Source organism: Dokdonia sp. 4H-3-7-5 (assembly GCF_000212355.1).
Lineage (GTDB): Bacteria > Bacteroidota > Bacteroidia > Flavobacteriales > Flavobacteriaceae > Dokdonia.
The window spans coordinates 519,044-576,714 of record NC_015496.1; the positions used below are offsets into that span (position 1 = coordinate 519,044).

Annotated in this window: 50 protein-coding genes (2 of these 50 running past the window's edge); 22 read left to right on the top strand and 28 right to left on the bottom strand. The window is 37.2% G+C overall.

The window, feature by feature from the left end; all coding sequences use genetic code 11:
• On the top strand, nucleotides 1–985 hold the 3' portion of the coding sequence (locus tag KRODI_RS02255; protein WP_013749947.1) for a DNA repair ATPase. It extends 3,893 nt beyond the left edge of the window; 985 of the gene's 4,878 nt are visible here — the last part of the coding sequence; the start codon falls outside the window, past its left edge; it ends in the stop codon at nucleotides 983–985.
• A 169-nt stretch (nucleotides 986–1,154) separates the two neighbouring features.
• On the opposite strand, the gene KRODI_RS02260 is transcribed toward KRODI_RS02255, so the two are convergent.
• The gene (locus KRODI_RS02260; RefSeq protein ID WP_013749948.1) at nucleotides 1,155–1,541 is read right to left on the bottom strand and encodes a hypothetical protein; all 387 of its coding nucleotides are present in this window, start codon (nucleotides 1,539–1,541) and stop codon (nucleotides 1,155–1,157) included.
• Between the two features lie 321 nt (nucleotides 1,542–1,862).
• Entirely contained in the window at nucleotides 1,863–2,870 is a 1,008-nt protein-coding gene (trxB, locus tag KRODI_RS02265; protein WP_013749949.1) for a thioredoxin-disulfide reductase, read from the bottom strand.
• Between the two features lie 283 nt (nucleotides 2,871–3,153).
• On the opposite strand from trxB, the gene KRODI_RS02270 reads away from it, so the two are divergent.
• The 8 genes from KRODI_RS02270 to KRODI_RS02305 all read left to right on the top strand — a co-directional run bounded on the left by KRODI_RS02270 (nucleotide 3,154) and on the right by KRODI_RS02305 (nucleotide 10,160).
• On the top strand, nucleotides 3,154–4,269 hold the full coding sequence (locus KRODI_RS02270; RefSeq protein ID WP_013749950.1) for a PQQ-dependent sugar dehydrogenase: 1,116 nt from the start codon (nucleotides 3,154–3,156) through the stop codon (nucleotides 4,267–4,269).
• Nucleotides 4,269–4,694: a c-type cytochrome gene (locus KRODI_RS02275; RefSeq protein WP_013749951.1), complete on the top strand. Its 426-nt coding sequence runs from the start codon at nucleotides 4,269–4,271 to the stop codon at nucleotides 4,692–4,694. The genes KRODI_RS02270 and KRODI_RS02275 overlap by 1 nt, the downstream gene beginning before the upstream one ends.
• 178 nt (nucleotides 4,695–4,872) lie before the next feature.
• Nucleotides 4,873–5,640 (top strand): ParA family protein, encoded by a 768-nt coding sequence (locus KRODI_RS02280; RefSeq protein WP_013749952.1) that lies wholly within the window; start codon nucleotides 4,873–4,875, stop codon nucleotides 5,638–5,640.
• A gap of 1 nt (nucleotide 5,641) precedes the next feature.
• Nucleotides 5,642–6,547: a ParB/RepB/Spo0J family partition protein gene (locus KRODI_RS02285; RefSeq protein ID WP_013749953.1), complete on the top strand. Its 906-nt coding sequence runs from the start codon at nucleotides 5,642–5,644 to the stop codon at nucleotides 6,545–6,547.
• Nucleotides 6,537–7,139, top strand: a complete 603-nt coding sequence (locus KRODI_RS02290) for a DUF5683 domain-containing protein (RefSeq protein WP_013749954.1) — start codon at nucleotides 6,537–6,539, stop codon at nucleotides 7,137–7,139. Before KRODI_RS02285 ends, KRODI_RS02290 begins: the two co-directional genes overlap by 11 nt.
• 3 nt (nucleotides 7,140–7,142) lie before the next feature.
• Nucleotides 7,143–7,847: a 4-hydroxy-tetrahydrodipicolinate reductase gene (gene dapB / locus KRODI_RS02295; RefSeq protein WP_013749955.1), complete on the top strand. Its 705-nt coding sequence runs from the start codon at nucleotides 7,143–7,145 to the stop codon at nucleotides 7,845–7,847.
• A 54-nt stretch (nucleotides 7,848–7,901) separates the two neighbouring features.
• Complete coding sequence (gene lepB, locus KRODI_RS02300; RefSeq protein WP_013749956.1) at nucleotides 7,902–9,521, top strand: signal peptidase I; 1,620 nt, start codon at nucleotides 7,902–7,904, stop codon at nucleotides 9,519–9,521.
• 3 nt (nucleotides 9,522–9,524) lie between these two features.
• The gene (locus KRODI_RS02305; RefSeq protein WP_013749957.1) at nucleotides 9,525–10,160 is read left to right on the top strand and encodes a WbqC family protein; all 636 of its coding nucleotides are present in this window, start codon (nucleotides 9,525–9,527) and stop codon (nucleotides 10,158–10,160) included.
• Here the strand turns inward: KRODI_RS02305 and KRODI_RS02310 are convergent.
• The 7 genes from KRODI_RS02310 to KRODI_RS02340 all read right to left on the bottom strand — a co-directional run bounded on the left by KRODI_RS02310 (nucleotide 10,144) and on the right by KRODI_RS02340 (nucleotide 16,492).
• Complete coding sequence (locus KRODI_RS02310; protein ID WP_013749958.1) at nucleotides 10,144–11,169, bottom strand: endonuclease/exonuclease/phosphatase family protein; 1,026 nt, start codon at nucleotides 11,167–11,169, stop codon at nucleotides 10,144–10,146. The genes KRODI_RS02305 and KRODI_RS02310 overlap by 17 nt on opposite strands.
• A gap of 3 nt (nucleotides 11,170–11,172) precedes the next feature.
• Complete coding sequence (locus KRODI_RS02315; protein WP_013749959.1) at nucleotides 11,173–12,057, bottom strand: rhomboid family intramembrane serine protease; 885 nt, start codon at nucleotides 12,055–12,057, stop codon at nucleotides 11,173–11,175.
• A 9-nt stretch (nucleotides 12,058–12,066) separates the two neighbouring features.
• On the bottom strand, nucleotides 12,067–12,801 hold the full coding sequence (locus KRODI_RS02320) for a rhomboid family intramembrane serine protease (RefSeq protein ID WP_013749960.1): 735 nt from the start codon (nucleotides 12,799–12,801) through the stop codon (nucleotides 12,067–12,069).
• Nucleotides 12,802–12,803: 2 nt separating this feature from the next.
• Nucleotides 12,804–14,678 (bottom strand): DNA mismatch repair endonuclease MutL, encoded by a 1,875-nt coding sequence (gene mutL / locus KRODI_RS02325; protein ID WP_013749961.1) that lies wholly within the window; start codon nucleotides 14,676–14,678, stop codon nucleotides 12,804–12,806.
• A gap of 12 nt (nucleotides 14,679–14,690) precedes the next feature.
• Complete coding sequence (locus KRODI_RS02330) at nucleotides 14,691–14,978, bottom strand: hypothetical protein (protein ID WP_013749962.1); 288 nt, start codon at nucleotides 14,976–14,978, stop codon at nucleotides 14,691–14,693.
• A 180-nt stretch (nucleotides 14,979–15,158) separates the two neighbouring features.
• The gene (gene ribH / locus KRODI_RS02335) at nucleotides 15,159–15,656 is read right to left on the bottom strand and encodes a 6,7-dimethyl-8-ribityllumazine synthase (protein WP_013749963.1); all 498 of its coding nucleotides are present in this window, start codon (nucleotides 15,654–15,656) and stop codon (nucleotides 15,159–15,161) included.
• A 50-nt stretch (nucleotides 15,657–15,706) separates the two neighbouring features.
• A complete protein-coding gene (locus KRODI_RS02340; RefSeq protein ID WP_013749964.1) occupies nucleotides 15,707–16,492 on the bottom strand; it encodes a tetratricopeptide repeat protein in 786 nt (261 codons plus the stop codon).
• 143 nt (nucleotides 16,493–16,635) lie between these two features.
• Between KRODI_RS02340 and recF the strand changes: the two genes are divergently transcribed.
• Genes recF through KRODI_RS02355 form a run of 3 tightly spaced genes read left to right on the top strand, consistent with a single transcriptional unit; the run spans nucleotide 16,636 to nucleotide 18,484 of the window.
• Entirely contained in the window at nucleotides 16,636–17,727 is a 1,092-nt protein-coding gene (gene recF / locus KRODI_RS02345; RefSeq protein WP_013749965.1) for a DNA replication/repair protein RecF, read from the top strand.
• 47 nt (nucleotides 17,728–17,774) lie between these two features.
• On the top strand, nucleotides 17,775–18,191 hold the full coding sequence (locus KRODI_RS02350; RefSeq protein ID WP_013749966.1) for a hypothetical protein: 417 nt from the start codon (nucleotides 17,775–17,777) through the stop codon (nucleotides 18,189–18,191).
• Complete coding sequence (locus KRODI_RS02355) at nucleotides 18,191–18,484, top strand: DUF721 domain-containing protein (RefSeq protein ID WP_013749967.1); 294 nt, start codon at nucleotides 18,191–18,193, stop codon at nucleotides 18,482–18,484. Before KRODI_RS02350 ends, KRODI_RS02355 begins: the two co-directional genes overlap by 1 nt.
• Before the next feature lie 71 nt (nucleotides 18,485–18,555).
• Here KRODI_RS02355 and argS read toward each other — a convergent pair whose 3' ends face one another.
• A complete protein-coding gene (gene argS, locus KRODI_RS02360) occupies nucleotides 18,556–20,334 on the bottom strand; it encodes an arginine--tRNA ligase (RefSeq protein WP_013749968.1) in 1,779 nt (592 codons plus the stop codon).
• 177 nt (nucleotides 20,335–20,511) lie between these two features.
• Between argS and KRODI_RS02365 the strand changes: the two genes are divergently transcribed.
• Complete coding sequence (locus KRODI_RS02365) at nucleotides 20,512–20,943, top strand: hypothetical protein (RefSeq protein ID WP_013749969.1); 432 nt, start codon at nucleotides 20,512–20,514, stop codon at nucleotides 20,941–20,943.
• A 5-nt stretch (nucleotides 20,944–20,948) separates the two neighbouring features.
• Nucleotides 20,949–22,382, top strand: coding sequence for an SDR family oxidoreductase (locus KRODI_RS02370; protein ID WP_013749970.1), 1,434 nt, complete (start codon nucleotides 20,949–20,951; stop codon nucleotides 22,380–22,382).
• 309 nt (nucleotides 22,383–22,691) lie between these two features.
• Here KRODI_RS02370 and ctlX read toward each other — a convergent pair whose 3' ends face one another.
• The 4 genes from ctlX to trkA all read right to left on the bottom strand — a co-directional run bounded on the left by ctlX (nucleotide 22,692) and on the right by trkA (nucleotide 27,612).
• Entirely contained in the window at nucleotides 22,692–23,630 is a 939-nt protein-coding gene (ctlX, locus tag KRODI_RS02375; protein ID WP_013749971.1) for a citrulline utilization hydrolase CtlX, read from the bottom strand.
• Nucleotides 23,631–23,787: 157 nt separating this feature from the next.
• Nucleotides 23,788–24,762, bottom strand: a complete 975-nt coding sequence (locus KRODI_RS02380; protein WP_013749972.1) for a YpdA family putative bacillithiol disulfide reductase — start codon at nucleotides 24,760–24,762, stop codon at nucleotides 23,788–23,790.
• Nucleotides 24,762–26,258, bottom strand: a complete 1,497-nt coding sequence (locus KRODI_RS02385; RefSeq protein WP_013749973.1) for a TrkH family potassium uptake protein — start codon at nucleotides 26,256–26,258, stop codon at nucleotides 24,762–24,764. The genes KRODI_RS02380 and KRODI_RS02385 overlap by 1 nt, the downstream gene beginning before the upstream one ends.
• Nucleotides 26,259–26,262: 4 nt before the next feature.
• A complete protein-coding gene (gene trkA / locus KRODI_RS02390; RefSeq protein WP_013749974.1) occupies nucleotides 26,263–27,612 on the bottom strand; it encodes a Trk system potassium transporter TrkA in 1,350 nt (449 codons plus the stop codon).
• A gap of 248 nt (nucleotides 27,613–27,860) precedes the next feature.
• On the opposite strand from trkA, the gene ubiE reads away from it, so the two are divergent.
• Nucleotides 27,861–28,589: a bifunctional demethylmenaquinone methyltransferase/2-methoxy-6-polyprenyl-1,4-benzoquinol methylase UbiE gene (ubiE, locus tag KRODI_RS02395; protein ID WP_013749975.1), complete on the top strand. Its 729-nt coding sequence runs from the start codon at nucleotides 27,861–27,863 to the stop codon at nucleotides 28,587–28,589.
• A 4-nt stretch (nucleotides 28,590–28,593) separates the two neighbouring features.
• The gene (locus KRODI_RS02400; protein ID WP_013749976.1) at nucleotides 28,594–29,298 is read left to right on the top strand and encodes a porin family protein; all 705 of its coding nucleotides are present in this window, start codon (nucleotides 28,594–28,596) and stop codon (nucleotides 29,296–29,298) included.
• Between the two features lie 3 nt (nucleotides 29,299–29,301).
• On the opposite strand, the gene KRODI_RS02405 is transcribed toward KRODI_RS02400, so the two are convergent.
• Entirely contained in the window at nucleotides 29,302–30,042 is a 741-nt protein-coding gene (locus KRODI_RS02405; protein WP_013749977.1) for a TrmH family RNA methyltransferase, read from the bottom strand.
• A gap of 37 nt (nucleotides 30,043–30,079) precedes the next feature.
• On the opposite strand from KRODI_RS02405, the gene KRODI_RS02410 reads away from it, so the two are divergent.
• From KRODI_RS02410 to accD, 4 genes are all read left to right on the top strand, one after another.
• Nucleotides 30,080–32,650 carry a BamA/TamA family outer membrane protein gene (locus KRODI_RS02410; RefSeq protein WP_013749978.1) on the top strand — a complete coding sequence of 857 codons (2,571 nt, stop codon included), beginning with the start codon at nucleotides 30,080–30,082 and terminating at the stop codon, nucleotides 32,648–32,650.
• A gap of 274 nt (nucleotides 32,651–32,924) precedes the next feature.
• Complete coding sequence (locus tag KRODI_RS02415) at nucleotides 32,925–35,135, top strand: hybrid sensor histidine kinase/response regulator (protein ID WP_013749979.1); 2,211 nt, start codon at nucleotides 32,925–32,927, stop codon at nucleotides 35,133–35,135.
• 95 nt (nucleotides 35,136–35,230) lie between these two features.
• The gene (fbaA, locus tag KRODI_RS02420; RefSeq protein ID WP_013749980.1) at nucleotides 35,231–36,298 is read left to right on the top strand and encodes a class II fructose-bisphosphate aldolase; all 1,068 of its coding nucleotides are present in this window, start codon (nucleotides 35,231–35,233) and stop codon (nucleotides 36,296–36,298) included.
• Between the two features lie 207 nt (nucleotides 36,299–36,505).
• Nucleotides 36,506–37,363, top strand: a complete 858-nt coding sequence (accD, locus tag KRODI_RS02425; protein ID WP_013749981.1) for an acetyl-CoA carboxylase, carboxyltransferase subunit beta — start codon at nucleotides 36,506–36,508, stop codon at nucleotides 37,361–37,363.
• Nucleotides 37,364–37,429: 66 nt separating this feature from the next.
• Here the strand turns inward: accD and KRODI_RS02430 are convergent, their stop codons facing one another.
• From KRODI_RS02430 to aceB, 5 genes are all read right to left on the bottom strand, one after another.
• The gene (locus KRODI_RS02430) at nucleotides 37,430–38,407 is read right to left on the bottom strand and encodes a polyprenyl synthetase family protein (RefSeq protein WP_013749982.1); all 978 of its coding nucleotides are present in this window, start codon (nucleotides 38,405–38,407) and stop codon (nucleotides 37,430–37,432) included.
• A 33-nt stretch (nucleotides 38,408–38,440) separates the two neighbouring features.
• Entirely contained in the window at nucleotides 38,441–39,481 is a 1,041-nt protein-coding gene (gene rlmN, locus KRODI_RS02435; RefSeq protein WP_013749983.1) for a 23S rRNA (adenine(2503)-C(2))-methyltransferase RlmN, read from the bottom strand.
• Nucleotides 39,482–39,649: 168 nt separating this feature from the next.
• The gene (locus KRODI_RS02440) at nucleotides 39,650–40,813 is read right to left on the bottom strand and encodes a pyridoxal-phosphate-dependent aminotransferase family protein (protein ID WP_013749984.1); all 1,164 of its coding nucleotides are present in this window, start codon (nucleotides 40,811–40,813) and stop codon (nucleotides 39,650–39,652) included.
• A gap of 262 nt (nucleotides 40,814–41,075) precedes the next feature.
• Nucleotides 41,076–42,686, bottom strand: a complete 1,611-nt coding sequence (locus KRODI_RS02445) for an isocitrate lyase (protein WP_013749985.1) — start codon at nucleotides 42,684–42,686, stop codon at nucleotides 41,076–41,078.
• 93 nt (nucleotides 42,687–42,779) lie between these two features.
• Nucleotides 42,780–44,375 (bottom strand): malate synthase A, encoded by a 1,596-nt coding sequence (aceB, locus tag KRODI_RS02450; RefSeq protein ID WP_013749986.1) that lies wholly within the window; start codon nucleotides 44,373–44,375, stop codon nucleotides 42,780–42,782.
• 125 nt (nucleotides 44,376–44,500) lie between these two features.
• Here aceB and KRODI_RS02455 point away from each other — a divergent pair, with 125 nt between their 5' ends.
• Entirely contained in the window at nucleotides 44,501–45,973 is a 1,473-nt protein-coding gene (locus KRODI_RS02455) for a helix-turn-helix domain-containing protein (protein ID WP_013749987.1), read from the top strand.
• A 196-nt stretch (nucleotides 45,974–46,169) separates the two neighbouring features.
• Here the strand turns inward: KRODI_RS02455 and queA are convergent, their stop codons facing one another.
• The 8 genes from queA to rsgA form a co-directional block, all read right to left on the bottom strand.
• Nucleotides 46,170–47,219 (bottom strand): tRNA preQ1(34) S-adenosylmethionine ribosyltransferase-isomerase QueA, encoded by a 1,050-nt coding sequence (queA, locus tag KRODI_RS02460; RefSeq protein ID WP_013749988.1) that lies wholly within the window; start codon nucleotides 47,217–47,219, stop codon nucleotides 46,170–46,172.
• 100 nt (nucleotides 47,220–47,319) lie between these two features.
• A complete protein-coding gene (locus KRODI_RS02465) occupies nucleotides 47,320–48,567 on the bottom strand; it encodes a 3-phosphoshikimate 1-carboxyvinyltransferase (protein WP_013749989.1) in 1,248 nt (415 codons plus the stop codon).
• A gap of 6 nt (nucleotides 48,568–48,573) precedes the next feature.
• On the bottom strand, nucleotides 48,574–48,900 hold the full coding sequence (locus KRODI_RS02470) for a nucleotide pyrophosphohydrolase (RefSeq protein WP_013749990.1): 327 nt from the start codon (nucleotides 48,898–48,900) through the stop codon (nucleotides 48,574–48,576).
• A 51-nt stretch (nucleotides 48,901–48,951) separates the two neighbouring features.
• The gene (locus KRODI_RS02475; RefSeq protein WP_013749991.1) at nucleotides 48,952–50,955 is read right to left on the bottom strand and encodes a DUF3857 and transglutaminase domain-containing protein; all 2,004 of its coding nucleotides are present in this window, start codon (nucleotides 50,953–50,955) and stop codon (nucleotides 48,952–48,954) included.
• Between the two features lie 469 nt (nucleotides 50,956–51,424).
• Nucleotides 51,425–53,431 (bottom strand): DUF3857 domain-containing protein, encoded by a 2,007-nt coding sequence (locus KRODI_RS02480; protein WP_013749992.1) that lies wholly within the window; start codon nucleotides 53,429–53,431, stop codon nucleotides 51,425–51,427.
• Nucleotides 53,432–53,527: 96 nt separating this feature from the next.
• On the bottom strand, nucleotides 53,528–55,429 hold the full coding sequence (locus KRODI_RS02485; protein WP_013749993.1) for a DUF3857 domain-containing protein: 1,902 nt from the start codon (nucleotides 55,427–55,429) through the stop codon (nucleotides 53,528–53,530).
• A 63-nt stretch (nucleotides 55,430–55,492) separates the two neighbouring features.
• Nucleotides 55,493–55,945, bottom strand: coding sequence for a D-aminoacyl-tRNA deacylase (gene dtd, locus KRODI_RS02490; protein ID WP_013749994.1), 453 nt, complete (start codon nucleotides 55,943–55,945; stop codon nucleotides 55,493–55,495).
• Between the two features lie 2 nt (nucleotides 55,946–55,947).
• A complete protein-coding gene (gene rsgA, locus KRODI_RS02495) occupies nucleotides 55,948–56,904 on the bottom strand; it encodes a ribosome small subunit-dependent GTPase A (RefSeq protein ID WP_013749995.1) in 957 nt (318 codons plus the stop codon).
• A 146-nt stretch (nucleotides 56,905–57,050) separates the two neighbouring features.
• Here rsgA and KRODI_RS02500 point away from each other — a divergent pair, with 146 nt between their 5' ends.
• Nucleotides 57,051–57,671: the 5' portion of a hypothetical protein gene (locus KRODI_RS02500; RefSeq protein ID WP_013749996.1), read on the top strand. Its footprint extends 33 nt past the window's final position; the window shows 621 of its 654 coding nt (coding positions 1–621); its start codon is at nucleotides 57,051–57,053; its stop codon lies beyond the right edge, outside the window.

Here is a 57,671-nt window from a genome sequence, read left to right on the forward strand (position 1 = left end):
TCACGAAGTAACCTCTGTAGATCCAGAAAGTGCCACAAATAGCGCCGCTCGTGAAGAACTTAAAAAGCTGAACGTGGCTTTTGAAATGGGGAATAATGTGATGCTATATCTAGACGATATCCAACACTGTAATCCTGAGTTTTTACAAAAATTCATATCGCTATCTGATGGTACACGTAAGATTGAAGGTGTATATAATGGTAAGTCGAAAACTTATGATCTGCGCAGTAAGAAATTCTGCGTGATTATGGCAGGTAACCCATATACGGAGAGTGGAGAGAAATTCCGCATACCAGATATGCTTGCAAACAGGGCAGACATTTATAACCTGGGAGACATCATAGGCGATACGGAACATCTGTTTAAGCTCAGTCTTATTGAGAATTCGCTCACTGCAAATCCGCTATTGCAGCAGTTGAGTAGTAGTCATTTTGAAGATGTGTATACCTTAATAGACCGCATAGAAAATGCAACCCAGGACAGTCAGCTCAAAGGAAATCACACCGCGCAAGAAGTGGCAGATTATACAAAAGTACTAGAGAAGGTCATCACCATACGTAACACAGTACTCAAGGTAAATGCAGAATACATACGCAGTGCTGCGCAAGAAGATGCCTATCGTACAGAGCCTTCTTTTAAGTTACAGGGATCATACCGTGATATGAATAAACTGGTAGCCAAAGTAGTTCCTATTATGAACGATACTGAGCTTGCGACCTTGCTCTTATCGCATTATGAAAGTGAGTCACAAACTCTCACTTCAAGCGCAGAAGCCAACTTGTTAAAATATCGTGAGCTCATCAATTCGCTAGATGAAACGCAGCAACAGCGCTGGGACACGATGAAAGAAACCTTTGTAAAGAATAATAAACTCAAAGGATTTGGTAATAAGAACGAGATGGCACAAGTACTCTCTCAAATGATGGAGTTTACTGAAAACCTAGAAGGGATAAAAAAGGCGCTTGAGAAGGGGTTGGAGAAATGATTTTAAAAACATCTCCCCTAACCCCTCTTCGAAGAGGGGAATACTCACGATACTTTTTATTTTGCTTCGCAAAATAGAAAGTCTTAAACCACAACAGTGTCCCTCTTTGAAGAGGGAGTCAGGGAGATGCCTGCAAGAATAATAAACGAATTTAATCTCTTGGAGGTAGTTATTTTGAGAAGTACATATATAGAAGTAAACCTCCTATTGTATAGAGAAGCACACCAAAAAGCGAAATAATATTATAGCTCCTAATTTTCTTAATATATCCGAGCTGAGAGAAACGTTTATAGTTATCATCTTCATTAGAAAGAAAATTTACAATACCAAATGGGAAAAATAGATAGAATAACTTCAACGATAATTCTAAGGGTTCATTCATTCTTTTCTCTGCAAATGATAATTTTTGAATGAGTTTTTCATCATCAATTGTATGAGCATTAGAAAACTTCAAACGAATTTTTAATTCATCAACCGTCATTTTCTTCTTGACTAAATAATCAATTATTTGCTCAACACTTTTATCATTGAAATATGAGGTGTGTAAAGAATCCATTTGAATTGATTTGATTTGATTTGATTTGATTTGATAAGTTTCAAAAATAAGATTTTTGAAGTCGTAAGTAATTCATGATAATATTACTCTTTGAATTTCACTTCGACGAATTAAGTAAGTGATAAAAAACGTCTCCCCCAGCCCCTCTTCGAAGAGGGGAACACTCAGAGGGCTTTGTATTTTGCTTCGCAAAATACAAAGCCTTAAATCACAACAGTGTCCCTCTTTGAAGAGGGAGTCAGGGAGATGCCTGCAAAGAATCACAAGCAAAAAAAAGACAGCTCTAGCTGTCGTTTTTAAATTCTATATAAGGTATGTCCTTTACTGACGTGCTGCTGGAACTTCATCCACATAAGTAGAACCTACTCCTGGCTCATCTTGTGGAAGCTCGTCTTTTGACGCTAGGTATCGCTCTGCGTCTAGGGCTGCCATACATCCTGTTCCGGCAGCGGTGATTGCTTGACGGTACACGTGATCTGCTGCATCTCCAGATACAAATACTCCTGGTACGTTCGTTTTAGAAGTTCCTGGTGTATTGATAATATATCCAGTCTCATCTAACTTTAAATATTCTTTAAATATATCTGTGTTAGGCTTGTGCCCTATCGCTACAAAAAACCCTGTTGCTGGGATATCATGCTCTTCACCAGTAACATTATTTTTTACTCTTGCTCCTGTCACTCCTACATCGTCACCTAATACCTCAACAGTTTCTGTGTTGAAAAGGATTTCAATATTCTCTGTTTTCTTAACACGAGCAGCCATAATCTTAGAAGCACGGAACTCATCACGACGCACTAGCATCGTTACTTTTTTACATAATTTAGAAAGGTAGTGTGCTTCCTCACAAGCGCTATCTCCAGCACCTACAATTACTACTTCTTGACCTCTATAAAAGAATCCATCACAAACAGCACAGGCAGATACACCTCCACCCATTTTAAGATACTTCTGCTCAGAAGGTAATCCTAAATATTTTGCACTTGCACCTGTAGAGATGATGATTGATTCTGCATGTATTTCCTTTTCTCCGTTGATCCAAGCTTTATGCACGTCCCCAGAAAAATCTACTTTAGTCACCCATCCGTCACGCACGTCCGTATCAAAACGTTGTGCTTGTTTCATTAACTGCACCATCATTTCTGGTCCAGTAACACCATCTACATACCCAGGGAAATTCTCTACTTCATTTGTAGTTGTAAGTTGGCCACCTGGCTGTTGCCCTTGGTATAGCACTGGTGCCATATTTGCACGTGCTGCATATATTGCTGCGGTATATCCCGCTGGTCCTGAACCTATGATAAGGCATTTTACTTTTTCTACTGACATACTGTATTATTTTTAAGCTTTCGCGAAAGCGTAATAAACACTTTTACAATCGCACAATTCTTATTTATATCTTCCTTGCAAAAGTAGGTTTTACAAGCCAAACCTTACAATCAAGTTATCAAGAAAACCCATTGCTTTATCACCAAAATTGATATAACTGACTACGAGCTTACTCTTGCATAGATTAAAGATAAGATTCTAACCTCTAACACGTGTTTTCAAATTGTTAATACATCATAGAGTGTGGTGATTATTCTGTAATTTGCCATTAAAATCTGATACTATGAAAAGTCGTTTTACTTATATCTTATTATTACTTGTTGCGAGTGTCGCTTGCGCGCAAGAAACTAGAGAAAATGATGTCCCACTAACCTCAAATCTAGATTACACCTATGAGGTTATTGTTCCCGAACTTACAAACCCTTGGGGACTGGCAGTATTGCCAGATGAGTCTATGCTTATCACTGAAAAAAGTGGAGAGCTCATACACTTTAAGAATGGTAAGAAGACAATGATTACTGGAGCTCCAGAGGTGGTAACGCGTAATCAAGGTGGTTTACTTGACATACGCTTGCATCCAGATTATGTGACTAATGGCTGGATTTACATTACGTACTCATCACCAGAAGGTGAAGAAGATGGAGCGATGACGGCACTTATGAGAGCAAAATTAAAAGACGGCGCGCTTACCGAAAAGAAGGTATTATATAAAGGAAGCCCAAATACGAGAAAGGGACATCACTTTGGCAGTCGTGTGCGTTTTGATAAGGATGGATACCTCTACTTTTCTATAGGAGATCGTGGTGAAAGAGATGAGAACCCTCAAGATATTATGCGTGATGGAGGAAAGATTTATAGACTCAATGCAGATGGAAGTATCCCTACAGATAATCCTTTTGTAGGTCAAGACGGAGCAAAAGAGGCTGTTTTCTCTTACGGACATCGTAATCCGCAAGGAATGACTGTGCATCCTGAGACAGGTAAGATATGGATACACGAGCACGGACCTCGTGGTGGAGATGAGATTAATATCCCTGAGGCTGGTAAAAATTTTGGGTGGCCAGTAATCTCATACGGTATTAATTATAGTGGAACTACGTTTACAGAAATTTCAAAAAAAGAGGGAATGGAGCAGCCTGTGTATTACTGGGTTCCTTCTATCGCTCCTTCTGGGATGGCTTTTGCAAACAATACTGGTGACACAAAACTGGATGGCAACTTAGTAATAGGTTCGCTTAAATTTGAATACCTAGAACTTGTCATTTTAGAAAACGACAAGGTAGTTGCTCGCGAAAAGTTACTTGAAGATGTAGGTCGTGTGCGCAATGTGATTAATCACAATGGCACTATCTATGTAGGTGTAGAAGGAAAAGGAATCCTTAAACTAGTTAAGAAATAATGAAGCTACTTATAAGTTTATATACGGCAGGAGTTAGTGTGTTTTTATTTTTCGCGAAAGCGGAAAAAGAAGTTTACACATCACAAGACGCACTTGCCGTATCAATAGAACGTGGTGCAGAGGTATATCAAGACTTTTGTATACAATGTCACTTAGGCAAAGGTGAAGGTGTAGCAGGAACTTTCCCGCCGCTGGCAGGTTCAGACTGGCTCACAGAAGATCGTTATAAAGAGGCAATAAAAGCTGTAAAATATGGACAACAAGGTCCTATAACTGTAAACGGTATTGACTATAATGGCGTGATGGCAAACCTAGAACTTTATGAAGACGAGGTGGCAGATGTAATGAACTACATTATGAATAATTGGGGAAACACTCAAAAAGAAATGATTACCGAAGAAGAGGTAAAAGCTATCTCAAAATAAAACCAACAGATTTTATTTCTTAATTAATGGAAATAGTTGTCTTGATTTTACTGGTGTTATCCACTACTTTCTAAAATATCGATGAGCCGAGAATATTCTTCTCGGCTTTTTCATTTCTAATCCATTTCAATTACCCATTTTAAATTGTATTTTTACCTCCTAATCGTCCTCAAATTTTATGGGTAAAATAATTGCTATTGCAAACCAAAAAGGTGGTGTAGGCAAGACCACTACTTCTGTTAATCTCGCTGCCTCACTAGGCGTGCTAGAGAAAAAAGTACTTCTTATTGACGCAGATCCTCAGGCTAATGCAACCTCTGGACTAGGCATTGATGTAGAAACCGTAGAGGTAGGAACATACCAACTACTAGAGCATACTAATAATGCAGAGGAGGCGATTATAAAGACGTCTTCACCTAACCTTGATATCATTCCTGCACACATTGACCTTGTTGCTATAGAAATAGAACTTGTAGATAAGGAGGCTCGTGAGTACATGATGAAAAAGGCGATAGGTCACCTTAGAGATAAGTATGACTATATACTTATAGATTGCGCACCGTCACTGGGCTTACTCACACTTAATGCGCTTACAGCGGCAGATTCTGTAATTATCCCAATTCAATGTGAGTATTTTGCACTAGAGGGATTAGGAAAATTATTAAATACTATAAAAAGTGTTCAAAAAATTCACAACCCAGATTTAGATATCGAAGGGCTTTTGCTCACAATGTTTGATTCAAGACTACGATTATCTAATCAAGTGGTTGAAGAGGTTCAAAAACATTTTAGTGAAATGGTTTTTGAAACAATCATACAACGTAACGTACGTTTAAGTGAGGCACCTAGTTATGGCGAAAGCATTATTAACTACGATGCAGCAAGTAAAGGAGCAACTAATTACTTGAGCCTAGCTCAAGAACTTATTACAAAAAATAATAGCTAGAATGGCTAAAGCAACAAAAAAACAAGCGCTAGGTCGCGGACTTTCGGCATTACTGAAAGATCCAGAAAACGACATTAAGAGCGCCGAAGATAAAAATGCAGACAAGGTTGTAGGTAATATCATTGAGCTAGATCTAGGTGATATTGATGTCAATCCTTTTCAACCCCGTACAAGTTTTAATGAGGAAACCTTAAGAGAGCTTGCTTCATCTATACGCGAACTAGGTGTTATACAGCCCATTACGGTGCGTAAGATGAGTTTCGGTAAGTATCAATTGGTTTCTGGAGAGCGTCGTTATAGAGCTTCAAAATTAATAGGTAATGCTACGATTCCTGCATACATACGTATTGCAAATGATAATGAGAGTCTCACGATGGCTCTTGTTGAAAACATACAGCGACAAGATCTTGACCCTATAGAAATCGCACTTTCATACCAGCGATTAATAGATGAGATTAACCTTACGCAGGAACAAATGAGTGACCGCGTGGGTAAAAATAGATCTACAATCACAAATTACTTACGTTTATTAAAACTAGATCCTATTGTACAAACTGGTATGCGTGATGGCTTCTTGTCTATGGGACACGGTCGCGCACTTATCAATGTAGATGATACTAGTGACCAACTGGATATTTATGAAAAAATCTTACAAGAAAAACTTTCGGTAAGACAGACTGAAGCACTGGTAAAAAATTACCATGCCACATCTAACGTTGAAACACCTACAGAGCAAAAGGAGGAAACTCCTAAGTTCATTAAAAAAGGAACTAAAGACTTTGCTGAGTATTTTGGAGCAAAAGTAGATATCAAAGTGGCAAAAAATGGTCGCGGAAAAATTTCTATTCCTTTTTCTTCAGAAGAGGACTTTAATCGCTTACAGAAATTAATTAAAGGTGCAAAGTAACAAATACCTCTTACTGGTTTTTTTATTGTGTTTTTACGCTTTCGCGAAAGCGCAACAAGACGCTCCTGCCGAAACTATCATAGATGCAGATGAGGTAGCAGGCGTATCTAGCAAAGAACCTTACGACCCATTGAGACCGGCTAAAGCCGCTTTTTACGGTGCTGTGCTTCCTGGTCTAGGTCAAATTTATAATAAAGATTACTGGAAGCTTCCATTAGTATATGGAGCTCTGGGCTCGACGATATATGGTGTCTCCTTTAATGGTAATCGGTCTGAACGTTTTAGAACAGCCTTTAAAGATAGACTTGCCGGTCGTCTAGATGAGTTTACCAGAATCAATGAAGATGGTACTACTACCGAAATCTTTTCTGATGATGCACTTATTAATGGTCAAGATCAATTTAGAAGAAGAAGAGATCTTTTTATCTTAGTTTCGGCTGGGGTTTATATTCTCCAGATTATAGAAGCAAATGTGGATGCACACTTATCACAATATGATGTGGATGATGATTTGACTTTTGGTCCAGCACTTTATTTTGACGACTTAGGGCAGACCATGAATTATGGACTCTCTTTTAATTACAAATTTTAGTATATGAAAATAGCACTCCTAGGCTATGGAAAAATGGGTAAAACCATAGAAAGCATTGCCACAGATAGAGGTCACGAGATTGTAGCAAGAGTAAACTCTCCTGAGAGCTTTACTCTCGCAGATGCAGATGTTGCCATTGATTTTAGCATCCCTGATAGTGCTGTAGACCATCTTACAAAATGTTTTGAAGCAGGAGTACCCGTTGTTTCTGGAACGACAGGCTGGCTAGATAACTATCAAGATATGGTTGCTCTTTGTACTAAGAACAAAGGTGGATTTATTTACGCTTCAAACTTTAGCGTAGGCGTTAATTTATTTTTTGAGTTTAATAGAAAACTCGCAGCTATCATGGCACCTCATAAAGACTATAAAGTTGATATGACCGAGATACACCACACTCAAAAACTAGACGCACCTAGCGGCACCGCTATCACACTTGCAGAAGGTATTATTGAAGCATCAGATTATACAGCTTGGGATCTCAATGAAGGACAGAACATACAAGAAAATCACCTCCCAATTTCTGCCGAAAGGGAAGGCACTGTACCCGGCACACATATTATCAACTACAAGAGTGAGATAGACACGATCACCCTAAGCCACGAAGCACACTCTAGACAAGGATTTGCTTTAGGAGCCGTAGTTGCGGCAGAATGGTTACAAGGAAAACAAGGAGTTTTCACTATGAGGGACGTTTTAGGTCTTTAACTTGTAACAATATCTAATAACGTAAGACCAACTTACAGATTCAAAATATTATAGATGACACTTATACAATGGTTTATATTTTTTCTAATTGTTCAAGCAGTACACTTTGCTGGAACTTGGAAACTCTACGTACGCGCTGGTCGTAAAGCATGGGAAGCAGCAGTACCAGTTTACAATGCAGTAGTACTCATGGGTATTATTAATCGTCCTAAATGGTGGACCATTTTGTTATTTGTACCTATCGTAAACCTTATTATGATACCTGTAGTATGGGTAGAAACTGCTAGATCATTTGGCTTTAACACGATTAAAGATACAGCGCTTACGGTGCTCACAGGAGGATTGTATTTATACTACATCAATTACGCCACAGATGCTCCATACAAACACGATAGAGATATTAATCCTAAATCGTCTAGCGGAGAATGGACAAGCTCATTATTATTTGCAATAGTTGCTGCAACATTAGTGCATACATACTTTATGCAACCATTTGTAATCCCGTCTTCGTCACTAGAGAAAACATTACTTGTAGGCGATTGGTTATTCGTAAGTAAATTTCATTACGGGGCAAGAACACCTATCACTACCGTAGCAACACCTATGCTACATGACACCATTTACGGTACAAAAACCAAGAGTTACTTATCGAGACCACAATTACCTTACTTTAGACTTCCTGGTTTTCAAGATATCAAGCGTAATGATATTGTAGTTTTTAACTGGCCAGTTGATACGCTTACAGATATTACACCTGGTCACATGCGCGGTAGCGTGCGCAAGCCTATAGACAAGAAGTCTAACTATGTAAAGAGAGCTGTAGGTGTACCTGGAGATTCTCTTGAAGTACGCGATGGCTATGTATATATCAATGGAGAGCAAAACGATCTTCCCGATCGTGCTCGTATTCAGTTTAGCTATAAGATTGTATCTAAGGAGCTACTCGTAAAACGAGCTACAGATGTAAATGGGAATTATGTAGTACCTACAGATCTAGTGAATGGTCGCTATGAAATTTCTGATATTTACTTATCTGGGGCAGAAGGACCGAATGGACCGTATGAACACATGGCGCACGCAAGTGAGGCAGCCATTGAAAAATTAAAAAACAATGCTAACATCATAAGTGTTGAACGCACACGATATGATGTGAGAGAAAATAACACAGGAATCTTTGGAGCCATGCCAGGCCGAGCTTCTAGTGTAGATAACTTTGGGCCTATTTACATTCCAGAAGAAGGTACAACAGTAGCTATAAACACAGAGAGTCTTCCTTATTACCAGCGCATCATTGAAGTGTATGAAGGTTATGAAATGGGTAGAGAACGTGAAATCACAGTTAACGGTAACCAAATATTAATGAATGGTGAGCCTCTTACTGCGTATACTTTTGAGCAAGATTATTACTGGTTAATGGGTGATAACCGTCATAATTCGCAAGATGCGAGAGCGTGGGGTTACGTTCCTTTTAATCACGTAGTAGGTAAGCCTGTGTTTGTATGGTTTAGTAAAGACGCAAACGTTCCTGGTTTTAACGGAATACGATGGGATCGTGTATTTACAACCGTAGGTGGTAATGGACCTTTAGTAAGTTATCGCTACTGGTTTTTAGGAGCCTTATTATTATACATAGGATGGTCTTTCTTTAGAAAGAAAAAACAGACTAAGAAGTAATCTATGAAACCAGCTCTTATTACCGTAGGCTACTGTGCTCCTATCATTCAATACGCAGTAATTTATCAAACCGAACAACTTCACATTGAAGCTAAGGGGAATTTCCAAAAGCAATCGTACCGCACGCGTATGAAGATTGCTACATCTACTGGTGAGTTAACACTCATTGTTCCTATTCTTCACCGCAAGGATAAAACAGAGCGCCAACAATATTATGATGTGAAGATTGAGAATAAATTTCACTGGCAGCGTGATCACTGGAGGTCTCTTAAAATTGCATATCAAACTTCACCGTACTTTGAGTATTATGAGGACGATTTTGAGCATTTATATCATACGACTTATGAAAGCCTTATAGACTTTAATAACGCTTGTCATGCTGTTATTATGGAGTGTTTACAACTAGAAATCACACCTATTCTTACTGAAGAGTTTTTTAAAAATCCTGAACAACTAGATTATAGAGATCTCGTTCAGGCAAAAAAAGAACCGAGCTATCCTTTACCGGAATATCACCAACTCTTTAACGAGAATCATGGCTATTTATCTAACCTAACTATTCTTGACTTACTATTCAATCTCGGCCCAAGCGCACAAGATTATCTAGCAAAGGTTGATCTATCTAAAGAGCTAGCATAAAAGTCGCCATAGAAGGCTTATGATCGCTTAAATCTACATCGTAGGTTTCAAAGTTTGTAACCGGTAAAGACTCGTCTACTAAGATAAAGTCTATACGCAAAGGAATGATGTCAAACCAGAAGGTTGCTCCTGTTCCTGATCCCGCTTTCGCGAAAGCGTCAACCTTATCACCTTTCACCTTGCGATACATATAAGAAGTAGCGCTATTATTAAAATCGCCAGTTACGATAACCGGATAGGGAGATGTAGCTTCGTTATTTAAAAACTTAGCAACCTGAGTTTCTTGCTTTTCAAAAGCTTGACCCAATCTACCCAGTAATTTTTTTGAGTTCTCCTTTTGCAAGTTTGCTAGATTAGGAGATAAACTGAAAGATTGAAAATGCATATTATACACTCTTACTGTATCAGTAGCAGTAGCTATATCTGCGTAAATTCCATTATTACCAGTATTTTCAAAATCCAATGAACCACTATTGATAATTGGATATTTTGAAAAAATTACCTGACCAAAAGATTTACTAGGTGATTTCATCACTTTGTACTCATAAGGATAAACCTTCTCATCAGGTTTAAATCCTGGGTAATATTCTTGAAAAGAAACAACATCAGGGTTTTTATCTGAGATTAGCTGTATGGTACGTTCACCTACTTTAACCTCATCAGACCAACCATGAATATTAAACTGTCGCACATTATAGGTAAGCACTTTTAATGTGGTTCCATCACCTATATCCTCACCTCCACCTATACGTACAAGAGAGAAAATATGTGTAATCCCTAAGGCTAGAATAATAGCAGATAATAACAATTGCTTCCTTCCTCTGAAAAGCCAATACATCAAAAACAAAAAGTTGATGATAAGCAATACAGGAAGCACAAGGCTAAGCACTGAAAGTGCTGGAAAGATATGTGGAGGTATAAATGGTAATAAATAACTAGCTAATAGAAGTACGGCAAATATGCTATTTACAAAGAAGATAATCTTACCGAAGAATTCGAGCTTTTTCATCTCTTATTCCTTACCGGCTTTAAATAAAAAATCCTTCTCAGCCTTAGACAGACTATCGTAACCGCTTTTACTAATCTTATCTAGAATAGCATCTATGCGTTGTTGCTGCTCAGATTTTGATCCAGTTGCAGTACTTCTCGTTTTAGACCCTGCATTCTTTGCTGTTCTATGTACCGTACGAAGCGGAGATTTCTTTTCTTTTTTAGGTGTTTTAGTAAACCAACTTGTTACAGAATCCATGATTTTTTCAAACCACAATCCAATGTCATTACCTTTAAGTAATTGCTTTGCATATATAAATCCAAAAGCCGCACCACCTAAGTGAGATATTAATCCTCCAGCGTTTCCAGAATCTAGCATTAATAGGTCTCTAAGCACTACAAATACTGCAATCCACCATAGCTTAATGTTAAATGTAAATATCCTTATCTCTGCATTAGGTGTGTATGTACCTATGAAGACTACAATTGCATTTACAGCCGCACTTGCACCTAGCAACACACCTGTACCTCTAAATGCTGGAAGTACATTATATAATAATGCAAAAAGTGTTCCTCCAGCGATAGCTCCTAGAAGGTAAATTGCTATAAATTTCTTTTCAGAAAAAATGTTTAAAACAAACCTTGAGAAGACATAAAGCCACACCATATTCCAAAACAAGTGCCCAAAACCAGCATGTAAAAAAGCATATGTAAGTATACTCCACGGCTGCTGCAAGAATCTCACAAAGTCTGATGGCAATACAAAGTATCTACTAAAAAAATCTGATCCTAAACCAGATATCCACGGGATAATATTAAAAAGCAAGTACACAGCTACATTGATCACAATCAATTTGATTGCAATATTTGCGGTACTATATTTATATGCTAGTGATGTATTTGCCATATGTAAATATCAATATTGACCTAATCCTTGTTTCTTCCAGTAGAACATCATTACAAATCCAAATAAAGCACCTCCAAAGTGAGCCCAATGTGCAATGTTTGCCCCAAAAATTGAAAAGCCTGTTACTCCAGAAAATAAATCTATCCCCACAATGATAGGTATAAAGTATTTAGCCTTGATAGGTACAGGAATAAATAGTAATCCTAATGAAGCATTAGGAAACAGCATCCCAAACGCTACAAGTAATCCCATTATTGCACCAGATGCACCAACTGCAGGCACAGCGAATGACTCGTATAACTCCTGAGCGGTTTCTCGTGGTATAACCTCACTAAATGAACCTGTACTTAGAATACTTTTTATATCCTCAGCATTAAAACCTAAGGCCATTATAGCATCGCTTGCGCTATTAAAATGATAATAATTGACGAGTGTATGTATAAGTGCTGCACCTAATCCTGCCGAAAAATAGAAGAATACAAATCGTTTTTGTCCAAGTGCATTTTCGATAGGGCTTCCAAACATCCAAAGCGCATACATATTAAAAAGTATGTGCATAGGGCTTCCCATATCATGCATAAACATATGCGTGAGTGGCTGCCATACTTGCCAGCTAGGATTTTCAACAAACCATAATGCAAATAATTGCATCGCTGGATCTGGTTTAATAATAAACAGAGATCCTAGATAGAAAATCACGTTAACTATCAGTAGTATTTTTACTGTTTCAGTTATTCTTCCCATACCTACTTAAATTTTCTTTCTAAGTCTTCACTTGTCATTGTCACAAACGTCTTGCGATTAGTAGGTGAAATACTCGGTTCTTTACAAGCAAAAAGGCTATTTACTAGATGCTCTCTAGATGCACTATCTAATGATACGCCACCTTTTACAGCTAGACTTTTTGCCATACTCTTAGCTAGTGTATCCGTTTGACTAAAGCCACTATCTGGCACCTCGTTTTCAAGATCACTTAGTAATTGATCTATCACCACTGGCACTTGGCTCTCTGTGATAGAAGTAGGAATTCCGTTTATCTCAAGAATATCTCCGCTTATAGTCCCAAAGATAAAACCTGTGTTTTCTAGACCAGCTTTGAGTTCTTCAATAAGGGCTAGCTCTGTAGTACTATAAGCCAAGGTTAATGGAAATAACAATTGCTGACTTACAGATTCCTTTACCGTGATGTTACGCAAGAACTCTTCATAAAGGACACGCTGGTGCGCTCTATGCTGATCTATAATCACCATCCCACTTTTGATGGTACTAACTATATACTTATTATTAAGTTGATAGGTAGATGATTCATTTTGAGAAGACGAAGTCGGGGTACTATGCTTAGCACCATTAAGTCCGCTCTCAAACATATTTGGAGTACTCACCTCTTTCTCAAAAGTCATGGTACTTACGGCAGTTGCTTGAGATTCCATCCCTTCATACATATTCTCCCACCCAGCAGCACTAGGCTTCTCAAATTCTGGACGTTGCGCTCCACGTTTTGGAGGCGCTACGTTTTCAAAGGGATTAAATGTGCGGTCTACTTCTATCTTAGGCGTCACAATACCCTTATTTTTATAATCATAAGGAGTATCGAGTTCGCTATCGCGATTAAAATCGAGTACTGGCGCAATACTAAATTGCCCTAAACTATGCTTGATGGTACTGCGTAGCATTGCGTATAATGCATGCTCATCATCAAACTTTATCTCTGTCTTGGTAGGGTGTATATTAATATCAATCGTACTTGGATCTACCTTAAGGTATAAGAAGTAGCTCGCTCTAGCTCTTTCTGGCAAGAGACCATCAAAAGCTGCCGTTACAGCATGATTGAGATATGCGCTTTTTATAAAACGATCATTTACAAAAAAGAACTGCTCCCCTCGTGTCTTCTTAGAAAACTCAGGTTTTACTACAAATCCGTCAATAGTAAGGATGTCTGTCTCTTCTTGAACGGGAACTAACTTCTCATTAGTCTTACCACCGAAAATAGCCACAATACGTTGTTTAAGATTCCCTTGAGGTAATTGAAACAACTCACCCTCATTATGATACATTGCAAAAGCAATATCTGGATGCGCAAGTGAAACACGTTGAAACTCGTCAATTACATGACGTAGCTCAACACTATTAGATTTTAAGAAATTACGCCTCGCTGGAATATTAAAAAACAGGTTTTTTACAGAAAGCGAAGTTCCCTTAGGCGTAGCACAAACCTCTTGTGCATTAATCTTACTACCTTCTATCTCTATGCGCGTTCCAACCTCTGCTCCTTCTGGACGCGTCTTAAGTTCTACATGAGCAACTGCGGCAATAGATGCAAGTGCTTCCCCACGAAAACCTTTTGTATTTAAATTAAATAAATCATCTGCTGTAGTAATCTTAGATGTCGCGTGACGTTCAAAACTCATGCGAGCATCAGTATCACTCATTCCTTTTCCATCATCTATGATCTGGATCAGGGTTTTACCAGCATCTTTTACTATAAGTTTAATGGTAGATGCTCCTGCATCTATAGCATTTTCAAGTAATTCTTTTACCACAGAAGCTGGACGTTGCACAACTTCTCCCGCAGCGATCTGGTTTGCTACGTGATCGGGTAAGAGTTTTATAATGTCTGCCATTAGGACTTACGGTTATAGCGGATTTGTAAATATGGATAAGTCGAAGTCTATTATCCAAAGAAATAATAATACCATGAGAATGAATACAATTGCGATTGTACGATTATATCCACCTTTACGACTTTCTTGGAGCTCATCCCACGCAGTAGTAAACTTTTTCTTTAGTCCACCATTGTAGTTAAGCGTTTTACGATGCTCATCAAAGCGTCCTTCTATCTTAAAAGGACTCCCTTCCTTATCGCTATTATAATAGCGCGGCTCGTAACTATACTTCTTGTTTGTGCGTTTTATAATTCCCATAATACTGTTGTTTCAAAGATACAATATCGTATCCAAAAAGCGTACCGTTCCATTCATTCTCCCTAGAGAATTAAGAACAATCACACCAAACGGAAACACAAATAGTACAACAACTACTATGAGATATAAAAAATTATTGTTTGTTTATCACGCTTTCGCGAAAGCGTAACCCTACAACATTTAGAACTTTGCATCTTTTCTCAATTGCGCCATTTTTATAGCTGCAATCGCTGCTTCTGTTCCTTTATTACCGTGTATACCGCCACTACGAGCTCTAGACTGCTCTATGTTATTATCTGTAAGTACACAGAAAATCACAGGAATATCTTGTTGCAAGTTCAGGTCCTTAATTCCTTGAGTCACTCCTTCACATACAAAATCAAAATGCTTAGTCTCACCTTGAATCACGGTACCGATGACGATAATAGCATCTAGCATGTCATATGCCTGTATCATCTTTTTAGCTCCATAGATGAGCTCAAAGGCTCCTGGAACATTCCAGCGCACAATATTGTCGTTAATTGCCCCACAATCCTTTAAAGCGTCAAATACGCCTTTAAAGAGTCCTTCTGTGATCTCATCGTTCCACTCAGAAACAACAATCCCAAACTTGAAGTCTTTCGAGTTTGGGATGGTTGCTTTATCATAGGCCGAGAGGTTGTTACCTGCTGTTGCCATAATAGTAATTTATGTTATAGTACAAAGCGCTTTAAATGCGCTAGTCTATGTTATTTTGCTGCTTGCGCGCGACCTAAGTATAAGTCTACTTGACTTGCATACTCAGATGTTGCATACTCTTCTTTAATACGAGTAAGATGCTTTACTGCTGCATCCATCTTTCCTAGATCGATTGCTGCTACACCTGCTTTAAATAAGAAACGTGGTGTTGTAAAGTCATTTGCGTTCATCCCTGCTGCTTTCTCATAATAATCAAGAGCCTCATCTGCTTGACCTAGTTGCATGAATGCGTCACCTATTGCTCCTTTTGCAAGTGGTGCTAGCATTTTATCATCACTAGAAAAATCTTGCAAGTGAGTAATTGCGTTTTGATAATCTTTAATCTCAAGGTAAGACATTCCAGCATAATAGTGAGCAAGGTTACCAGAAGGAGTTCCTCCATAGTTATCTGCTACGTCTAAAAGACCGTACTTACCGTTCTTTCCATTAAGTGCCACCATATATAGTGAATCTTTAACAGAAGTATTTGTTGCTTCTAGTGCTGTTGTAAAGCTTTCTTGAGCAACTACAAGCTCATTTGCTGCTTCTGCTCTTGCAGGTTCTGCAACAAATTTACTGTATGCTAGGTACAATAAAGCAATCACAAGGATAGCTATGATAACTCCTATCACAGGTTTTTGGTTTTTTTCAAACCACTCCTCTGCTTTATTCGCTCCTTCATCTAGTGATTCAAAGACCTCTGCCGTTGTGCTTTCGCTATCATCTATAAACTCTTCAACTTCTTCCTTTTCAGGCTTCGTTTTCGATTTATATCCTCTTTTATTATATGTTGCCATATTTCGTCGTTTATTAGTCGGGCAAAAATATAATATTTATTGAATTATGAAAGGGAAATTAATGCTTAATTTTGAAGACTAATAAAGCACTATTACTAGATGTACTAAGCTTTTGTAAAAGCGTTGCACACCTACACCACCCTATGATTCTGAAATCTCTCTCTCTTATCAACTACAAGAATTTTGAGTCCAAGGACTTTACCTTTGATGCAAAAATAAATTGTTTCGTCGGAAATAACGGCGTGGGGAAGACTAATATACTCGATGCGATTTATCACTTATCCTTTGGTAAAAGCTACTTTAATCCAGTTACTAGTCAGAACATAAATCACGATGCAGATTTCTTTGTAGTAAACGGAGTTTATGAAAAAGACGGTCGTGATGAGAAAGTCGTGGTTAGCGCAAAAAAAGGTAGCAAGAAAGTAATAAAACGCAATGCTAAGATATACGAGCGTTTTGCAGATCACATAGGCTTTTTACCACTTGTTATTATCTCACCAGCAGATAGAGATCTTATTACCGAAGGAAGTGACACCCGCCGTAAATTCATAGATGGCGTAATCTCACAAAGTGACAAAAGCTACCTCTCTAACCTTCTAGGATATTCTAAAATACTTGCTCAAAGAAATGCCTTGCTCAAATATTTTGCAGCAAATAGCACCTTTAATGCAGATACACTCGCCGTTTACAATGAGCAACTTGAAGGCTTTGGAACTCCTATTTTTGAAAAGCGCAAACAGTTTTTAGAACGCTTTGCTCCTATATTTAACGAGCGCTACAAAGCGATAAGTGGCGGCACAGAGCATGTGACACTTACCTACAGCAGTACACTAAGCGACATGCCGCTCAAGCACTCTCTTACTAATGCGCTAGCAAAAGATCGCTCCTTGCAATACACAAGCGTAGGTATTCATAAAGATGATCTTCAATTTGAAATTAATGGTCATCCCGTAAAAAAGTTTGGAAGTCAAGGTCAGCAAAAATCATATCTCATTGCCTTAAAACTAGCACAGTTTGATTTTATAAAGCAAGAAAGTGGCACCACGCCGCTACTGTTACTTGATGATATTTTTGACAAGCTAGATGAAAGTCGAGTGCAACACATCATTGAGCTAGTAAACACCAATGATTTTGGCCAACTATTTATAAGTGACACCCATCCGGAACGCACGGAAAGTGTGGTGAAAAATATTCATCAGAGTTATGAGCTTTTTCATCTGGAACGCGCTCAATAAGACATTCTTTTTATCGTATTTTGCATTTCAACTTTTAGTACACTTTCGTGAAAAATTTATACCTACTACTCATTCTAGCCATCACTCTAGGCTGCACACAGTCTAATGAGGAAAAACTAAAACACATAAGCGGTTATTGGGAAATTGCTTCCATTGAAAACCTTAACGGACAAGTAAAAGAGTTCAGCATGAGTCAGAATATTGACTTCTTTGAAGTAAATGCAGACGGAAAGGGTGTTCGTAAAAAAGTACAACCTAACGTAGTAGGAGAATTTACAACGTCGCAATCTAGCGAAAACATCAATGTAGTTTACAAGGATGATTTATTACTACTAGAATATGCTACTCCGATGGACACCTGGCAAGAAATCGTAAAGAAAGCAACTACCGATGAGCTTGTCTTAATCAATGAAGATGGACTCATATATACTTACAGAAAATACACACCCCTAGCACTCGATTAATGGCAAAAAGAAACACAGACCCTATTTCCATAAGTCAGGCCTTAGGAGAATTTGTTGAAAAGAATAAACTCAACAAAGGAATGGATAAAGTGGATGTTACAGGCGCATGGTTTGCACTCAATCCAGCTTTTGAAACCTACACTACTTCCATACGTTTTGAGAGGGAAACACTATTTGTAAACCTAAGCTCTTCCGTCTTTAGAGAAGAACTCTCTTATGGAAAGGAAAAAATTCTCAAAATGATCAATGAAGAATTAGGTAGAGAGGTTGTGAAGAAGATTGTGTTGCGGTAATCATCCGTAATAGATAAGCATAAAAAAAGCGAGACTTTCAGTCTCGCTTTTTTTATGTGTAATTGATCTCCCTACATACGTTCTGGAACCTCAATCCCAAGCAAGCTGAAGGCACTTTCTATTACCAGCCCTACTTCTTTACTAAGCGCTACACGGAAACTTTGATCCTCTATATTATCTGTACCCAAAATCTGTACTTGCTGGAAGAATGAGTTATATTCTTTTACCAAATCATAGGTATAGTTTGCAATAATGGCAGGACTCTTTTGCGCCGCAGCCAGTTGTATGGTTGCTGGATATTCTTGAATGATTTTAAGTAATTCCTTTTCTTTAGGATGCAATGTTCTTTCCTGAGCAATTTCCACAGGAACATTCATTTCCTTTGCCTTGCGCAAGATTGCCTGGATACGTACGTAAGTATACTGTATAAAAGGACCTGTATTCCCTTGAAAATCTACAGACTCCTTAGGGTCAAATAAAATACGCTTCTTAGGATCTACTTTTAATATGTAGTACTTAAGAGCTCCAAGACCTATCGTCTTATAAAGTGCTTTTTTCTCTTCATCAGAGTAGCCTTCTAGTTTCCCTAATTCTTCAGAGATTTCACCTGCTGTTTGTGCAACTTCGTTTATGAGATCATCTGCATCTACTACAGTTCCCTCACGAGATTTCATTTTTCCAGAAGGAAGATCTACCATACCATAACTTAGATGGAACAGGTTCTCTGCCCAGTCGTATCCTAGTTTTTTAAGAATCAAGAACAATACTTGGAAGTGATAATCCTGCTCGTTACCTACGGTATAAATCATACCGCCTACATCTGGATGGTCTTTTACACGTTGTATTGCAGTACCTATATCCTGCGTCATGTATACCGCAGTACCATCTGCACGCAACACAATTTTTCTATCTAGACCATCTTCTGTAAGGTCACACCATACAGAACCATCTGGATCTTGCTCAAAAACTCCCTTTGCAAGACCTTCTTCTATATTATCTTTCCCAAGTAAGTATGTGTTACTCTCATAGTAATAGCTATCAAAATCTACTCCTATATTTTTATAAGTAACTTCAAATCCGTCATATACCCACTCGTTCATCTTCTTCCACAAGGCAACAACCTCAGCATCTCCAGCTTCCCACTTGCGTAGCATTTCTTGAGCTTCAAGAATAAGCGGTGCTTCCTTCTTTGCTTCTTCTTCTGTTTTTCCAGCAGCAACTAAATCTGCTATTTGCTTTTTATATTCTTGGTCAAACTTCACATAATAATTCCCGACCAACTTATCTCCTTTAAGACCTGTAGATTCTGGCGTCTCGCCATTACCAAAACGCTCCCAAGCGAGCATAGATTTACAAATATGAATCCCACGATCATTAATGATCTGCGTTTTATACACTTTTGATCCTGCAGCTTTAATAATTTCAGACACAGAGTATCCCAGTAATACATTACGCACGTGACCTAAGTGAAGTGGCTTATTTGTGTTAGGTGATGAGTACTCCACCATTACTGCCTTTCCAGACTCTGGTGTTCTTCCAAAATTTTCGGCTGCTTGTATATCTGCAAATGAAGACATATAAAAGCTATCTGCAATTACAAGATTCAAGAAACCTTTAACCACATTAAATGCAGTGATCTCTGCCACATGCTCCACAAGGTATTCCCCTATTTGTGTGCCTATTTGCACAGGGTTTCCTTTTACCACTCTAAGCATCGGGAAGACTACCACCGTAATATCTCCTTCAAATTCTTTCCGCGTTGCTTGAAATTCCACTTCTGGAAGCGTTGCGTTGAATAGTTGGCTTACTGCCGTTTTTACGTGAGTTTCAATGGTAGATTGTAAAGACATAGATTCTTAATGATTGGTACTGGTTGGGTTTGTTACGCTTTCGCGAAAGCGTAATAGAAACATTTATAAAACGTAAAAATCCCCTATTTACGGGTATTACGTGAAGCACAAAGATATGTGAAAATTGAAAGTTAGCGCACAGAATCCATAGCGAAACTCGTATCTTTAAAAGAAAAAATGCTATTAAATGTATCTTACAACAACCCAGATGTAAAACGCAAAATAGATGCCGAGGTGGGTGAAGCCTTTGGACTACGCGAGCGCATCAAACAAGGCGGCATAGGAATAGGACACTTAGTGATCACAGAATCAAGTGTACAGATTCAAAATTTTCTTGCGCTAGATAAATATCGCAACAAGTGCAACATAGAGTTGCGACCAAGAGGAATTATCGTAGGCTTTAGAGCATTACTAGACAGTTATGCGCTGATAATCCCATACTGGAAATTAAACCTCTACAAAGGACGCGCCGAGGAATATAGCATCTATCGTGACAGTTATTTCATTAAGATAGAGGCAAAAGCAAAGGATAAAAAAGTACATAACTTTATCAAACGTATTCTTCAAGAAAAAGCTGCACAAGCTCCTACTAACATAGACGACCTTTAAACCATATGAAAATCTTACTCACAGGAGCAAATGGCTATATCGGGATGCGCTTGCTCTCCATGTTACTAGAAGCAAAACACGAGGTTATTTGTGCGGTGCGCAATGAAGCTAGACTTTCTGTATCAAAAAAAATAAGAGAGCAGATCACCGTTGTAGAAATTGACTTTCTAGATGAACCAGATATTTCAAAAATACCTGTAGATATTGATGCGGCTTATTACTTGCTCCACTCCATGAGCTCAAGCACGTCAGATTTTGACGAGAAAGAAGAACTTTCGGCAATAAACTTCAATAAGTACATCGCTCCCACAAATTGCAAGCAAGTTATTTATCTAGGTGGTATCGCAAATGACAAAACACTCAGTAAGCACTTAAAATCGAGACAAAATGTAGAGACTACATTGCGCAAAGGTAAAGCTGCGCTTACCGTATTGAGAGCAGGAATTATAGTAGGTTCTGGAAGTTCATCTTTTGAAATCATAAGAGATTTATGTGAGAAGTTACCGGTAATGATTACCCCAAAATGGGTGCAAACCAAATGCCAACCCATAGCCATACGTAATGTGATGCAATACCTCACAGGCGTGCTAGGGAATGAACAAACGTATAATGACCAGTTTGATATAGGTGGTCCAGACGTACTCACGTATCGCGATATGATGCAACGATATGCAAAAGTGCGCGGCTTGAAATTATACATACTGACCGTACCAGTCATGAGTCCAAAAATATCCTCTTACTGGTTGTATTTTATAACCTCTACATCTTATAAACTTGCACTCAACCTCGTAGATAGCATGAAAATAGAAGTAGTCTCAAAAGACACTAGGCTACAAGATTTACTACAGATAACTCCTATTTCTTATGAGGAGGCTATTAATTTGGCTTTCGCCAAAATTGAACAAAATCAAGTAGCCAGCTCGTGGAAAGATAGCCTCGTAAGTGGCCGACTCAAAACGAATCTTGAAGAGTATATACAAATACCCACATATGGATGCCTCAAAGACAGACAAACTGTACAGCTTAAAGACAGGGAACTTGCTCTAGAAAATATCTGGGCGATAGGTGGTGACAGAGGCTGGTATTATGCAGACTGGCTCTGGAAAATTCGCGGATACGTAGACAAACTTGCAGGCGGAGTAGGCCTGCGCCGAGGGAGAACGCATAGCAATAAGATTTACACCGGTGACGTACTTGACTTCTGGAGAGTACTACTCGCAAGTAAAGAAGAACCACGACTACTACTCTTTGCCGAAATGAGAGTACCTGGAGAAGCCTGGCTAGAGTTTACAATAGATGAAAACGACGTATTGCATCAAACAGCAACCTTTAGACCTAAAGGATTGTTTGGCAGACTATACTGGTATAGTATGCTCCCATTTCACTACTTTATTTTTGGAGGTATGATTAGAAATATAGCTACTAAAAGATTTAAGTAGTATATAAAAAAGGCGCACTAGAAAAAGTATGATTGAAAGATTATATGGTTCCTTTTTAAATCCTACTAAAAAAATTTACCTGTACTGCTTATGCAGTTAAATTATAAAAATGAAAACTACAAACATTTTTAAAATTGCTACTTTCAAAACTTATATCTAGAACGCCTATATGATAAATATAACGTCTTATTTTTTAAAAACCAATGATTCACCAATGCATTAGATGAACAACACAATGTTCATTCATTAAAAAACGTAAATCTTAGATTTTACAACTAGCCATCCTCATAAGGGAGCTAGGAGATATACCTATTTTTTAGGTAGAAAAACTTCTGCCATCATGCAACGAGCACTACCACCTCCACAAGTCTCAATAGTACCTAAGTCACTACTTAAAATCTTACTGTGTCTTTCTATTTTCTTTACTTGATCTGAAGTAAGGCTTTGATGCGCATCTGCACTCATCACAAGATACTTCTTATTATCTGCCCCTAATACTTGAAGCATATTTCCTGCAAAGTGATGCATTTGATCTTCTGTGATTGCTATAATTTCCTTGTTAGTCGCCTTTAAATGCTTCAACACATTTTTACGTTCCTTCTTATCGTCAATAGTATCAAGACAGATTACACAAAATTCTTCTGCAAGACACATCATCACATTAGTATGATAGATAGGAAGACGCTCTCCATTTACAGTTTGATTTGCCGTAAATACAATAGGCGTATATTCAAAATCCTCACAGAATTCTATAAAAAGCTGCTCATCTGCTCTTGCAGATAGTGCACAATATGCACGCTCGTTCTGACGATCCATTAAGATACTTCCTGTTCCTTCTAAGAAAAAATCTTCCTCTTCTGCCTCAGAATAATCAAATACATTCTTAATCTCAAAACCTTCTTTCTCGAGTCTAATAAGCACTTCTTCTCTGCGCTCTCTTCTTCTGTTTTCGGCAAACATTGGGTACAATGCAACATCACCATTTTCATGAAAAGAAACCCAGTTGTTAGGGAATACAGAATCTGGAGTATTACCCTCCTTATCATCATTTTCCACAATAACATTTACTCCTACAAATCTCAGTTTCGCTACAAAATCATCAAACTCCTGTTGCGCTTTTTTATTAATCTCTTCATTTTTAAGATTGAGCTCTTCCTGAAAATAATTATTTACTGCCGTTTCCTCGTTCATTCTAAACTGGATAGGGCGTATCATCAAGATCGTATTGGTAATTTGTCGTAATGCCATGAGTGTATATTCTTTAAATTATAGCTAGCGCATGAGTCGCTTATAAATAGGAAATTCTATATCGATTGCGAAGTTAATTTGAAACTTGATCAAGTAGCGTGATTTGGCTTACTTTTTTTTCGAAAAGCTTAAGAAAGAAATAACAGTAAAAGCAGTTCTAAAGCTCAGTCACTAAATGATCCATAATCATCTCTGCGTGTACTCGGGTATTTTCAATAAAAAATCTACTAGTCTTGAGGCCTCCCGCAGCTACACCGGCAACAAAGACGTTTTTAAGAGGGGTCTCTAAGGTTTCTTCGTTATAAATAGGAGTCTTAAAATCATCACTCCCTATAGGTAAATTTAAATTTTCAAAAAGCTTGTAGTTAGGCTTATAACCTATCATTGCAAGCACAAAATCATTCTCTATAGTTACTAAGCCTTCTGGAGTCTTAATCGTTACTTCTCTCTCAGTGATATCAACGACCTCTGAGTTAAAGTGTGCGTTTATGGAACCTTCCTTAATTCGGTTCTCTATATTAGGTTTGATCCAATATTTTGTTCGGTTATTTATTTCTGATCCACGTACTACCATAGTCACCTTGGCTCCTTTATAATAGGTTTCTAGTGCTACGTCGCAAGCGGAGTTTGCTGCACCTATTACAACCACATGCTGATCTACATATGGGTGCGGACTATCATAAAAATATTTAACTTTTGGTAAGTCTGCACCTGGCACATTGAGCTCCCTAGGCATGTCATAAAAACCAGTTGAAACAACGACTGCCTTGGTAAAAACATCACCCTTGCCCGTTACGATTTCATAACCACCGTCTCTTGGAGTCATTTTTTCTACAGCTGTATATAAGCTCACATTAAGCTTATACGTTTCCAAGACTCTACGGTAATACTCTAGAGACTCTTTCCTGGTCGGCTTATCACGATCTGATACAAAAGGTACCTCTCCTATTTCCAGAAGCTCTGAGGTGCTAAAAAAAGTCATGTTTTCAGGAAAATTATACAAAGAATTTACCAGCACTCCTTTTTCAACTATGATATAATTAAGTCCTTTTTTTTGTGCCGCGATTCCACAGGCAAGACCTATAGGACCAGCTCCTATGATGACGAGATCGTATATTGATTTATCTAACATTATCTATTTCTCCAGAAAAATGGGGTTAATAAAATAAGTACTGTAAATAACTCTAAACGCCCTATAAGCATTAAAAATGCCATCCACCACTTTCCTGCAAGCGGTAGCCATCCATAATTATCTACTGGACCTAGACCTCCAAAGGCAGGACCTACGTTTCCTAGCGCAGAGGCTGCGCCTCCAAGTGCTGTTCTAAAATCGAGCCCCATTGAAGCTAGCACACTAGCTCCTATAATCCACGATAGCATATAGAGTATAAAGAACGCGAGTATATTAAAGATAATAGATCTATCTACAGATTTTGTATTATAACGTACAGGTAGTATTGCGTTAGGGTGCAATGTTCTTTTAAACTCTACAAGTGCATTACGTATGGTAAGTAAATGTCTCACCACTTTAATACCTCCAGAAGTAGATCCCGCAGAACCCCCTAAAAACATTAACCCGAAAAAGATAACAGTAAGAAATGGCGTCCACATCGTATAATCTGCGGTAATAAAACCAGTAGTGGTAATTACTGCCAGCACTTGAAATAAAGCGTGACGTACAGATGCCTCTGCTTTACCCCATACCATAGGATGATCAATACTTGATATTCCTAAATCTACATTGAAGTAAATCACAAGGGAAGCAATAATCCCAAATCCAAATACAAAAGCCATGTACAGACGAAACTCTTCATCTCTCAATATCTTCTGAATCTTACCTTTAAAAGCAAAGTAACTGAGTACAAAGTTTGTACCTGCAAGAAGCATAAAAAAGATAATTATATACTGGATAAGCGGCTTGTCATTCCAGTATGCAACACTTGCATTTTTGGTTGAAAATCCACCTGTAGACAGCGTACTTAACGCATGATTAATTGCGTCAAAAAATGACATACCTGCTAGCTTAAGCAAGATGGTTTCTATTACTGTAAAACTCACATAAATTAACCAAAGACGCTTTGCAGTGTCTGTAATTCTTGGGTGCAACTTATCTGCACTAGGACCAGGAGCTTCGGCTGCAAAGAGCTGCATACCACCTATTCCCAGCAACGGTAGTATTGCTATCGCAAGTACTATAATACCCATTCCTCCTATCCAGTGCGTCATAGAACGCCAGAACAAAATACTCTTAGGTAATGTCTCTATCTCACTTAAAATTGTAGCTCCGGTAGTGGTATAACCGCTTATCGTTTCAAAAAAAGCATTTGCAACTCCTGGTATAGTGCCAGAAAACAAATAAGGTAGCATACCGCTGAGTGACATAAAAAGCCAACCAAAAGTTACAATGATATATCCTTCACGTTTCTTGAGTTCTTTTTCGTGACCTCTAGTGATAAACATGAGCAAAGTACCCACAAGTGCCGTAATTAACGCCGCTGCAGATACTTCTAGCATCACACCATCCTTCGTTATAAAACTTACGAGCGCTGATATAAGCATAAAGCCACCGTTAATTAACAGCAGCACACCCATTAAATGAAATATAATCTTGTAATTAAGTTTAGGCATGGGGCTAGATAAACATTTCTTCTACTTTCTTAATCGATCGTGGTAAACAGCACACCACTACACGATCTCCTACTTCTATTCTAAAATCTCCTAGAGCAATAAGACCTTGGTCATTACGCACGACTCCCGCTATGGTAGCAGATCGAGGAAAATCAATATCCTTTATACGCTTCCCTTGCACCTCTGAAGAATTTTTTACAATAAACTCAAGTAGCTCAGCATTCATATTGTTGAGCTTAGTCATTGCTACTACTTCCCCTTTACGGATATATCTAAAAATGTTATTTGCCGCAAGTAATTTTTTATTAATCAAGGTATCAATCCCGATACTCTGTGAGAGCTGGAAGTAATCCATGTTTTCTACCAGTGCAATTGTTTTTTGCACCCCTTTAGACTTAGCAACTAGACACGACATAATATTAGTTTCACTATCCCCTGTTACAGAGATAAATGCATCCATATCATGTATATTTTCTTCATCTAGCAACTCTACATTACGTCCATCACCATTTATAATTAATGCTTTGGGAAGTAAATCTGCAAGATCTATTGCCTTATCGCGATTTTTCTCAACGAGTTTGACATTAAATCTGTTACTACAGAGATCTTTGGCAGTTTTTGACCCGATGTTACTACCACCTAAGATCATGACATTCTTTATATGCTGTCTTACTTTACCTGTAAGTTTATATATCTCTTCTACTCCACCCTTTACTGTTACAAAGTAAATATGATCTCCTTCCTTGAAGATGGTATCTCCACGAGGAATGAGAGTATATTGCGTACCTTCTCGCTGTATTGCGATAGGCATAAAATGTAATTCTGGAAAAATCTTAGCTGCTTCCTTAACGCTTTTACCTACAAAAGAGGCTGTGCGTGATAACGTAGTTCCTACCATAGTAAGTGCGCCGTTATCAAACTCAAAACTATCAGAAAAACCACTTTGATTGAGCAGTAACTCAATTTCACTAGCTGCAAGACTTTCTGGTGATATCAACTCATCGATACCAAACTTTTGAAAACCGGCTAATTCTTTATTATCTATAAACTCCGTGTTAGAAATACGCGCTATAGTACGCTTTGCACCTAGCTGTTTAGCTAGTACACATACTGTAATATTAGTTGTTTCACTTGCAGTTACCGCAATAAGAAGATCTACACCATCTACGCGCGAATCTTGCAATATAGATATGGAAGTCGCATCACCCTTTATCGTTCTAATATCCAGATGGGTATCTGCATAAGATAGACTTTCTTTATCGGTATCAATTAACGTAATATCTTGAGATTCGTAAGAGAGTAATTTAGCTAAGTGAAAGCCTACTTCTCCTGCTCCTGCAATGATTATTTTCATAAATGGGTGTGCTCAAAAATGCCTACAAAGATAATACTTTGATAGCCGATTAAAAAAATGCAGCCGTTAATCTCTTGATGGACTTTTATTTATTGGTTCGCTTTCGCGAAAATTTGAATGCATTACTTAAAAAGCACACCATTATCCCTTTAAAAGGTCATAATTATAGCTCAATATGCACAATCAAAATGTCCTTAGGTGAGGTTAATCACATTTTGGCGAAAGCCTTATCTTTGTAAAAAAAAGCAATGTCTAAGAAAGTAACACCCTATAAGTCTTCTGAGCAATCAAAAAAAGATCAGGTCGAGCAGATGTTTGATAATATCTCTGGAGAATATGATGGACTTAATCGTGTCATCTCTTTTGGTATCGATGTAAAATGGCGTAAAAAAGTGGTGCAACTAGTTGCAGATACTAATCCAGCCTCTATTCTTGATATTGCGACAGGTACTGGAGACCTCATCATTAATATGGCTAGTACAAATGCTAGCAGACTAGTGGGACTTGATATTTCTGAAGGGATGCTCTCTGTAGGTAGAAAAAAAATAGCGGCAAAAAAACTAGATAGCCGCATCGAGATGATGCAGGCAGACAGTGAGAACATGCCTTTTGAAGATAGTACCTTTGACGCGATCACAGTCGCTTTTGGAGTGCGCAACTTTGAAACGCTAGAAAAAGGCCTTGCCGAAATTTTACGCGTACTTAAACCAGGTGGCATCTTTGTTATCTTAGAAACATCTGTCCCTACAAAAACACCATTTAAACAAGGATATAATTTTCACTCTAAAGTGATTTTACCTACCGTAGGTAAACTCTTTTCTAAAGATAAAAATGCTTATGGTTACCTAAGTGAAAGTGCAAATGCATTCCCTTTTGGAGAGAAGCTAAACAATATTTTACGCAAAACTGGGTTTAAAGACGTGCAACACAAACCCCAAACCTTTGGAGTTGCAACAATTTATACTGCTACAAAATAATTTTATGCGTACATACATTGCTATAATAGCACTTGTTTTAAGCTTCTCAACGGTTCATGGTCAATGGCTCTCTAGAGCTCGAGTACAAAATGATCAAAATTTTGACAAAAAGCCAATCTCTTGGGGTTACTACTTTGGTGTCAACTCCATGGATTATAATTTTGACTACCAGACAGACCAAGAAGATATTCAAGTAGAGCGTTCTTTAGGCTTCAATGTAGGTATCGTAGGAGACCTAAGACTTTCTGAGTTTATAAGCATACGTACAGAGCCTGGACTCGTCTATACACAACGTAATTTAATGTACGCTCCAGATGCTCGTTTTGATAGTGAAAATGATCTTCTAAGAGAAGTGCCGTCTACCTATATATATTTACCACTTGCATTAAAATTTAATACTAGAAGACTTAATAATGTGCGTCCTTATGTTCAAGTAGGGGTAGCTGCGGTAACAAACCTTTCTAGTAACGAGAAAAACCCAGATGACAACTTTGCTGGCCAGTTCCGTACAACTTCAAATCCCTTGTTTTATGAGATGGCTATAGGTGTAGAGCTCTACCTCTACTACTTTAAGTTTATCCCTAGCTTAAAAGGAGTATTTGCAATGTCTGATGAGCTCGTGAGAGATAACAGCCCAAACAGCCCTTGGACCGGTAACATCAATAAAATGCAAACAAGAGGAATATTTTTAAACTTTACCTTCCAGTAGCAATCACCCTCTTTTAAATTCGCTTAAGCAGATTGCAGTTGCTGTCGCGACATTAAGACTTTCTGTTTCTTGTAGATCTCCAAACCTCGGTATTGCAATACGATTAGACACTACAGCCTCTGTTTCTCGAGATATGCCGTTTGCTTCATTCCCCATGATAATAACACCTTCTGCTGGCAAACTTGTATTGTAAATGTTTGTACCATCCATAAAGGTCCCAAAGACTTCACGACTATCATTTTCAAGATATTCCTCTAGGTTGGTATAGATAACATCTACTCTCGTCAGAGACCCCATAGTGGCTTGAACCACCTTAGGATTGTAACAATCTACGGTTCCTATAGAACACACGAGTTGTTTAATCCCAAACCAATCGCACAAACGTATAATTGTACCTAGATTCCCAGGATCACGCACATCATCTAGCAATAATGTAAGCCCAGATCTATCTAGCTGTGCAGCTTCTGGCATTCTAAATGTTGCCACTGCTTTTTGTGTAGTTTTTAAGAACGTGATTTTCTTCAAGTCTGCAGTGCTTACTTCTTCTACTATCGCTTGATTTTTGTTTTGTAACGCTTTCGCGAAAGAGGAAACGTCTTCTGCATACAATTCCACAAGTTCTAAGTCCGAATTGAGCAGCTCATGTACCACCTTAATTCCCTCAGCCACAAAAACGCGTTCACGCTGTCTGTACTTTTTTTGACCTAAACTCGTTATTCGTTTGATTGTATTTTTGCTTACCACGATTAAGATGTACTTTTGAAATAATGAAAACGCCCTTTTGAAAACGACTTTTACAAAAATATCACTAATTCTGCTAGTGGCGGTGTTTCTATTAAGTTGTGATGCAACAAAGCGTGTACCAGATGATGGGCATTTGCTTACCGAAAACACCATTTATGATGGCGAAGAGAAAGTAAATGAGAGCCGACTTTATAATTTTCTTTATCAAAAACCCAACACTACACTACCTGGGTTAGGAATTCCGCTGCGACTTTATATTTATAATCTTGCGAGACCTAACATAGATTCTATACTCGATGCACAAAGAGCGGCGAGCGAAAATAAATTCACCTTCTGGGAACGCGTACTTTCTCGCAAGCAAGTAGAAGCTGCCCGTAACTTCAAAAAGAGCATCAACACAGGGATTAAAAAAACCGGTGAAGCTCCTGCTATTGTCACAGATGCAATTACTCAAAAATCTGCGCAACGTCTTAATTCTTATTATGTAAACAATGGCTACTTTAATGCTACTGTAGATTATGAAATTAAAAAGGACAGCAACCAGCGCGCCAGCGTAGACTATAAGGTCAATAAACGTAAAGCCTATTTTTTAGATAGTATCAAGCCTATGATAGCTTCACCAGTTGCAGATTCTATCTATAATGTTCACAAAAGTGCTTCCTTACTTAAGGCTGGAGATCGCTATGCTACTGGAAATATTAATGCCGAAACACAGCGTCTTACAGAACTCTTTAGAAACAATGGCTTATATCATTTTGAGTCAGAATACATACGCCTCGTAGGGGATACCGTAAACACAAATCATAAAGCCAACTTAGAGTACATTATAGACAACCCTACGGAAAACATAAACGATTCTATTTTTGAAGTACCGTTTAAAGTTCACAATGTTTCTGAAGTAAATATTATTACAGATTACAGTTATGCTAATCGAGATAAGCCTTTTAATGACTCCTTAGTAAAGGACGGATTTAAGATCTATGCTTATGATAAAATCAATTACAGACCTAAGGCCCTCACAGATATTATCCCTCTTAAACCAGGTGATATTTATAAAGATAGAGATCGTATCCAAAGTTTAAGCAGACTAAGTAGACTTGGCACTTTTAAATACCCAAGTATTCAATACATGGAAGACCCTGCAGATAGCACAAGGTCTGATCTTATTGCAAGCATAAGACTCTCCCCTCTTGAGAAATATAAATTAAGAGCAGACTTTGACGTGTCTACCTCAAACATTCAAGATTTTGGGATCGCTGGATTTGGATCTCTATTAATTCGTAATATTTTTCGAGGTGCCGAAACCTTAGAAATATCTGCTCGTGGTAGTATAGGAGCGTCAGACGATGCTGCAAATCCTGATGATAGCTTCTTTAATATTTCAGAAATAGGTGCAGATGTAAGACTTACGTTCCCTCGTATATTTTTTCCGGTAAGTACAAGCGCTCTCATTCCAGCCGAATGGCAGCCTAATACTCGCTTTAATCTTGGTATAGGAGTACAACAAAATATAGGTCTTGATAAGCAAACGGTAACCGCGGGACTTACATATAATTGGAGCCCATCATGGAAACGCAGCTTTAGTGTAGACCTCATCAATGCTCAATATGTGCGTAATCTTAACCCAGACAACTATTTTAATATTTATAGAAATAGTTATGAAGACCTCAATACCATCGCACGCAACAATGAAGCAAATATCAACCCTGGATATTTTATAACCGATGAAAATGGCGATAGAAATCTTTCTATACCCACAGGAGCAGAGCAGTTTATAAATGACGTAAACCGCAGCCAAGTAGACAATCTAGTTCAAGACGATATAGATGATATACGAGCGATAGGAGAACGCCAAGAGCGACTTACAGAAGACAACCTTATTGTATCCTTAAATATTTCCCACACCTATGACAATAGGGAAAATCTGTTTGATGAAACCTTTAGCCGCCTGAGAACTCGTGTGGAACTTGCTGGTAATGCGCTAGCACTTGCTGGAGGAATTGCAAACACAGAGAAAAACGAGGATGGAAATAAAAGCCTTTTTGGCGTTGTTTATTCTCAATATGTAAAAACAGAAGTAGAATACTCACGCCACTGGGATCTGGGAGGTAATAACATCATTGCAGCAAGAGCTTTTGGCGGTATTGCAATTCCTTACGGAAACTCTACGAGCATCCCTTTTATACGTAGTTTTTTTGGTGGAGGTTCTAATGATAACAGAGCATGGAGAGCGTATGATCTAGGCCCAGGAAGTAGCGGTAGTCCAAATGAGTTTAATGAAGCAAACATGAAACTTGCCTTCAACCTTGAGTATCGTTTTGACTTAATAGGCCCTATAGAAGGTGCACTCTTTACGGACGCTGGAAATATCTGGAATGTGTTTGATAATGTAGAAGACCCTAGATCACGCTTTAATAATATCGCTAGTTTAAAAGATCTTGCGGTAGGCTCTGGTTTTGGACTCAGATGGGATTTTGACTTTTTTGCCCTCCGCTTTGACGTAGGCTTTAAATCTTACAACCCTGCACTCCCAGAAGGTGATCGCTGGTTTAAAGAGTACAACTTCTCAAATGCAGTGTATAACGTGGGGATTAACTATCCTTTCTAAAAAGAAGCGGTTTACTTTGTCATTATCTACACTCATTACTTTCTTAAAGCTTCTGTTGTTATTTTATTCGCTTTTGCGAAAGCGTGATGAACTCCATTACCAATATTCTATGGTTTACAACTTGTAAAATCAACAATTTTATTAGCCACTAAAACCTAAACAGTTCTGTTTATCCGGAAAATTTAAAATTTTCCTTATTGTCACAAAATGAGTAACTTACTATTAATTATAGTATACTTATTATTTTTACAACCCTAAATCTAATCAGCACAACATGAAATACTCTTTCTTATTTGTTGCTTTCTCGTGTACAATATTTTTATCAATATCTGTTTCTGGTCAGAATAATCAATCACAAATAGATAGCACTAATAATAATCGTCTTGAAAGTCTTATAAAGTCTATTAGGAATAATTTTTATTCTGGAAATTATGCAGATGTTATAAATCAAATTCCGGATGCAGTATTACTCGCAAAAACGCTAGAAGATATTGAAAAAGGTCATATGTTAAATAGCGTTTTAGGAAACACCTTCATAAAGCTTAAAGACACCATTCAAGCTCGTGAAGTTTTTATTGAGATGTTGGAGGAATCTATTAATGCCAAACAGCCCAAATACGTTATGGCGATATCTATAGACTTAGGTAATACCTATGTAAATAGTAATCCAGAACTAGCCATTGAATATTTCAATAAAGTTATCGTTTTAGCAAAGGAACATAACGATAGCCATAGGCACTTTATAGCACAATATAATCTCGCCGAACTATATTTAAATAAAAAGAAACCTGTCATCGCTAAAAAACATATAGATGCAGCATTCCCAATAATTGATACTATTGATGGAGTAGCTATTTACGAGGCAAGTTTAGATATGATTTTGGGGCGCTATTATTTGACAATTAATAATCCAGCTGAAGCAATAATAAATTTTAAAAAATCTATAAAGACTGCTAAAGACAACAATCTTAAGGAGTTGCTATTGGAAAATTACACCTATTATCTTGAGGCTTTAGACCTGCAAAAAGATTACATGGGTATGTATGAAATAAGAAAAATGTATAAACCCATCAGAGAAGAAATTTATGAAGCATCCAAAATTTATGAAATAGAGGTAGCTAAAGCAAAATATAATATTGATCAATACAAGCAAACCATTGTAACCCAAAAGCTTGAAAAGCAACTCGCAGAGCAAAAAGCAAAAGATAGCAAAACAATCACCTACGCTGCTATAGGAATTATGATCATACTTCTAATAGCAATGTTATCTTTCTTAAATTCACTAAAGAAACGTAAAAGATTGCTAATAATCTTAAGGGAAAGAAATAAGCAATATCTTCTAGCGAAGCAAAAATCTGAAAAGCTGTCGAAAGCAAAAGCTCAACTTTTTTCAACAGTTTCCCATGAGCTTAGAACACCGCTTTATGGAATTATAGGATTATCTTCAAGTTTACTAATAGACAACAAAGAGCCTAAACTCAATCAGGATATAAAATCTTTAAAATTTTCTGCAGATTATTTATTGGCTTTGGTAAATGACGTCTTGCATCTTAATAAATTAGAAGAACAAGAAGGAGGGGTTTTAGAAAATGAACTATTTAGCATAAGAGATCTAATCAAAAATATTGCAAAGTCTTTTGAATTTATGAGAGACCAAAATAGTAATGAGATTATAATTTCTATTGCACCCACTATACCAGATGTGCTGATTGGCGATGCTACTAAACTCTCTCAGATTTTAATGAATCTCATAGGTAACTCTTGTAAATTTACTGAACACGGCACTATATCACTTGACATTTTACAGAATAAGGAAAGTCCAGATACAATCTCGTTAACGTTTAAAATAACAGACAATGGCATTGGCATTCCAAAAGAAAAACAACAACAGATCTTTGATGAGTTTATACAAATTTCAAAAAACACAAAATATCAAGGAACCGGTCTCGGACTACCTATTGTAAACAAGATTTTGGCATTACTTAGTTCTAAGCTTGAATTTAACAGTAAACTTGGCGAAGGTTCTTCATTTTGGTTTACAGTAGGATACATTAAAGCTTCACAAGAGCTTATTGAAAAAAATAGCGCAGCTTCAGAAAATAATGGATATTACAAAAGTTCCCACCTTCTAGTAGTAGATGACAATAGAATAAATCAAATTGTAAGTCAGAAGATGATAGAAAATTGCGGTATGACTTGCGATACAGCTAGTGATGGATTAGAGGCTATAGAGCGTGTAAAAGTTAACAAATATGATATTATTCTTATGGATATCAATATGCCAATAATGAATGGTTATGAAGCTTCAGAAAAAATACGCACTATGGATATAACCACTCCTATTATTGCCCTCACAGCTATTGATATAGAAGGGGCAAGTAATCAACTTTCCAAATACGGAATTAATGATTACATAATTAAACCGTATCAAGTAAATCATTTTAAAAAAGTGATTTCAAGAAATCTCACCGCTAAACACTTATAAAACCTAGCTAAAACGTTGTCGTAGTAACCTTTATATCTGGGCTACTTTCCGAGTAATATTTGTTATTTTTACTTCACTAATTTTAAACAACAACAATGTCGCATTCTATAAAACCAGGTGTAGCCACGGGCCACGAAGTACAAGCAATTTTTAATTATGCAAAAGAGAAAGGCTTTGCCCTTCCTGCGGTTAATGTAATTGGGTCTAACAGTATCAACACGGTTCTAGAGACTGCAGCAGCGCTTAACGCTCCTGTAATTATCCAGTTTTCAAATGGTGGAGCACAGTTTAATGCTGGAAAAGGATTAAACAATGACAACCAAAAAGCAGCTGTACTAGGTGCTGTAGCTGGAGCAAAGCACGTACACGAACTTGCAAAAGCATACGGAGCAACCGTAATTTTACATACAGATCACTGTGCAAAAAAATTACTTCCTTGGATGGACGGAATGCTTGATGCAAATGAGGCTTACTATAAAGAACATGGTCATTCACTCTTTAGCTCTCACATGATTGATTTAAGTGAAGAATCACTTGAAGAGAATATTGAGATTTGCAAAGGATATCTTGAGCGCATGGCTAAGATGGAAATGACACTTGAAATAGAGTTAGGTATTACTGGTGGTGAAGAAGATGGTGTAGATAACAGTGATGTAGATGATTCAAAATTATACACACAACCAGAAGAAGTTGCTTACGCTTATGAGGAACTAAGCAAAGTAAGTGATCAATTTACAATTGCTGCAGCCTTTGGAAATGTACACGGAGTTTACAAGCCAGGAAACGTAAAGCTTACCCCGAAAATTCTTAAAAACTCTCAAGAGCACATCTCTGAGAAGTATGGTAAGGAACACAACCATATTGATTTTGTTTTTCACGGAGGAAGTGGATCTACAGTAGAGGAAATACGTGAAGGAATCTCTTACGGAGTTATCAAAATGAACATTGACACAGATTTACAGTGGTCTACTGCAGAAGGTATCCGTGATTATTTTGGAGAAAATGCTGAGTATCTTAAAACACAGATAGGTAACCCTACTGGTGATGATTCACCAAACAAGAAGTTTTATGATCCTCGCGTATGGTTACGTAAGGCAGAGCAAACTATGGGAGCTCGTCTTAAAAAGGCTTTTGAAGATTTAAATAATATCGATACACTATAGTATCAAGACTTTATAAAAATTGTAAAAACGGATTGCATCAAAATTGATTTGATGTAATCCGTTTTCCGTATTTTTACGGCTTGCATTAGTAATTAATGAGTCCTAACGATGCTAGGATTTACTTTCTAATAGTAGAAAGGAATTATTTATAGTTATAACATTTTCGCGAAAGCGGAATAAATACCATTAACCAAATTCAAACACAATATGGCTTGGTTCAAACGTAAAGAAAAAGGAATACACACTGCAACAGAGGACAAAAAAGACACTCCTAAAGGGCTGTGGTACAAATCACCTACTGGAAAAATAGTAGATACAGAAGAGCTAGAAAAGAACTTCTATATCTCACCTGAGGATGGATACCACGTACGAATAGGTAGTAATGAATATTTTGAAATCCTCTTTGATGATAATAAATATAAAGAGCTAGATGCCAAACTTACTTCTAAGGATCCTCTTAAGTTTGAGGATAAGAAGAAGTATGTAGACCGTCTCGCTGCTGCTCAAGAAAAAACAGGTCTTAAAGATGCCATTAGAACTGCCGTAGGTAAGTCTAAAGGTGCAGATATTGTAATAGCTTGTATGGACTTCAGCTTTATAGGTGGATCTATGGGAAGTGTAGTAGGTGAAAAAATCGCACGTGCTGCAGATTACTCTCTTAAAAACAATATTCCTTTTATGATTATCTCTAAATCTGGAGGTGCTCGTATGATGGAAGCGGCTTTATCACTTATGCAACTTGCAAAAACAAGTGCTAAGCTTGCTCAACTTGCAGACGCAGGGATACCTTATGTATCGCTTTGTACAGACCCTACTACAGGAGGTACAACAGCATCATTTGCAATGCTAGGGGACATTAACATCTCTGAGCCTGGAGCACTTATAGGTTTTGCAGGACCACGTATTGTACGTGATACTACTGGAAAGGAATTACCAGATGGTTTCCAAACTGCAGAATTCTTACAAGAACACGGTTTCTTAGACTTTATCACTCCGCGTCAAGAATTAAAAAACAAAGTAAATCTCTACTTAGATTTAGTTATGAATCGAGCAGTAAGAGCTTAATTCTTATATCATATCAAAAAAAGCTAAACGTAATGTTTAGCCTTTTTTTTGTGTACTATTTTTAAATTACTTCTTCCTATCTATCACATAGTTGACCATTAACTCAAGAGAGTCGCGGTACACCGACTTAGGATATGTCATTAGGATTTCTAACGCTTCTTGCTGTAATGCCTTCATCTTTGTAACTGCATACTCTAGGCCGCCGTTATCTCTTACAAAAGCAATTACTTCATTTACACGCTTCTTGTCTGTATTCTTATTCTTGATGCTATTAATGAGCCAATTTTTATCTTTTTTAGAAACCGTATTCAGCACATATATAAGCGGCAAGGTCATCTTTTGCTCTTTGATATCAATACCTGTAGGTTTCCCTATTTTGGCAGTACCATAATCGAACAAGTCATCTTTAATTTGAAAAGCCATCCCTATAAGCTCTCCAAACTTATGCATACGCTTTACTTCTTTATCCTTAGCATGGACTGCACAAGCTCCCATAGCACAACATGCAGCAATTAATGTTGCTGTTTTCTGACGGATAATCTCGTAGTATAAATCTTCTGTAATATCGAGCTTGCGGGCTTTCTCAATTTGGAGTAATTCGCCTTCTGAGATTTCTCTTACTGCTACAGATATAATTTGCAATAAATCTGTATCGCCATTATCTATAGAAAGCAACAGTCCCTTTGAGAATAAAAAATCTCCAACAAGTACTGCAATCTTATTTTTCCATAATGCATTAAGCGAGAAGAAACCTCTACGAATGTTACTATCATCTACTACATCATCATGTACGAGACTAGCAGTATGAATCAACTCTATAACCGATGCTCCACGATAGGTACGATCATTCACCTCACCATTGTTCATCATTTTTGCGGTAAGAAAGACAAACATAGGGCGCATTTGCTTCCCTTTGCGGTTTACAATATAATGTGTGATACGATTGAGAAGTGCCACCTTAGAGCGCATAGAAAGTGAAAACTTTTCTTCAAAAAGCTCCATTTCATAAGCGATGGGTTCTTTAATCTGTGCTACTATTTTCATTATAGTAAAGATAAGTAACGACTACTTTGCATCCTATTGCTTATTAGCTAGTTGTCCGCAGGCTGCATCGATGTCTTTACCTCTTGATCTACGCACGGTTACTGTCACACCATTTGCCTCAAGAACTGACACATAACGGTCTATTGCTTCAGGATTTGCTTGCTGGAACTGACCATCATCAATAGGGTTATACTCAATGATATTTACTTTGCTAGGTACAGCTTTACAGAAGTCTAATAGTGCCATAATATCAATGTGGCGATCATTTATACCATCCCACACTACGTATTCGTATGTAATACGTTTTCCTGTTTTTTCATACCAATAAATAAGCGCCTCTTTAAGATCTGCAAGTGGCATTTGCTCATTAAAAGGCATAATCTCTGTACGCACATTATCAAGTGCAGAGTGTAATGAAACGGCAAGATTAAACTTTACGTCATCATCTGCCATTTTCTTAATAATCTTAGGCACTCCAGAGGTAGATACGGTAATACGCTTAGGAGACATCCCTAATCCTTCTGGATCTGTGATTTTGTCTATTGCTTTAATGACATTATTATAGTTCATTAAAGGCTCTCCCATTCCCATAAAGACAATGTTAGACAACGGCTTATCGTGATATAGCCTACTTTGTCTATCTATCACAACAACTTGATCTACAATCTCATCTGGATTGAGATTACGCATACGCTTTAAACGTGCGGTAGCACAAAACTTACAGTTAAGACTGCAGCCTACTTGTGATGAAACACAAGCGGTCGTTCTATTTTTTGTTGGAATCAATACAGACTCGACCATAAGACCGTCATGTAGCTCAACACCATTTTTTATAGTACCATCACTACTCCGCTGCATTTGATCTACGCGTATGTGATTAATCACGAAGTTCTCATCTAGAAGTATACGAGTATCCTTAGACAAGTTTGTCATATCTATAAAGTCGTGTGCGCCCTTTTGCCACAGCCATTCATATACCTGATTTCCGCGGAAGGGTTTATCTCCTTGAGATACAAAAAAATCTCTGAGTTCTTCCTTACTTAATTTACGTATGTCTCTCTTATCTGTTTTCACAATGCAAAGGTACGTAGTTGTTTGTTGGTTTTCACATTGAATACAAGCTTGCTATTAAAAGCTTTTCAATACTATCAAAACAATTATTTATACGTATTCCATAAAAATAAAAACGCCAGACTTCTTAGGGAGAAACTAGCGCTATAAACTCATAAAATAATTACACTTTTAATCCAAGCGATCTTGGAAAACTTTTAAGCTCACCCCAGATTCAAAAGAATAATTTAAGGCAGATAGCGAGCGCTCTAATGCACCTAGAACACAAAGCAAATCATTTGCCGACACAGATCCCATGTGCCCAACCCTAAAGTAATTGGCTTTGATTTCTGAAAGCAAGCCTCCAGCCACAATCACATCATCTTGCGTCATGTTTGCCCTTAAAACAGCTCCGTCTATACCTTTTGGATAGTACACTGCAGTAAGCGTACTCGCAGCAATCTCCTCTGTTTTTGGTAATATATCTAAATTCAAAGAGCGGATTGCAGCCCTAAAAGCACTAGCAAGGCGTTCATGCCTATGTACTCTTGCGACTATTCCTTCACTACAAATTAGTTGCAGACTTTTTTCAAGTGCTAGAATTAAGTTAACAGGTGGGGTGCCAAAATAAGATGGACGTCTTTCCTCATATGCTGTCATGATGGGCAACCAGTTATTCCATGATGCATAATAATTTTGAACAGGTGTTTTTCGGTTTTTCCACACTTCTATTGCTTTTTGCGATGCTACTAGCAATGCTAATCCTGGCGGCACACCTATTGCCTTTTGAGACCCAGTAAGAACAACATCTACACCCCAGGCATCTTGTAAAATTTCTTGACCAGCTACAGAGCACACTCCATCAAGTATGGTGAGTACATTATATTTCTTTGCAAGTTTACACAGAGGCTCTGGTTCAACCATTACACCTGTAGATGTATCTACATGCGTGAAGGTAACTACCTTATATTCTTTTGCTTTAAAAGCCGCTTCTATCTCTCTCAAAGGCACAACCTGGCCTATAGGCGCGCTTAATATAGTAGTATCTGCGCCATAAGTTTCTAGTATATCCTTAAAGCGTTCTCCAAAATAACCAGAAGAAACAACTAGCGCAGCATCTCCTTTTTCTAGTAGATTTGCGGCTGCCATATCCATCGCAAGTGTACCGCTTCCTGCCACTACAAATGGCTGTCCATTTGGAGCATTCCACACTTCACGCATCATATCTAGACTATTCCCAAAAATCTCTATAAAATTTGGTGCAACATGACTCGCAGTAGGAACTGCCATCGCTTGCAACACATCTGGCTCAAATTCTATAGGACCAGGAATCATCAGTAATTTTCTACTTTTCATATTTTTCCTAAGATTTTTAATGATATTTTTTTGCCTTCCTTTTCATATTTCCTTGTGAAATGTTTGTTTTAATAACGCTTTCGCGAAAGCGCAACTCAATAAACATCATCCACTATAAGTATATATGAGAAAAGCAATCTAGTAAAATGTAAGGATAAAAAAACCCTAACCTAGACACTATTATCACCGAAATTATTATTGCTGAACAAAAAAGGCGGCGTACAGAACACCGCCTTCTAAATAATTAACAATGAGTTTGAGGCTACGCCGTCAAAACAGGTTTATTATTTAATACCGTTTTCTTCTCTTGAAATTGATTACTAGTATTATTTGCTCCTCCAGCCTTTAGAGCTTTATCTCCCGCATAAAACGTTTTGTGATCATCTCCTAGATCAGAACCCGCCATTCTCTGGTGTTTTACACAAGATACTCCATTGCGTATCTCTTGTCTTTGCACATCTTTCACATAAGCCAGCATACCTTGCTCTCCAAAATAACCTTCTGTAAGATTATTCATATGAAGTGCAGTAGTATGATAGGTAGGCAATGTAATGAGATGGTGGAATATTCCTGCTTCAAGTGCCCCGTCTCTTTGGAATGTTTTAATTTTTTCATCTGCTCTATGAGACAATTCCGTCTGATCATAAGCTACATCCATTAAATTATTACGATCATACGCAGTCATATTTTCACCCTCCTCTACCATCTCATCATACGCTTGATTTCTAAAATTAAGTGTCCAGTTAAAAGAAGGAGAGTTATTATATACCAGCTTAGCACTTGGCTCAACCGCTCTCACTCTATTTACCATATGAGCGATTTGCTTCACATTAGGCGTAGGCGTTTCTATCCATAAAAGGTCTGCGCCGTTTTGCAAACTTGTAATACAATCAAGCACTACCCTATCTATGTTTGATCCGTTCTTAAACTTGTAAAGACCATTAGGTAATCGCACTGGGCGCACCAGTTTTCCATCTCTTTTAAGAAGTACGTCATCTTCATTTGCGCTATTAATATCTACTTCCTCTGCCTCTACAAAAGCGAGGTATTGAGAAGCGAGATCTCCAGGCTCTTGACTTACAGGCAACTTCTGAGTAAGACCTGCACCCTCAGAATCTGTTCTTGCCACAATAATTCCTTCATCTACGCCTAGCTCTAAAAAGGCATAACGTAGTGCGTTAAGTTTTGCAATAAAATCTTCATGAGGAACTGTCACCTTTCCATCCTGGTGACCGCACTGCTTTGCATCAGATACTTGATTTTCTATCTGCAGTGCGCATGCTCCAGCTTCTATCATTTTCTTTGCTAGTAAATAAGTAGCCTCTTCATTTCCAAAACCTGCGTCTATATCTGCGATAATTGGAACTATATGCGTTTCATAATTATCAATTTGATCTTGCACATCCTCACCTGCATCAAGACGACGAAACAAATCATTAAGTTCTACGGCATCTGCCTGACGTAAGAATGTATAAATTTCTTCAATTAATTTTGGCACAGCAGTCTTTTCATGCATAGATTGATCTGGCAAAGGACCTAGCTCTGAACGTAAAGCGGCAACCATCCATCCAGAAAGGTATAAGTACTTTTTATTTGTAGTACCATGATGTTTCTTTACTGCAATCATTTTTTGCTGTGCCACAAAACCGTGCCAGCAACCTAGCGACTGAGTATAACTCATAGGGTTTGCATCGTATTCTTCCATATCCTTGCGCATAATACTAGCAGTATATGTTGCAATATCAAGGCCCGTTTTAAATCTATTTTGAACAGCCATACGAGCTGTGTTTTCTGGACTTATGGCACTCCAAGAGTTTCCATGCTTTGCTTTAAGTGATCTAACAACTTCAAGAGCCGAATTGTAGTTTGACATAATACTAAGTTTTAAAGATTTATTTAATGTGTACCTGAAAAGGCGGTGATAGTTTTGTTATACTTATTTGAGAAATAGCTTATGGATATTTATCTAAAGAAATTTATAAGCTGGGGTGGTTAAAAACTCCTCAAAGTCTTCTGCTAAGACCAGTTCTTTAAAGAGGTTAAATGCATTCTCAAACTGAGTTTCTTTTATTTCATAAGAGCCCACTTCAGTAATGATTTTTTCAACTTCTTCATCAAAAAGCTCATTGAAGTATTCTTTTGTAAATGCTTTTCCATCTTCCAGCACTGCTTTGTTTTTTATCCAATGCCAGATTTGTGTTCTTGATATTTCGGCAGTAGCAGCGTCTTCCATTAAGTGATAAAGAGCTACCGCACCTTGACCACTTAACCATGCGTTGAGATAGAGTATTCCTACATTAATATTTTTACGCACTCCAGCTTCGGTAACTGTCCCCGCAGGAATTGCAACTAGATCATCTGCTGTTACCACAACATCATCTCTTGTAATGTGCTGTTGATTTGCTGTAGGCATATGTTTATCAAACTCATCCATCGCAATTTGAACAAGTGCTGGATGAGCAACCCATGTACCATCGTGTCCATTTATTACCTCGCGTTCTTTATCTTTTCTTACTTTTTCTAAAGCCGCTTGATTTGCCGAAGGATCATTTTTAATAGGCACTTGCGCTGCCATACCTCCTATTGCGAGGATCCCGCGTTTGTGACACCTTTGTATTACCAACTTAGAATATGCGTCCATAAAAGGCGCCGTCATTCCTACTTGATCCCTGTTAGGAACTAAGAAATCAGGATCATTTCTAAACTTCTTGATATACGAGAATATATAATCCCAGCGACCGCAATTAAGACCTACGATATAATCCTTTAACTCATAAATAATTTCATCCAACTGATGGCTTGCCGTTATCGTCTCAATTAGTACGGTACATTTAATAGTTCCCTCAGGAATATTTAAGTAATCTTGAGAAAATTTAAAAACCTCATACCATAGTCTCGCTTCCTTGTAATGCTCAAGTTTTGCTATGTAGAAATAGGGTGCTGTACCATTTTCTAATAACTGACGTACGTTTGTAAAGAAATACAATCCGAAATCTAACAAAGACCCAGACACTTCTACGCCGTCAACAAGAACATGTTTTTCATTAAGGTGCCACCCTCTTGGCCTTACCAGTAATGTAGCAACAGCATCATTGAGTGTATATTTTTTATCCTTAGTAGGGTGATGATATGATATCGTTTTATTTACAGCATCTCGCAAGTTAATCTGACCTTCCATCACATTTCTCCATGTAGGCGCAGTACTGTCTTCTAGGTCTGCCATAAAGGTTTTTGCACCAGAGTTAAGTGCGTTAATAACCATCTTACGATCTGTAGGTCCCGTGATTTCCACCCTTCTATCTTGCAAGTCTTGAGGAATCTCTCCCGCAGTCCACTCGCCTTCTCTTATTTCTTGTGTTTCAAAAGGAAAGACAGGCTTATGACCTTGATCAAATAGTAACTGTTGTTGCTCTCTAGCACGTAATAATTCTAAACGTTTGGCATTAAAATTTTCATGAAGTGCCTTAATGAAGTCTAATGCATCATCAGTTAGTATTTCTGAATAATAGCTATTTACTTGGTTGCTAAAGCTTAGTGCATGTTGGTTTATTTCAGGAGCCATAATTATCTTTTTAAAATTCTATGGCACAATGTTAAAAAAAATACTTTGATTAAAAAAGCGAACGTTCGCTAAATATTAATTTTCACTAAAATAGACTATTCGCAGAAAGTGGTATATTTGTGTATATGGAAGAAGAAGATATCAAACTTATATTTGGCTTAAAGCTAAGGCAGATAAGGACTGAGAAGAATTTATCCCTATTTGGATTATCAAAACTCACAGGCCTTTCAAAATCATATTTAAATGAAATTGAAAATGGAAAAAAATATCCAAAACCAGATAAGATTGTCACACTTTCGGAAAAATTAGACATTCCATACGATCAAATGGTCTCTTTGAAACTTGATAAAAATCTTGCTCCTATAGGTGAAATTTTAAAATCAAAGATTCTTAAAGAAATACCTCTTGAGCTTTTTGGGATTAAGGAAAGTGACCTGATAGATATTGTATCTAATGCACCAGCTAAAGTCAACGCTTTCATAAGCACGATTATAGAGATTGCGCAACACTATAACTTTAGCAGAGAAAGCTTTTTTCTAGCCTCTGTGCGATCATTTCAAGAGGCAAACAACAACTACTTTGACAACATAGAGCAAAAAGTGCTCGACTTTGTAAAGTCTTATCAAATAAATCAAGGACAGGGTATCTCATCAAATGAGCTAGAAGAAATTCTCATAGAAGAGTATAACTACACTATAAAAAATGATGAACTAGATAAACATGAGGATTTAGATAACCTACGATCTGTTTTTATCCCAAAGTCACGCTCCCTACTAGTTGCAAGTGATGTAGATGAGTCACAACGCACATTTATCTACGCAAAAGAAATAGCCTATAATTATCTGGAAATTACAGAAAGGCTATACACCTTCCCATGGATTCTTTTTGAAACTTTTGACCAAGTGCTTAATAATTTTTATGCCTCTTACTTTGCAGGAGCATTGATCATTCCTAGTAAAAATCTGACGACGAAAATTAAAGATATTTTTAAGGAGCGTACATTTCAAAAAAATACTTTTGAGCACATTACAAATGAGTTCAATGCATCGCCTGAGTCTTTCTATCAGCGACTTACAAATATCTTACCTAAAGAATTCAACATTAAAAACTTGTTTTTCTTACGGTTTACACATAAGCTTAACGACACTAAATTTCACCTCACAAAGGAGCTACACCTAGCACACCAGCATGCTCCACGAGCAAATGAGAGTGATGAACACTACTGCAGAAGGTGGGTGTCATTACAAGTGCTTAAAGATCTACCTAAGAGTAGCGAGAATAGTAAGTTTGACTTGCAAATTTCTAATTATGAAAATGAAGGTGTACGATACTTGGTACTATCCACCGCTACAAAAGACCCCTTTAAAGAAAACAAGTTTAGAAGCATAAGCATAGGTCTACTTATTAATAAACAACTAGAACGTAAAATAAAATTCCTTAAGGATCCAAATATCCCTACTCGTAACGTAGGAGTTACTTGCGAGCGCTGTGCTATTATAGATTGCGAAGTGCGACAAGCTCCACCTAAGGTTTTAGATCGAACTTCAAAAAACAAAAAAATTGCAGCCATTGTGAAGCAACTTAATGATGAGCATTAAGAACACTAGCATACGCAAACGAGCTTAACTCTCTAGCCCCGATTGTAATGAAAATCCCACAGCTGCCTGGCGAAGCCGGCGCGAGGAATTGTAATGAAAGCGGGAAACTAGATACAACAAATACCACAAGGTGATGCTCCTAAAACAAAAAACCCAAACATTGCTGTCTGGGTTTTTATAATTATATCTGCTGAAATTAGATAATCAACATTGCGTCTCCGTAAGAGTAGAATTTATATTTCTCTTTTACTGCTTCTTCATAAGCTCTCTTCATAAAATCGTGACCTGCAAATGCAGAAACCATCATTAACAAAGTAGACTTAGGTGTATGAAAGTTTGTAATCATACAGTTTGCGATACTAAAGTCGTATGGAGGGAAGATGAATTTGTTAGTCCATCCACCAAACTCATTAAGTGTATGGTTACTAGAAACAGCACTTTCCATCACTCTCATCGAGGTTGTACCTACGGCACAAATACGACGTTTTTCCTTTAGCGCTTTATTGATAATTTCTGTTGCTGGCTTATGTATATATGCCTCTTCACTATCCATTTTATGCTTAGATAGATCTTCTACCTCAACTGCGCTGAAAGTTCCTAGACCTACGTGTAGTGTAACCTCAGCAAAGTCTACTCCTTTAATCTCAAGACGCTTAAGCAAGTGCTTTGAGAAGTGTAAACCTGCAGTAGGCGCGGCTACAGCTCCTTCTTCTGTTGCATAAATAGTCTGGTAGCGATCTTCATCTTCTGGCTCTACCTCTCTATTAATATATTTAGGTAATGGCGTCTCTCCTAGTGAAGTTAGCTTTTTTCTAAACTCCTCGTAAGATCCATCATATAAGAAACGAAGTGTACGTCCTCTTGATGTTGTGTTATCAATTACTTCTGCTACTAGACTCTCATCGTCACCAAAGTACAACTTGTTACCTATACGTATTTTACGTGCTGGATCTACAAGAACATCCCATAGGCGTGTTTCTGAGTTAAGTTCTCTAAGCAAGAATACCTCGATACGTGCTCCAGTTTTTTCTTTATTACCGTATAAACGTGCTGGAAAAACCTTGGTATTATTAAGCACCATCACATCTTCCGGCTCAAAATAATCAATAATGTCTTTAAACATTTTGTGCTCTATAGTCTGCTCTTTTCGGTTAAGTACCATAAGGCGTGACTCGTCGCGATTTTCGGCTGGGCGATCTGCTAGTAATTCATCTGGCAAATCAAAGTTAAAATGTGATAACTTCATAAAGGGTTTTTATTTTAGTTTTTGTGCTCACAAAAGCAGTATGAACCGCTCATTTGCAAGATCGCAAAGATACAATCTTGAGATAGGCGTTGTCAAGTGTTTAGCCAATTATCTCTTGACCAAAGCCTAAAGTTTCTAAATCTTTCCAAAAATCTGGATATGACTTAGACACCACACCCGCATCATCTATCAACAATGGAACCGATAGCGCTAGTGGCGCAAAAGCCATTGCCATACGATGATCATGATATGTCGCAATCGTAATATTCTCGTTAAGCGCTGCTTCTTGTGGCAGTAACGTAAGGTCTGTATCTGTTATCATAATCCCACCGCCTAGCTTTGTAATCTCTTCTCGTAGTGCTTCTAGCCTGTCTGTTTCTTTTATTTTGAGGGTATGCAATCCCGTAAGATGACATCCTACACCAAGTCCTAAACAGGTAACTGCTATAGTCTGCGCAATGTCTGGCGCATTTGCAAGATCCAAAGTGATTGTTTCAGGAAGTTCAAAATCTTTGGCTAGTGACAAGGTAAGTTTATCTCCACTAAATTCAGAAACTACACCTAGCTGCTTGTAAATATCTTGCAATACTGCATCACCCTGCAAGCTATCCTCTTTATAACTACTTATGGTGATAGAAGTATCTAAAGTACGCTTTCGCGAAAGCGCAACAATACTATAAAAGTACGAAGCACTACTCCAGTCTGACTCTACTGTGATTTCTCTATGCGCTCTACTCGTTCTTCCTGGTTTGATAGTTATAATCTGACCTACAAATGTAGCCTCAATGTCTAGCTGGTGTAATAGTGCTAGCGTCATGTTTATATATGGCACCGAAGTGATTTTACCATCGAGATGAATGGTAAGTCCATTTTCTAGCGCTGCTCCCATCATCATAAGTGCAGAGATATACTGGCTGCTCACATTTGCCTTGAGCGTAACCTCACTTTTTGTGAGTTTGCTTCCTTTAATATGAAGCGGCGGATACCCATCATTTTTTACATAAGAAACCTGAGCACCTAACTGCTGCAATGCTTCTACCAATATTGCCATAGGGCGTTGCTGCATGCGCTCGCTACCCGTGAGCAACGTCTCTCTACCTTCTTGTATAGAAAAATAAGCGGTAAGAAAACGCATTGCCGTACCTGCATGGTAAATATCTACCTCACTTTCTGTAGACGCTAGTGCCTTTTGCATCACCGCAGCATCATCACTATTTGAAATATTCTTTACTACAATACCATCAAAGAGCGCTTGTAAAATAAGCAGTCTGTTAGTCTCACTTTTTGACCCTGTGATTTGTATCTCACCACTAGTGCTGGCTGCAGTATGTTGTACTTTTAAGAGCATAGGCTATTATTTCAATTTCTCATTATTGTGATGACGATCGTGATCACGCTTAGTCTTTATATCAAGCTTTTTATCAAAGGCTTCCTGAAGATTAACTCCAGTCTGATTTGCCAGGCATAATACTACAAACATGACATCTGCAAGTTCCTCACCTAGATCTTTACCTTTATCACTTTCTTTCTCACTCTGCTCCCCATAGCGACGTGCGATGATGCGCGCCACTTCTCCTACCTCTTCAGTAAGCTGAGCCATATTAGTAAGTTCATTAAAATAGCGCACTCCGTGAGCTTTTATCCAATCGTCTACTGCTTGTTGTGAGTCTGAAATGTTCATTTAATTCATTTTATTAGTACATAGTGCAATCTATTTAAAAATATGCAGTCTCTAGGCTTTCTTGAAGACAACTTTCTCACTTTCTTTCTTAATAATCATCTCAAAAAAAGCTTTTAAAGATTTATAATAATCTACTGCTACTAATGGTGTATCTATAGTTCGTTGCACTGAAATAGACAAACCTGCCGTAGCGTTCGAGATATTATATTTATAAGAAGCTATACCATCCACCATAGAAACCACTAATGGTTCTGGCAGAGACTCTACAACGTAGTCCTCAGGAATACTTATATTGATGGTTATTCGATCCGAACGAGAATAATCAAAATCTACAGGTAGTGTTCTTTCATCAGACTTGAATAAATTTTCGTCTGTACTATAAAAAAAAAGTGGGTTCAAATAAATTTTATCACCTATAGTCTCAAAATAACTAGCAACATCTGCATCAAAAGATACACTTAATGGCTTGTATGTATTTAATAAGTCAGAAACATTCAGATTTTCTATTTCTGTATCATTAAATTCTGCAGAGACTGCTGTATTAAGTTCAGTCTCTTCTTTACCATATAAAGACTTTCGCATTTCAGACGCATAATTATTTGCAAATCTATTTTTTACTGATGCACTGGCAATTCCCGTATCATCTAAATTTACATTAGCAAGGGCATAGTGTATTGCTGTTGCATTTTTTAAGCTTATTGCCTTAGATGTACCATCATCTTCAACCATTCTTCCTCCAAACCAATTGAGTAATTGACTTTTCAATACATTAGGACTACCTAATTTATCTGAAGCATCTAACAATACTAATTCCCCTTCTATCTCTACTCCCGCTATAACAGCATTAAATCCAGTTCTCGTAGGAAAAAGGTAAATTCCATGAGATTTTGTACCTAACAAAACAGGATCTGCCTTGATTCCTGCATACTTCAACATCGACACCAGCAACAGATTAATATCTGCTATGTTTCCAGATTTGTTTTTGAAGGTACTAGCTGTTCCATTCTCTACAAAAATCCCGTAATTGCCATTCCACGTTATTTTATTCCTGACATAATCATAAATCTTTATTGCCTTTTCCTTTTCGGACATTCCAGCAATTAATTTATCAACCTCATCCTTGAAAAAACTCTGTCTATTAAGTTGAGATCCAAAATCTGAAGATTTATAAATAGTACTCGCAACCTCATCCCAGCTTGTTGTAAAAAATTCTGGTGAATCGTTAGGGAAACGAGTCATTTCTAATTCAAACTGTAAAGTAGTACGGTAATTATTTATATTACCCGCATAAGGCTCTAATTTAAGAGATGGTACATTTTTTAAATTTACTTCAGAAACATCTTCTCTATACTTTATATTTCGAGTTCTATTTTCTGGTTGTTTAATTTTAGAAGTTGATTTTTCCTTGTAACTTATTTGAAGATTACCCTCTCGTGAACTTTTGGCAATAGAAAAAGGTACCCAACCATTACGATGAGTTTTATAAACAAGATACTCAGGGGCAGCTACAGTCATTTCTACTACATCAACAGGTATTGATTCTTGAAAGTAATACTTATCAAAAGTGGTTAAATACGGCGACCTTATACTATATTCATATTCTATAATCGATCCGCTTTTTATATTGGGCATCGAAAAAGTTACCTTAGTATAATTCTCATTAACCTCGTCTTCGAAAATATTCTTTCTGTCTAATTTAGTTTTCTCTATTTTTCCATCAAGATTATACGTGTACGCTTTGAGACCACTTATACTTTCCGCACCTCCTGAGCCAGTATAAAGGAATATGCTAACTGATGCCCAATCATTACCTTTCTCGTTATAAATTTTTATACGATCTTGAAAATTTGTGGTTGCTGTGAAGCCCTCGTCATTAGTGTAATTGAATTTTGTTCTAAATAATCTATATAAAATTGCAGCATCAGCTTCCGGCTCATTAGGGTGCACATCTTGCATCAGTTCCTCTTTAGAGACTTTTCCAAATTTATAATTTTGTGCTAAGCAAGTTGTTGCAGATAAACTTGTAATAAAAATGAGAAGTATTAATTTATTCATATTGGTAATGTTTTTTTGAGCAAGGTTTTGAGTTGTCAAGCTGTGATTTTTTTATTTAAAATTTCGTGTTTTATAATAGTGGTTTTCACATAACCACTAATATTAATAGCCATATGTGGTTATTTAAAGGCTTAGGATATCACTTTAATATCTTGATATTGTAGCAAAAATGATAATCAATCTTATTATTTATATTAAGTTATACCAAAAGCCATTTGACAATTCACTCCATTTTGATTAGCCAAAAATAACACTACAATCTCCAGCTTGGCGAGCTCTTCTCCTAGACCTTTTAGTACTCTCTTTCTCACTTTTAGCCAATATCGGCAGGAATTGACCCTAGTCACCACCCTGAATTTCTCCCTTACTCAGTGAGCTGAGACACATTAGTTAGTTGATTAAAATAGCGCACTCGGTGAGCATAAATCATATCGCCTACAACTTGTTACAATTCTAAATTATCCAGAACTTATTTTTTAATAAGTACAATTTTTTGATTTTCGGCATTCATTTTACCCTCAAAAAACTTTTTAATATTTGAAAATGATGGTGGACGCATTAAAGCTGTATTAATTGTTTCTTCTAATATTATTTGTACATTTCCATTTTGAACATTAACATTTAATATATAAGATAATTCTCCTTCCTTCAAAGTAAGATTAACGGGTTTTGGCAAAGACTCAACCTTATAACCCTCTGGTATATTTAATATAACAGACTTTCTATGCACTTTAGGGTATTCAAAATCTATTGGATACAGTCTATCTTCGCTCAAAAGTATTTTAGATTTTTCTTTTAAAAATAATGTACTTGATACATACAATTTACTTCCAATTTTTTCAACGAATGCGTCACTCGTAAAATCAAAACCTATTGTAAATGGTCTATCTAATGATGTATTATCGATCTTAAAATTAGAGATGTCAGCAAGCTGATACTCTGTAAATTTTCTTTCCGCAAGGTTACTTTTATCTATTAAGAGCATATCGTTTCGCATTTCCAATGCTTCATTTAATGTCCCTCTTTGTTTATACTTTCCTTTTATGACACCATCTGCTCCCAAGGTTGCGTCTACTAAAATATCATTACGACTCTTTATTGTCGGAAATAAATTGATTTTCTTAGGAGTTGAATTTTTTCGTAGAATCAATCCCTCCCAATTTATTACACGATTAGGCAAAACACCTGGCGGCGCTAACTTTTCTGATGCATCTAGAAGTATATATTCATCATCAAGAAAAACTACTGCAAGGACATAATTAAAGCCCTCTAATGTAGGATATGACGGAACACCGTGGGCCTTTGTACTTGCAAGTACCGGATAAGCGATAAACCCCGCTTGTCGTAATAATGCGACTAAATTAAGGTTGATTTCTGCAATATTTCCACTGCCAATTTCAAATGCTTCTTTGAGTGATTTTTCTGCAAATTTGCCGTTTTTTCCATTCCAAGCCATGGACTTCTTTATGTACTCAAAAACCTTAGAAATGGATTCTGATTTACTTGTTCCGATCTGACGAAATCGATTCGCTTCTGCATTAAGAAATTTTCTATCACTTATTGCTTTTCCAAAATGATTATTATCAAAAATTTGTTGAGAAACATTTTCCCAATCCGTTGAAATTTGAACTTTGTTTCCTGGTTCAATTTCATAGGAAGCTAATTCGTAAATAAGACTACCTCTATAATTCTCAATATTATTTGTAAAGTCTTCTTTTCTAAGGGCTGGCACATCAGTAAGGTCCAATGTACTTTCTAGCTGGTCAAAACTTAAGTTTGCTAAACCAGACCTATGACTAACTGAACCATATCCTCCATCAGAAGAAGTGGAGATATTTACTGATTTCCAATGATATTGATCGTTTGACTGAGAAGGTAGATAGCCTTTTTTAAATCTATTAAATGTAAAGAAACTTGGTAAAAAAACTTCGGAATGATACTTAAGTACTGGAACATTTTCTTGGTAGACTAAATCATCAATTTTCCAAAAAGGAGAATAAACCTCATAGCTTAACTCAAAGATACTTCCTACCTTAACATCAGGTATTGCAAAACTTACTTCATTCCAGTTGTTATTTATCTCATTAACATATATGTCCTTTTTATTTAGTTTTGTTTTTTTCAAAATCCCCTCGGTAAAAGTGTAAGTGTTTGCTTTTATATCAAAAACTCGTTCTTCTTTACCATCATTTTTATAAATTCTCACACTAATATCACCTTCATTTAAACCATCATTATTGAGAACTTTAATAACCTTATAATGTGTTGAAGCAACAAACCATCCTTCACGATCATCTTCAATAGTAAACTTGGATGTACGGTTCTTAAAAAGAATAGCTGCAGAAGCCTTCTTTTGTAGATCTGTTAAATTAACTTCAAAATGACGTTCATTTAATTTACCAAAATTATAATTTTGAGAAATAGTTTTCTGCGCTAAAAAGCTTAGAAGGAGCAAAACTAATTGTTGTTTATTCATAAAATTATGTAGGTAAATTTTTAATATAATATGTGCCAGTGTACTCTTTCACGAAAGTGCCACAAATGCGAAATTTAATTTATAGAGACTATTTAATCATTTGCTCACTAAAATCATCTTCTGCTTATCATTGATTGCCACCTTACGTAAAAATGATCGAAATTCTTTATAATTAGATTTATCATAAGCTCCCTCGTTAAGGATTAACGATCGCTTGTAGCTTAGTGTATTTTCTGAAATCTTTTCAAACGCAATGGCATACCTCCCAAATTCTGTATCCAATGTGACATTCTCTGGTATGTATTGAACGATATAATTAGACGGAATAACAATCTCTGTACTATCTGTATCACTAAATCCCCTGGCAACAGAGACGTCCTGTGTACGCTCAATTGCCCCTGCTGGAAAAGCAGAAAATCTATTAAATGCATTTATAGGCACTATCATTTCTTGACCTGCTAAAGTGGCATAGTTGCGAGCCGTAAATGAAATTTTCTCAACAAAAATAGCATCGATTTTATTGTTCTTAAAGGTAAAATCCCCTAACTGTAGGTTATTTATATAATTCCAAAAATCATAGTAATACTTTTTTCTTTCATCATCGTTGTCTTTATCTAGTTTGCTCCTAACTTTATATTGGATACCGCCAGATGACATACGTACTTCTGCCATAATATCACCACTATTATTTAGTGTATATGTTCCTTTTAAATATTGAAAATTATCTTGAGCCGTATATTTTTTAGTATGAATGATCTCACCACCTTCTGGGGTGACTATTAGCACATCTCTATCATCTGTAAATCCCGCAATAAAGCCAAAAGGCACTTGTTGATCTGTACACTCTAACCACACATAACTATTGTCTTCTTGAGGTAGTGTTAGTATAACGTGATTGCCTTGCACACTAGCAAAATCTGGGCGTATATCTCTTTTATCTGAATCGCCATATACCACTGTATAATAGGATGGGACATTTGCAACCTCTAGCAGTGCTTTAGTATACATTGACAAAGCTTTACAATCACCATATCCCACTTCATCTACCTTAGATGACAACATTGGTTTCCAGCCACCTATCCCTATTTGTATACTCACGTATCTCACTTTGTTTTGTACAAAATTATACACTTTCCGAGCTCTAATAATAGGATCATCAATTCCAACTACTAATTCTTTTATAGTCTTTATTGTGTCTTCTGGCAGATCCTGAGTTCCATTCAATAGGTTATCATCCATCCATTTCCCAAATACTAACCAATCATCTGCCTTCCCATTTACACCTTCTAAATTAAATCTATCTAGGCCAAAAATGATGTGCTCAACTATGGTATTAAAACTTGGCGCAAATGCTTCGGGAGAGACGGCCATAATATTTCTTGCCTCGATGTGTAGTGCTCCACTTTCTTCTCTTATAAAAAAATCCTTACGATCGCCTTCATGTATATATCGTAATCCAAGAGATGGATTGTAGGAAATATCGTACTCAATCTTTTGTGTGCTGCTATAATAATTAGTGTTACTATACACTGGCGGTATAAATGCAGTAGTTTTAGATATTTTCTCACTCTCCACAACAATTGTATAAGGATAAGAACTGGGTGTATAATTTAAATATAAAACTCTTGCATCTGAATGTAAGCTAAAACCGTCTGTAGCACTCGCATCGTTAAAATCACGCTGCTTATACTTTTTAACCTCATTACCAAGAGCATCATAAACTGTTGCCTTTATACTCTTGACCCGAGAAGAATTATCATAATAGATTGACGAACCAACATCGTTATTACCAAGTTTATTAAGCACTGTAACGATACGCTTATGAGTAGTAGCAATACGCGCTATATCTGGAATATCTATAAAATATTGATCTAATCGTACTACACTATTTGCATTGTTTGTTAACTCCTCAGGAATATCAGTTATAGCATAGTTAAAATCTTGGCTATACATCACAGAAGTAAAGCCTAAGAGGGCAAGAAAGTAAAGAAAACGCATTAATTGATTGATGATTGATGAATTATGCGCCAAAGTAGGACTTAAAGAATTATCCTACAAGAATTAAATACGGTTTTTTGTATCAATCACAATCGTAACAGGCCCATCATTAAGCAATTGAACCTTCATATCTGCACCAAACTCTCCTGTATACGTAGGTTTAGTACGCTTTCGCGAAAGCGTACTTACAAACTCCTCATACATAGGGATTGCCTTATCTGGTCGTGCTGCTTCTAAAAATGAAGGACGGTTGCCCTTCTTGGTACTCGCATATAACGTAAACTGGCTAATCACCAAAATGTCTCCATCTACATCACCTACAGAAAGGTTCATTGCGCCATCATTATCACTAAAAATTCGTAGGCCAATTATTTTATTTGTGAGCCACTCAATATCATTTATCGTGTCATCATGAGTAACACCTAGCAGCACAAGTAACCCTTGGTTTATCTCAGATTTTACAATTCCGTCTATAGTGACAGAGGCTTCTGTTACTCGCTGAATTACTGCCTTCATTATTATTGCTCTTCTGGGTAGTGATCTTTTCTGTAATGCTGTTCGTCATCCCCTTCTAGCATTTGGGTATAACTTTTATAACGCGACCAGTGGAGTTCATCATTATCTAGCGCTTCTTTTACAGCACATTTAGGTTCTTCGAGGTGTAAACAATTATTGAATTTACACTCGCTTTTTAAAGCGAAAAACTCAGGAAAATAGTCTCCTATTTCTTCACGTTCCATATCTACAATTCCAAAACCTTTAATTCCAGGAGTATCTATAATTCGTGCGTCAAAATGTAGATCAAACATCTCTGCAAAAGTTGTCGTGTGTTGTCCTTGACTGTGCTGTACGCTAATTTGCTTTGTTTTGAGATCTAAGGTAGGTTCGATAGCATTTACCAGCGTAGATTTTCCTACTCCAGAATGACCTGTAAACATACACGTCTTACCCATCATCATCTCCTTTACAGTATCGATATTCTTTCCTGTAATTGCCGAAATGCCTACACACTCATACCCTATCTCACGATACATTGCCGCAAGATATTTTATCTCCATGATTTCCTCTTCGTTATACGTATCAATCTTATTAAAAAGTAAAACCGCTTTAATATGATAAGCCTCTGCAGTTACCAGAAAACGATCTATAAAAGCCGTAAAAGTAGGCGGATTATTGAGTGTCACTAGTAAGAACACGGTGTCTACGTTACTTGCAATGATATGAGTTTGTTTAGAGAGGTTTACAGACTTACGTACAATGTAGTTATCTCTATCGTGTATTTTTGTAATCACGCCTGTCTCTACATCACTTTTGGTGTCAAGATCAAAATCTACAACATCACCTACCGAAACTGGGTTTGTACTCTTAATTCCTTGAATACGGAATTTTCCTTTTATTCTACATTCAAACCACTGGCCGTCATCCGCTTTTACGGTGTACCAACTTCCAGTAGATTTATATACAGTTCCTGTCATACGTTTGTGTCAGGTACAAAAATACCTTCTTTTTAGTTACTCACTAGAATTATTAGAAAAACTACTTGCCATAATTTTAAGAATTGTAGGAATTTACAGCAAGATTTTAATATTTTAGCGCAATAAATCAATCAAAAATTATATTAATGAAAAAATCAATTCTTTTTATTGCAGCATTTATTTTGATGTCTCCATTCCTTGTAGCTCAAACAAGCCTGTATGAAAACCCAGCGTTTGATGAAATTGCTAAGGAGCATAAAATTATCGCTATCGTACCATTTAAAACTCAGGTAAAGCTTAGACCTAGGCAAATGAAAGATATGACAGATGAGCAACTAAGCCGTCTTGAAAAAGCTGAAGGAGAGGGATTACAAACTGGTATGTTTTCTTGGTTTTTAAAGAGAAAAAAGAGAGGTAAACTCACAACATTAGAAATACAGCAACCTTCTAGAACAAATGCTCTACTCAAAAAGGAAGGTATTGACTATGACAACATGTATGAATATACTACTGACGAACTTGCAAAAATTCTTGAAGTAGATGCAATCATATCTGGAGATTATGAAACTAACAAACCTATGAGCGAAGGAGCAAGCGTTGCACTTTCTTTACTAATAGGCTTTGGTGGTTCTACAAATAGTGCTATTGTAAACATGAACGTAAATAATGGAGCAGATGGCCAACTTTTATGGAACTACAACAAAAAAGTACGTGGTGGACTAGGTAGCTCTCCTGAAGACTTGGTAAATGTCTTAATGAGAAAAGCT

Bases quoted from the DNA above. Each gene is read 5' to 3' on its own strand.
- KRODI_RS02280 (WP_013749952.1), top strand. From the start codon at position 4,873: ATGGGTAAAATAATTGCTATTGCAAACCAAAAAGGTGGTGTAGGCAAG.
- KRODI_RS02475 (WP_013749991.1), bottom strand. From the start codon at position 50,955: ATGAATAAATTAATACTTCTCATTTTTATTACAAGTTTATCTGCAACA.
- KRODI_RS02310 (WP_013749958.1), bottom strand. From the start codon at position 11,169: ATGAAAAAGCTCGAATTCTTCGGTAAGATTATCTTCTTTGTAAATAGC.
- trxB (WP_013749949.1), bottom strand. From the start codon at position 2,870: ATGTCAGTAGAAAAAGTAAAATGCCTTATCATAGGTTCAGGACCAGCG.
- mutL (WP_013749961.1), bottom strand. From the start codon at position 14,678: ATGGCAGACATTATAAAACTCTTACCCGATCACGTAGCAAACCAGATC.
- trkA (WP_013749974.1), bottom strand. From the start codon at position 27,612: ATGAAAATAATCATTGCAGGAGCAGGAGAAGTAGGCTTTCACTTAGCT.
- queA (WP_013749988.1), bottom strand. From the start codon at position 47,219: ATGAAGTTATCACATTTTAACTTTGATTTGCCAGATGAATTACTAGCA.
- recF (WP_013749965.1), top strand. From the start codon at position 16,636: ATGATTCTGAAATCTCTCTCTCTTATCAACTACAAGAATTTTGAGTCC.
- KRODI_RS02445 (WP_013749985.1), bottom strand. From the start codon at position 42,686: ATGTCAAACTACAATTCGGCTCTTGAAGTTGTTAGATCACTTAAAGCA.
- KRODI_RS02275 (WP_013749951.1), top strand. From the start codon at position 4,269: ATGAAGCTACTTATAAGTTTATATACGGCAGGAGTTAGTGTGTTTTTA.
- KRODI_RS02470 (WP_013749990.1), bottom strand. From the start codon at position 48,900: ATGAACATTTCAGACTCACAACAAGCAGTAGACGATTGGATAAAAGCT.
- KRODI_RS02340 (WP_013749964.1), bottom strand. From the start codon at position 16,492: ATGGCAACATATAATAAAAGAGGATATAAATCGAAAACGAAGCCTGAA.
- KRODI_RS02365 (WP_013749969.1), top strand. From the start codon at position 20,512: ATGCTATTAAATGTATCTTACAACAACCCAGATGTAAAACGCAAAATA.
- ubiE (WP_013749975.1), top strand. From the start codon at position 27,861: ATGTCTAAGAAAGTAACACCCTATAAGTCTTCTGAGCAATCAAAAAAA.
- rsgA (WP_013749995.1), bottom strand. From the start codon at position 56,904: ATGACAGGAACTGTATATAAATCTACTGGAAGTTGGTACACCGTAAAA.
- KRODI_RS02315 (WP_013749959.1), bottom strand. From the start codon at position 12,057: ATGGCAAATACATCACTAGCATATAAATATAGTACCGCAAATATTGCA.
- KRODI_RS02270 (WP_013749950.1), top strand. From the start codon at position 3,154: ATGAAAAGTCGTTTTACTTATATCTTATTATTACTTGTTGCGAGTGTC.
- KRODI_RS02320 (WP_013749960.1), bottom strand. From the start codon at position 12,801: ATGGGAAGAATAACTGAAACAGTAAAAATACTACTGATAGTTAACGTG.
- argS (WP_013749968.1), bottom strand. From the start codon at position 20,334: ATGTCTTTACAATCTACCATTGAAACTCACGTAAAAACGGCAGTAAGC.
- KRODI_RS02370 (WP_013749970.1), top strand. From the start codon at position 20,949: ATGAAAATCTTACTCACAGGAGCAAATGGCTATATCGGGATGCGCTTG.
- KRODI_RS02415 (WP_013749979.1), top strand. From the start codon at position 32,925: ATGAAATACTCTTTCTTATTTGTTGCTTTCTCGTGTACAATATTTTTA.
- KRODI_RS02480 (WP_013749992.1), bottom strand. From the start codon at position 53,431: ATGAATAAACAACAATTAGTTTTGCTCCTTCTAAGCTTTTTAGCGCAG.
- KRODI_RS02355 (WP_013749967.1), top strand. From the start codon at position 18,191: ATGGCAAAAAGAAACACAGACCCTATTTCCATAAGTCAGGCCTTAGGA.
- accD (WP_013749981.1), top strand. From the start codon at position 36,506: ATGGCTTGGTTCAAACGTAAAGAAAAAGGAATACACACTGCAACAGAG.
- KRODI_RS02465 (WP_013749989.1), bottom strand. From the start codon at position 48,567: ATGCTCTTAAAAGTACAACATACTGCAGCCAGCACTAGTGGTGAGATA.
- dapB (WP_013749955.1), top strand. From the start codon at position 7,143: ATGAAAATAGCACTCCTAGGCTATGGAAAAATGGGTAAAACCATAGAA.
- ribH (WP_013749963.1), bottom strand. From the start codon at position 15,656: ATGGCAACAGCAGGTAACAACCTCTCGGCCTATGATAAAGCAACCATC.
- KRODI_RS02305 (WP_013749957.1), top strand. From the start codon at position 9,525: ATGAAACCAGCTCTTATTACCGTAGGCTACTGTGCTCCTATCATTCAA.
- KRODI_RS02330 (WP_013749962.1), bottom strand. From the start codon at position 14,978: ATGGGAATTATAAAACGCACAAACAAGAAGTATAGTTACGAGCCGCGC.
- aceB (WP_013749986.1), bottom strand. From the start codon at position 44,375: ATGGCTCCTGAAATAAACCAACATGCACTAAGCTTTAGCAACCAAGTA.
- dtd (WP_013749994.1), bottom strand. From the start codon at position 55,945: ATGAAGGCAGTAATTCAGCGAGTAACAGAAGCCTCTGTCACTATAGAC.
- KRODI_RS02285 (WP_013749953.1), top strand. From the start codon at position 5,642: ATGGCTAAAGCAACAAAAAAACAAGCGCTAGGTCGCGGACTTTCGGCA.
- KRODI_RS02455 (WP_013749987.1), top strand. From the start codon at position 44,501: ATGGAAGAAGAAGATATCAAACTTATATTTGGCTTAAAGCTAAGGCAG.
- KRODI_RS02380 (WP_013749972.1), bottom strand. From the start codon at position 24,762: ATGTTAGATAAATCAATATACGATCTCGTCATCATAGGAGCTGGTCCT.
- ctlX (WP_013749971.1), bottom strand. From the start codon at position 23,630: ATGGCATTACGACAAATTACCAATACGATCTTGATGATACGCCCTATC.
- fbaA (WP_013749980.1), top strand. From the start codon at position 35,231: ATGTCGCATTCTATAAAACCAGGTGTAGCCACGGGCCACGAAGTACAA.
- lepB (WP_013749956.1), top strand. From the start codon at position 7,902: ATGACACTTATACAATGGTTTATATTTTTTCTAATTGTTCAAGCAGTA.
- KRODI_RS02440 (WP_013749984.1), bottom strand. From the start codon at position 40,813: ATGAAAAGTAGAAAATTACTGATGATTCCTGGTCCTATAGAATTTGAG.
- KRODI_RS02430 (WP_013749982.1), bottom strand. From the start codon at position 38,407: ATGAAAATAGTAGCACAGATTAAAGAACCCATCGCTTATGAAATGGAG.
- KRODI_RS02385 (WP_013749973.1), bottom strand. From the start codon at position 26,258: ATGCCTAAACTTAATTACAAGATTATATTTCATTTAATGGGTGTGCTG.
- KRODI_RS02485 (WP_013749993.1), bottom strand. From the start codon at position 55,429: ATGCGTTTTCTTTACTTTCTTGCCCTCTTAGGCTTTACTTCTGTGATG.
- KRODI_RS02260 (WP_013749948.1), bottom strand. From the start codon at position 1,541: ATGGATTCTTTACACACCTCATATTTCAATGATAAAAGTGTTGAGCAA.
- KRODI_RS02400 (WP_013749976.1), top strand. From the start codon at position 28,594: ATGCGTACATACATTGCTATAATAGCACTTGTTTTAAGCTTCTCAACG.